Genomic DNA, 56,412 nt, shown 5'->3' on the forward strand with positions numbered 1-56,412 from the left:
GCGGTCGAGGGCTCCGTCGGCGTCGAACAGCGCGACCGGGCGCTCGATCTGCCGGGCGAGCTCCGCGAGGACGGCGCCGAGCGCATCCGGCCCCAGCGCGGCGAGCGAGATGGCCCGGGAGGCGCGCAGCGCTCAGATATTGCGCGCGTACGCGTCGGCGGCTACACGGTCGGCGACGAACCGCGCGATCGCGATGAACGGCGTGCGATACGGCACCGCGAACAGCGCCAGACCTCCTCGCGTGCATGCTTCCACGAGCGCCTCCGGTGGCCCGTCGCAAACCACCTCCGTGCCGAAGCCGAGCCCGGCGATGCCGTGCGTCACGAGCCGCGCGACGTACGGCTCCACGTCCTCCGGCACACGGGTGACCAGCAGGATCTGACCGGGGGAGAGGAACGGCGTCGGATCGGCGAGCTCGGAGCTGTGCGCCCACGACAGCGGAGCGTCCCGGTCTCCGACCGTGGCAGGGGTGATCGCGCTCAGCCCGAACTCGGGGTGCGCGAGCAACTGGCTGAGGGTGGCGGGCATCGGCGCTTCCATCTGACAGGGTGTCGAATCCTGTCTTGAGAATTGTACGTAGTGTCCAGGCGGCGGTGAGGACGGGCTCCTTACGATTCCGATATGACTCTCCCCGACTCCGACCCGACCGCCCGCGAGGCCGATCTCCTCGACCGCGTGCCGTCCGGCCTCTTCATCGGTGGCGTGTGGGAGGAAAGCTCCCGCGACCCGATCGAGGTGCGGGACCCCGCCACCGGACGCGTGATCAAGCGGATCGCCGACGCGAATCCGGACGATGGCCTCCGTGCTCTGGACGCCGCCGTCGCCGCCGCCGACGAGTGGGCGGCCACTGCGCCGCGGGTCCGCGCCGAGATCCTGCGCCGCGCCTTCGAGCTGCTGCAGGAGCGCCGGAGGGACTTCGCACTGCTGATGACGCTCGAGATGGGCAAGCCGCTGGCCGAGGCGAACGGCGAGGTCGCCTACGGCGGTGAGTTCCTGCGCTGGTTCTCCGAGGAGGCCGTCCGCATCACCGGCCGCTACGGCTCGACCCCCGAGGGCACCGGCACGATGGTCGTCTCGCAGCTACCGGTCGGACCGTGCTTCTTCATCACGCCGTGGAACTTCCCGCTCGCGATGGCGACCCGGAAGATCGCTCCCGCTCTCGCCGCCGGCTGCACCGTCGTCGTCAAGCCCGCCGAGCTCACCCCGCTCACGACGCTCGCCTTCGCGCAGCTCCTCGCCGACGCGGGCCTGCCGGACGGGGTGGTGAACGTCGTGCAGACCAGCGCCTCCGGAGCCGTCTCGGCCCCCATCATCGCGGACCCGCGGTTGCGCAAGCTCTCCTTCACCGGCTCCACTCCGGTCGGCCGCACCCTGCTCGCCCAGGCCGCGCAGAACGTGCTGCGCACCTCGATGGAGCTCGGCGGGAACGCTCCCTTCGTCGTCTTCGAGGATGCTGATCTGGAGGCGGCGGTGGAGGGCGCGATGGTGGCGAAGTTCCGCAACATCGGTCAGGCCTGCACCGCCGCCAATCGGTTCATCGTGCATGAGTCCGTCGTCGGCGAGTTCGCCAGCCGGATCACGGAGCGGGTGCGCGCGATGCGGGTCGGCCGTGGGACGGAAGAAGGGGTGAGCATCGGTCCGGTGATCGACGGTCGGGCGGCCGATTCTTTGGCCGCGCTCGTCGGGGACGCCGTCGGACGGGGGGCCCGCGTGCTGACCGGGGGTTCGCGGATGGCCGGGGCGGGGACGTTCTTCGAGCCGACGGTGCTGGTGGAGGTGATGCCCGGCAGCGAGATCCTGCGCAAGGAGATTTTCGGACCGGTCCTCGCGATCGCTTCGTTCTCGTCCGAGGAGGAGGCTGTCGCGCGGGCGAACGACACAGAGTACGGGCTTGTCTCGTATGTGTTCACGCGGGATCTTGCTCGCGGTCAGCGGATGATCGAGGGTCTGCAGACGGGGATGATGGGGCTGAACACGGGTTTGGTTTCCAACGCGGCGGCGCCGTTCGGGGGTGTGAAGCAGTCGGGTCTGGGTCGCGAGGGCGGGGTGGAGGGCATCCACGAGTACCTCGACACGAAGTACACGCTGATTCCGGTCTGACGGACCCCGGAGAGTCAGCTCATATTCCAGACAGAATTGAAATGTTTTAGAATTTTACTAACATCGCATCCCGCCCCTCGTCTGGAGTTTCTCTATGAGAAGACATCTCGCCATTCTGACCGGTGCCGCTCTCGCCCTTGGACTCACCGTTACCGGAGCCTCGGCTGCCGTCGCGGCCCCGCCAGCCGCTCCCGCGATCACGTCGCCGGCTGTGGGTGCGACGCTCTCGCACCCACAGCCCACGATCGTGGGAACCGCCGTGCCGGACGCCGTGATCGCCGTGACGTTCGACGCGGGAACGGCGGAGGAGTCGACCGAATCGACCACTGCGTCGCTCGCGGGAGAATGGTCCCTCATCTCTGAGGCCGCCCTCTCGAACGGAGCACACACCGTCCAGGCGACGGCGACCCTCGGCGGGGAGACCAGCCCGGCCTCCGCTCCCGTCGCCTTCACGGTCGACTCGATCGCTCCCGCGCGCCCACTCATCACGAGCCCGGCCAACGGTTCGACCGTCGCCGACGCCCGGCCCGTCCTGACCGGGACGGCGGAGCCGAACGCCACGCTCGTCGTCCACATCGACGGGGCGGCTGCCGGCGAAGCGCCGATCGAGAGCACCGGAGCCTGGACGTTCGTCCCGGCGGCGGCTCTGACCAACGGCCCGCACATGATCCAGGTGACCGCGCGGGATGCTGCGGGCAACGTCTCCCTCCCCCGTGTGCTTTCCCTCACCGTCGATGCGCCGGCGCCCGCGGCCCCCGTCATCTCCACTCCCGCCGCCGGTGCTGTGGTGCCGACCGGGACGCCGACCATCGCCGGCACCGCCGAAGCCGACACGACCATCGCTGTGACCATCGACGGCGTGACCGCGGGGACGGTCCGCGCCGACGGCGCCGGTCTCTGGTCGTTCGCGCCCTCCGCCGCGCTGGCCGAGGGGGCACACACAGTCCGTGCCACCGCCACCAACGACTCCGGTTCGGTGAGCGACCCCTCGGACGAGGTCTCCTTCGCCATCCTCAGCACCGCACCTTCTGACGGTGATGACGATGGGCAGACGGCCCCGATCGGGAGCGACCCGGTGGCCGGCGCGCCAGCCACGATCGCCGAGACGGGCGCGCTCGCCCGGACGGGATCGACCGGCGCCCTTCCGCTCCTGTGGACCGGCTTCGCTCTCCTCCTCTTGGGCGCCGGGCTGACGGTGGCCGTGCGCCTTCGTCGCGCGACGAACTGACGGGCACGGCCCGGCGGACCGGGGATGCGCTCCGCGCGCATCCCCGGTCTTTTCGCGCGTCAGTCCGCCTCGGCGGTGAGCCTTCGCCTCACGTCGTGCTCGACGAGCACGGGGATGAAGTCTCGCACGGGGGCGCCGGAGAAATCGTCGAGGTGCTCGTGGACGAGCTCGACGATGCGCTCGCGGTCGACCCCGGGGAAGCGCTCGGCCAGACGATCGACAGCGTGGCCGATGGCGACCTCTTCGTCAGCCGCGGACGGGGCAGGTGGGGCGGTGGTCGGGTCCTCATCGATCATGACGCGATTATCCGCTCCGATGCCGGGTTGCGGAATGGAACGCATCGAAACCGTCCGGAGGGCGCCGCAGCCCGCGACGGCAGCGGGCGCGCACACCGGTCTGCTCCGCCGCCCGCGGAGAGGAACGGCGAAGGGCGCCCCGCCGAAGCGGGACGCCCTTCGCCCGGAACGCTCGCCGGATAAGGACTCAGCCCGCGACCCCCACGAACTCGGCCGCTTCGTCGGCGTCGGCGACCCCTGACTCGAGCCGTGTACGGAGCAGCGCGCCGAGGTCGGCATCCACACTCGTCCAGTACTGGATGGCGCGCTCGCGGATGTCGTCGCGCTGCACCCCGCCGACCGCCCCGGTGATCGTGTCGAGGAAGCGCTCTTTGGCCTCGGCGTCGAAGACGTCGCGGTAGAGGGAACCGGCCTGGCCGAAGTCGTCGTCTTCGGCGTGCAGAGTGGCGGCGGCGCGGACCAGCGCGCCGTCCGACTCCCAGGAGCCTTCGCCGGCCAGGGCCGGGTCGGCCACCGGGCCGCCGAACGAGTTCGGCGCGTAGACCGGTGCCTCGGCGGCTTTGAAGCCGTGGCGTGCCGCGCCGTCCTGCGAGTAGTTGCGAACAGGCGCGATCGGCGCGTTCACCGGCAGCTCGTTGTAGTTCGTGCCGACGCGGTAGCGCTGGGCGTCCGGATAAGAGAAGACCCGGGCCATGAGCATCTTGTCGGGGGAGATGTCGATGCCGGGGACCGTGTTGGCCGGCGAGAACGCCGCCTGCTCGATCTGGGCGAAGAAGTTCTCCGGGTTGCGGTTCAGTGTGTGGACGCCGACCTCGATGAGCGGGTAGTCGGTGTGCGGCCACACCTTCGTGAGGTCGAACGGGTTGAACCGGTAGGTCTTGGCGTCCTCGTAGGGCATGATCTGCACGGAGAGCTTCCACGCCGGGAAGTCGCCGCGTTCGATCGCCTCGTACAGGTCGCGGCGGTAGTAGTCTGCGTCTTCGCCGGCGATCTTCTCGGCCTCGGCGCCGTGCATCTCCTCGTTGCCCTGAAGCGCGTGGAAGTGGTACTTGACCCAGAAGCGCTCGCCCGCCGCGTTGATCCACTGGTAGGTGTGCGAGCCGTAGCCGGGCATGGTGCGCCAGGAGCGGGGGAGGCCGCGGTCGCCCATGAGGTAGGTGACCTGGTGCGCGGACTCGGGGGAGAGTGTCCAGAAATCCCACTGCATGTCCGCATCCCGCAGTCCGGAGCCCGGGAGGCGCTTCTGCGAGTGGATGAAATCGGGGAACTTCATGCCGTCGCGGATGAAGAAGACGGGGGTGTTGTTGCCGACGATGTCATAGTTGCCCTCGGTCGTGTAGAACTTCACCGAGAAGCCGCGGACATCGCGCCAGGTGTCGGGCGAACCCTGCTCGCCCGCGACGGAGGAGAACCGCTGCACAGTCTCCGTCTTCGCGCCCGGCTGGAAGACCGCCGCCTTGGTGTACGCCGTCACGTCGCCGGTGACGACGAACTCGCCGAACGCCCCGCCGCCCTTCGCGTGTACGATCCGCTCCGGGATGCGTTCGCGGTTGAACTGGGCGAGTTTCTCCACCAGGTAACGGTCGTGCAGGGCGGTTGCGCCGTCCTGGCCCGCTGTCAGCGAGTGGGCGTCGCTGCCGGCCGGTGTCCCGGTCTGCGTGGTCGTGTGGTTCTCCGACATTGTTTTCCTCATCTCATTCGGAGCGCGACGGGGCTTCCGCCGTGCTCTCCTGACAGGACGGGCACAGTCCCCAGAACGTCACCTCGGCGGTGTCCACCGCGAACCCTGCCGCCTCCGAGGGACGCAGACAGGGCGCGTGCCCCACGACGCAGTCGACGTCCGCCACGGTGCTGCACAGGGTGCAGACGATGTGGTGGTGGTTGTCGCCGATCCGCCGCTCGTAGAGCGCGGGTGAGTGGGTGGGCTCGATCCTCCGCAGCATCCCGGCAAGAGTGAGGTCGCCGAGAACGTTGTGGATGTTCTGGATCGAGGTGCCGGGCAGTGCGGGCTGCACCGCCGCGAGCACGGTCTCCGCGCCGGAGTGGGGGCGGTCGTTCAGCGCGCTGAGGACGGCGAGCCGCCCCCGGGTCACCCGCAGGCCAGCGGAGCGCAGCGCGTCCTCCACGCTGTGCCGTGTCCATGAGCTGAGCCTACCGGCTTGTTTTGATTTCATCAAAACAACTTGTTTTGAATTCATCACAATGAAAGGTCCGCCGGCGGCTCAGCACCCGAAAAGGTGTCACGCCGGGCGGCTGCCGTCCTGGTACGGTCGTGCTCCAACCAAGAAAGGCGAGACCATGTGGAGCAATTTCTGGGACGTGCTGTGGACGATCTTCTGGGGGTTCGCGTTCGTCGCGTACCTGTTCGCCCTCTTCGCCGTGGTGGGCGATCTCTTCCGTGACACCAAGCTCAACGGAGGATGGAAGGCGCTCTGGATCGTCTTCCTGATCTTTCTGCCGTTCCTCACCGTGCTCGTCTACCTCATCGCGCGCGGCCGGGGCATGGCGGACCGCCAGGCTGCGCGGGCTCAGCAGGCGCAGCGCCAAACCGAGGACTACATCCGCTCCGTCGCGGGCAGCCCGGCCGCCGAGATCGCGAAAGCCCGGCAGCTGCTCGACTCCGGAACCATCACCGCGCAGGAGTTCGAGCGCCTGAAGGCGCTCGCGCTCGAATGAGTACGCGTTGCCGGATCGTCCAGGAGCGACCGTGATCGCCACCAGGTGATCCCGCCCGTCGATCACACGGTGCGGCTTGGCCGGCAACGCGACGATCCGGCGCTGCGTCACGGCGGCAAGGGCGTTACCGGGCGCGCGAACGTAGGCGGGTCTCCTCGATGTCCAGCATCGCCTGCGCCTCGCTCAGGATGCGCGACGGATAGGCGCCGCGCGAGCGTTCGAGCAGCAGGCGATCGCGCTCGGCGTCGACGACGGCGAGACGGAGCGTGCGGTAGACATGGTGCGGGCGGGACTCCGGCGGCTCGTCGTAGAGGACGATGCGCTCCCAGGCGGCCTCGGCGCCGAGGTAGGTGGTCTGGCGCACCCGTTCGACCACCTCGGGGTCGAACGGCGTGGCGCTTCCCGAGGCGGCCTCAGGGTCGTCCAGCACGGCGAGGCCGGTCTCGCTGAGGTCGTCGAGGAGCTGGGCGAGCAGACGGCGGTCGTCCTTCGCGTCGATGCCCTGCACGCCGAGGGCGCGGATGAGCCCGGGGAGCGTCCCGCCCTGGAGCACGAGGCTGACGAACGCGACGGTGAAGGCGATGAGGATGAGCTGCGGGCGGTAGGGGATGTCCGCGGGCAGCGACTGCGCGGCCGCGAGGGTGACGACGCCGCGCATCCCCGACCAGCCGAGGACGATGCCGCCGCGCCAGTCGATCGCCTCCTGGCGGAACTCTTCGAGGTCGCTCCGGTGGCGTTCGTAGCGGAGTTCGGCCCGCTGCTTGCGGATCGCCTGCCAGCGGAAGCGAACGGGATGGTCGCGGAAGTAGCTGATCATCAGCCATTCCCGCAGAACGTTCTTCTCTGCCCGTTCGCCGCGGTGCTTCAAGAAGTAGATGAGCGGGACGATGAGCAGATAGCGGATAGCGACGAGGCAGAGGAGCCCGACCAGTCCGATGCACACAGCATCCCACACGCTCAGGACTTCCGGGTGCTCGACGTCCGCTATGAGTGTGCGCAGCTCCAGGCCGATGAGAAGGAAGACGCCGTTCTCCAGCAGGAACTGGATGGTCCGCCAGTTGATCTGGTCGGAGATGCGCGCCTGCGCGGTGAAGTGCTGCGACGACGCGTGACCGGTGTAGAGGCCCGTGATAACGACGGCGAGCACGCCGGAGCCGTGCAGCGCTTCGGTGGGCGCGAACGCGGCGAACGGCACGATGACGGAGAGCGCGGTGTCGAGCACGGGGTCGTTGAGCTTCGAGCGCACCCACACCGACAGGAAGCCGACGACGAGACCGACCACGAGAGCGATCAGCACGGCGGAGAGGAAGTCGAGCACGCCGGCCAGGGGAGTCGTGAGCGCGCCGACCGCGGCGGCCAGTGCCGTGCGCAGCAGCACCAGCGCTGTCGCGTCGTTGACGAGGCCTTCGCCTTCGAGCACGGTCAGCAGGCGCGGGGGGAGGCCGAGCTTTCGGCCGATGGAGGTCGCGGCGACGGCATCCGGCGGGCTGATGATGGCGCCGAGGGCGATCGCGGCGGCGAGGTCGAGGTCCGGCAGCAGTGTGTACAGCACGAACCCGACCGCGAAGGCTGTGATGATGACGAGCACGATCGAGAGCCCGGCGATCGGGGCCAGGTTGCGGCGGAAATCGGTGAGCGGCACGCTGATCGCCGCCGCGTAGAGGATGGGCGGCAGGAGGCCGTCCAGGATGACCTCCGGCGGCACCACGATCTCGGGCACTCCCGGCAGCCAGGAGAGCGTCACGCCGACGACCACGAGGATGATGGGCGCGGCGACCCCGAGTTTGCGGGCGAAGGCGGCCACACCGACGATCACCGCGACCGCGATCACCGCATAGACACCGAGCTCCATCCGTCCAGCCTACGGAAAGGGAGCCGTCAGCGTGTCCTCAGGCGGTCGCTGGTCGCGGCGGCGACGCGGTCGCGCTAGGCGTGTCCGCTCCGCTCCTCCCCCCGGCGCTCTGGATGCGGCATGCCGCGCGACACGCCGTGATGCGCCCTCCGGAGGCTTGGCGGATGTCGGTGGTCCCGCGTAATCCCGGGCCTCTCGGGGACCTCCCGCAAAAAGTCCCCAACCACTACATCTAGTGGAATGACATTCGTGTCATTCGGGTTATATAGTGGGCAAGCACCGCAAACAGCGGCGACACGAGATATCAAGGGGAGGCCATCATGGGCAACGAAAACGACAGCGTTGGCGGCTACTCGGTTCCCGTGGACCCGATGGACATGCTGCAGTGCGACAGCTGCCAGTAAACCGCTGACCAAAGCTTCGAGAGCTCCCGGCCGCCACAGGCAGCCGGGGGCTCTCCGCGTTCGGGGGCATCCGGCCCGCCGACCGTCCGGCGCCGGACCGGGGCCCATAGAATCGGATGGTGCCAGTGAATCCAGCGCTCCCGGGGCGCAGCTATCCGCCCACCCCGCCTTATCTCGTAGCCCGGGAGAAAATCCGCGAGTTCGCGAGCGCTGTCTTCGCGACGAACCCGATCAGCTTCGATGTGGAGGCGGCCCGCGCCGCGGGCCACCCCGACCTCGTCGGGCCGCCCACGTTCCCGATCGTTGTGCAGGAGCGCACCCTTCAGCAGCTCCTCGCCGACCCGGAGGCTGGCATCGACTTCAGCCGGGTGGTCCACGGCGATCAGCGCTTCACCTACACGCGCGCCGTCGTCGCCGGAGACGAACTGACCGCGACGATGACCGTCACCTCTGTGAAGTCTCTCGGCGCTCACTCGATGGTGACCGCCGAGTCCGTGATCGTGGATGCCGGCGGCGAACACGTCGTCACCGCGGTCTCCACCCTGGTCGTGCGAGGAGACGAGTGATGGCCGCCCCCGATTTCGACACCCTGGCCGTCGGCGATATCGTCGCCGAGCGCGCCGTCGACCTCTCCCGTGACTCGCTGGTGCGCTACGCGGGCGCATCCGGCGACTTCAACCCCATCCACTACCGCGACGACATCGCCGCGACGGTCGGTCTGCCGGGCGTGATCGCGCACGGGATGCTGACGATGGGCCTCTCGGTGCAGCCGGTCGTGGACTGGGCCGGCGACCCCGCCCGCGTCGCCGACTATCAGGTGCGGTTCACCCGTCCGATCGTCGTCGATCCCGCCGAGGGCGCGACTGTCTCGGTGACCGCCACGATCGGGCAGCTGGAGGCGGAGGCGCGTGTCGTCCGTGTCGACCTGACCACCACATTCAACGGGGAGACCGTGCTGGGCAAGGCGCAGATCCGGGTCTGCCTCGCCTGAGCCCGCCCGCCACCGACCCCGATCAGGACCCGATGTGACCGACCTGCCCGCCCTCTCCGCCCTCACCACGATGCGTGTCGGCGGGACGCCCGAGCGCCTGCTGGAGCCGGCCGATCGGGATGCGCTGGTCGCCGCCGCCCGGGAAGTCTGGAGCGGAGGCGACGAGTGGCTCCTCCTCGGCGGCGGCTCGAACACCATCGCCGCGGACGACGGTTTCGAGGGAACCGTTCTGCGCATCGTCACCCGCGGTGTCGAGCGGCTCGCCGCCGAGGAGGGCCGCATCCGTCTCCGGGTGCAGGCTGGTGAGCCGTGGGACGCGCTGGTCGCGTTGACGGTCCGCAACGGCTGGGCGGGCATCGAGGCGCTCTCCGGCATCCCGGGCTCCACCGGGGCCGCGCCCGTGCAGAACATCGGCGCGTACGGCCAGGAGATCGAGTCGGTGCTGATCGGTGTCGAGTTCCTCGACTACCTCACCGGCGAGGTGCGCACGCTCACGCGCGCGGAGCTCGGCCTTGGCTACCGAACGTCTGTGCTGAAGCGAGGGATGGCCGGCGTGGTCCTCTCGGTGGATCTCGAACTCGCCGACCATGCCGTCCCCGGCGGTGTCGGCGTCTCGCTCAGCGCCCCGATCGCCTACGCTCAGCTCGCGGACTCGCTCGCCGTCCCGCTCGGCTCGCGCGTCTCCGTCGCCGAGCTGCGGCGCGCTGTTCTCGCGCTGCGCGCGTCCAAAGGCATGGTGCTCGACCCCGCGGACCCCGACTCCGTGAGCGCGGGCAGCTTCTTCACCAACCCGATCGTCTCGGAGAACGTCGCGCGCGGTCTCCCTTCGGACGCTCCCCGCTGGTCTGTCGGCCCGCCCGAGCCGGACACCATCCTCAGCCTCGGCCCCGAGGGCGTCCATCCGCTGGACGTGCCCGTGCTCGCCGACGGCCCCTATGGGACCAAGCTCTCCGCCGCCTGGCTCATCGAGAACGCCGGCATCCGCCGCGGGTTCGCGCTTCCCGGCTCGGGAGCCGCGATCTCGTCCAAGCACACGCTCGCGATTGTCAACCGCGGCGCCGCCACCGCCGCCGACATCGCCCAGCTCGCCTCGTTCGTTCAGGGCCGCGTGCAGGCGGACTTCGGCGTCGTGCTCCACCCCGAGCCGGTGCTGGTCGGCCTCACGCTCTAGGTGTGCTGCTCAGGGACGTTGGTTGAGGTGTGACGCGATAGATGGGTGAGGACCTCCCGGTCGAGAGTGGGGCTGTCTAGTTTCCCTGCACTCGATGACTTAGGAGGTCCTCGTGACCCACGCTAATGCTGCTTTGACTCCTCGCGAATGCCTCCGCCTGGCCCGCCAAGTCGTCGACGACGGCTGGTCCGTTGCTGCGGCGGCGACCTACTTCCGAGTGTCCTGACGCACCGCGGACCGATGGGCTCGTCGTTACGTGGAGATGGGCGAGGCGGGAATGCTGGACCGTTCGTCACGGCCGCATCACAGCCCGAACAAGACCCCGCGAAGACTGGTCCGCAAGGTCGTGCATCTGCGGTGGAAGAAGCGGCTGGGACCAGTCGGTATCGGCGCCCAGCTCGGCATGCCCGCCTCGACCGTTCACACGGTCCTCTCCCGGTGCCGGATCAATCGGCCCAGCCACGTCGACGTCCGCACCGGCGAACCCGCCCGCCGCTACGAGCACGAGCATCCCGGATCGATGATCCACGTCGACATCAAGAAACTCGGCAACATCCCCGACGGTGGCGGCTGGCGCTACGTCGGACGTCTCCAGGGAGAGCGGAACAAGGCCATCACCGCGAAGCGGACCGGGAAACACGGGATCACCGGCGACATGATCACCGGCACAGCGTTCGTTCATACCGTCATCGACGATCACTCCCGTGTCGCTTACGCCGAGATCCACGACGACGAAACCGCCGCCACTGCAATCGCTGTTCTGCGTCGAGCGGTCGGCTGGTTCGCCAGCCGTGGCGTCACCGTCGAACAGGTGCTCTCCGACAACGGCTCCGCATACCGCTCATACGCCTGGCGCGACGCTTGCGCCGAGCTCAGCATCCAACCGAAACGCACCCGGCCCTACCATCCGCAGACGAACGGCAAGATCGAACGCTTCCACCGCACCCTCGCCGACGGCTGGGCATACGCCCGGCACTACAACTCCGAATCAGCCCGCCGCAACGCACTCCCGGCCTGGCTGCACTCCTACAATCACCACAGGCCCCACACCGCCATCGGCAGCCAGCCACCCATCAGCAGATTGACCACCGTCCCTGAGAAACACACCTAGTTCTTGAGGTCGGCGATGAGCCCGTTGATCCGATCCACCTGGGCGCTAGCGGCGGACTCGTTGGCTTTGGCGTTCTGGACATCCTGCCAGCTGGGGTATTGGTCCGCGTATGCGGGAGCTGCGACGGACCCCGCGACAGCGACCGCGACGACGACGGCCAGCCTCGCCCGTATCCTCGTCACCCCTCGCCGGACTCCGGAGCTGCCCCTGCTCGCCCGTCGGCTCTCGATCGTCTCGTGTCGCTTCGTCACTTCGTACCGTTCACGTCAGTATCTTCTGTCACACCAGTCTCGTCGTCACCGTTCGCAACTTTAGCAACACAAGTCCGGCACAACCCCGAGGTCAGGATGGTGTCGCTGGGCAATCTACCGCCGATCCACCCGCCGCCCCGGGCATGAGGTCGGTGTGTGGCGCGAACCCGCCACACACCGACCCGCCTGGACCGCAAACCCGATTCGCAATCCGCCCCGGAGTTCCGTATGCTTATGCGTCGGTGGTCATCGGAAAGCGAAAGCGATTCGGGACAATCCGGCCCCATCGTTTAGCGGCCTAGGACACCGCCCTTTCACGGCGGCAGCACGGGTTCGAATCCCGTTGGGGTCACGGACTCAACCGATGATGACATCCACTACAATCGAAAAGCACCACAAGTAAGGCCCTGTAGCGCAGTTGGTTAGCGTGCCGCCCTGTCACGGCGGAGGTCGCGGGTTCAAGTCCCGTCAGGGTCGCCACGGCGACAAGCCCTTCCTCACGGAAGGGCTTCCGTCCACCGGGCCGTTCCGACGGCCACGGCTCTGTAGCTCAGTTGGTAGAGCGTTCGACTGAAAATCGAAAGGTCACCGGATCGATGCCGGTCGGAGCCACCAGGCTAATCCCTACTCACAACAGGGATGTTGGGGGTTCGTTGTTTCGGCTGTGAAACTCGCGGTGTATCCGTCGGGCGGGAAGAAGGTAGCGGGCGAACGGTCGAGCAGCTGGGCGAGTGTGACCACCTCCACGAACAGGAGCGGCACGGGACCGTCCAGCACCGTCAATCTGCATCCGGTGGAAGCGGACGCAGCATCCGGATCGATGTGTGCAGCGGCGAGGCTGGCGAGCAACCGGTCCTTGACGAAGCTTCCAGAGCCGTGAGGCTTGTCGCGGGTGTTACCGTTCACAGAACGTGCGGTTTTGTTCATGGGCTGTTCGGTAGTTCCTCTTGTGTTTTGGGCGTGGCGGACTACGTGAGAGAAACCGTAGGTTTTATTTCCGCGTGATTCCGCAACCTCATGCGCCTGGCCTTACGCCGGCACCACGCGATTCTCCAGATGGATTCTGGGTTTTCCTCGATGAGGAGATACTAGACAGAAGGTTACTATGGATGCAAATCTGCATTTAGGGGAGGCGGTGCGGTGGACCACTGTGATTCCGAGCTCACGTCCGACAACGACGCGCCGTATTTTACCTTTGCCTTAGCGGCAGAGCTCCGCGAGGCCCGCGAGCGCCTGGGCATGACAGTCAAGGATCTGGCCCCCGAAGTCGGCATCCGCAGGCACACACTCCAGCGAATATTCACCGGTGAACGGCCAATAGAATTCCGGGAGATGCTCGTACTGTCCAGACGCCTGGGTGTGAGCTTGGATGACATGGAGCGACGTGCAGTTGCTCGCGCACGCAGGGAAGCGAACATACAAGAGGAGCGGCAAGCCAGACTCCTACGTGATTCGGACGAGTACATATAAGTCGGAGGTCATCATGTCCCCCTGGTCCCTTTTGGCCGTCACCGCCCTGCTGGGCGTTGTCGCCATTGTGATCGTTGTCGCCAAGGCAACGAGCACGAAGGCCTCGGCCGCCATCTTCGGGCTGGCCTGCTTCGCGGGCTGCCTTCTTGTGAACACCAAACAGTTCTACCTCTCCTTCGACGCGACGCTCGGAGGGCATAATCACGCATACACCATCGTGCAAGCACTCTGGATTCTCGCAATGTTCTTTATGATGATCTCGATAGCCCGCATCCGGCAATCGCACGAGGAGTCCCGCTACACCACCATGAATGTGGCACTGGCAGTCGGATGCATAGCTGCGGTCGCGGCGCTGCTATTCATAACCCCCATGGAGCAATCCGTCTATCGGATGGAGCCATACCGTAACGCTTGGACAGCGATCGTCGCTCTGAACTTCGTCAACCTGTACTCACTCGGATGCGCCGTTGTCGACGTAAAACGTGCGATAGCGCTCTACCTGCTCCCAGAACAGCCGCGGCTGCGCCGCGCTGGATATGCCATCCTCGCCGGCGCTTTCACGCTCGGCATTATCACCGTCGCCGAACGGCTCGTCACCCAGACCCTCGACCTCACGGTCACCGACTACCACCCGTCCGCGCTCACGAACATCGATGGCACGCTCATCGTCGTCATCGGGACGCTGCTACCGGTCGGGTATCCACTCCTCGCCATCGGCAAATCCCGCCACGGAGCTGCGACGACCATCAGCCGCGAAGAACCGTAAAGGGTCTACCACTCCCAGGCTTGTCGCTTTGCTCGTGACCGAGATGCAATATCTCAAGGACTTCTCACCGTCGGAAGGGCACTTTCCAGCAGGTTGACGGATCGCTATTCTCAGCCCAAAAGGAAGGAGGGAACATGCACAAACGCATGCTTCTTCAGGGCAAAGCCCGATCGCGGCGAGGTCTCATCACCGCGATCACGGGGATGGTCTTGGTCGCAGGTTCGGTGCTCGTTACCGCCGCGCCGGCGAACGCCGTGGTGGTGGGGGTATGCACCATGCAGGTGCAGGATCCACATCCGTCTACTCACGTCCATGGCACCATAAACGTGGTTGGCACGGCGTCATGCTCCATCGTGATGACCGAGATTTACGTGAAGGTCACGCTACAGCGTTCAGATGATGCAACTTGGCCTGGGGCGACGAACGACTACAGGAACACCAGCCAGGAGCAGGCCAACGCTGCTGCGCCGTGCAGCGCGGGACCTAACATGTTCCGCGGCTATCTCTCGTATGCTCTCACCGCACCCGCCGGCTACAGCCCCGCCTACGCAACGGGGACGACGTACGGCATCTGGAAGAGCGTGATCTGCGGCGGCCCGGGCCTGGTAGCACCGAATCGCTCAACGGATAACACTGCGGCGAAGAAGTCCGCTGCGCTGACCGTGAAGGTGCCGATCTACCAGAATTAGCAAGGCGGTAGAGGCAGCCTTCTCACCTATTCGGTTTTGACGAACGCAGTGGTCTCGACCGCCGCTGGAGCCTCCGGGTTCTGACCGAGCAACCGGAAGTGCCGACGGCGAATGCTCACGGTACCGTCAACGCGTGTCGCAGGCTCGGTGGCTTCGGCGAAGATCTCATAGCTCCAGCCCTCGCGCAGTTGCCGTTGCGCCCAGTCGATGACCTCAAGGACGTCCCTCGCACCGGTGATTCGCCACTCGTCCGCAGACCGTGAAGAACCAGCCGCCGGGTCTGCGCCCCATAAGCGCACCCAGTACTCCGTCGGCGAACCAGCTGGGACGGGCACCTCCCCGGTGGCGATGAAAATAGCTTCCATGCGCCGAGCGTAGCGACATCGGGTGAATGGTCGACAGTCCCGACGGCACGTCTACCTCAAACACTCACGTGTCCGGCGTGGCCGTCCGTGTCCGGCGTGAGAAGGGAGAGAGAGGAGGAAAAGAAGAAAAGGGAAAATGATGCACGCAGTCATTTTGCTTGCGCAAAAATGATTTGGGGTTATCCTGAAGCTGTGCGTGGTGGGGTTCAGACGTGGAAGCGTGGCAAGGGCGGTCGGGGGATCATGGCCGCGGTCCGCTACGTCGAGCAGGGAACCTGCGACGCAAGCCACGCGCATGAGCCGGTCGCGTTGGGCGCGGACGCGGCGGCCGGGTACGCCGAAGGTGCGCTGGTCGAGCGGTTCGTCGTGACCGCGGACGGGGCGGCCAGTGACGCCCTCGACCGCGACCGGCTGACCGCTTGGCTGGCCGGCCACGACCCGGACACCGGGACCATGCGTGGCCGGAACAACGTGGCCGAGAACTCCGCGATGGTCTATGACGCGACGGTGAATCTGCCGAAGTCGTTCAGCATTGCCGCGATCCTGGATGAAGACCTGCGCGTCGGGTTGTCCGTGTTGCAGGACAAGATCCGCGATCACAGCATGAGCGTGTGGGCGGAGGAGCTGTACGTGCGCCGCGGCACCGATGGCGGCCGGAGGGTGAGCCTGGCGCAGGTTGAGGTCGCGGAGCTCCGGCACGAGCGTTCCCGCTCCTTGGACCCGCACATCCACCGGCACATGTGGTTGAACGCGCGCGCTCGGTGAGGACGGCCGTTGGTCGAATCTGGAAGGCCGCGCGGTGTTCCGAGTTCAAGCGGTTGTGAACGCGGAGGGGAACGCGATCGCGCGCACCGATCCGGAGTTGGGTCGCGTTGCTGGCATCGAAGGGTTTCACCCTGAACCCGGAGAGCGGGGAGATCAGTGACCTCGCGCACCTGAACACGGCGTTGTCGAAGCGGTCGGCGCAGATCGAGGGCAACCGGGCGAGGAAGATCGCCGAGTGGAAGGCCGAGCACGGCGGCCAGGAGCCTAGCGTGGAAGCGTTGACCGTGATCGACCGGTGGGCGTGGGCGCAGGACCGGCCGGACAAACCCTCCGGCCTGGACGAGGCGGACTGGGAAGCCCGCGTCCGGGACCAGATCGCAGGCCTCGACCCGAGCGCCGGCGCGGCCCGCGCCCCTGTGGCACCCCCGCGCGCGCCGACCACCGCGTCACGGAAACAGGTGGCCGAGGCCGCGCAGGTCGCCGTGCGGATCGCGGATCAGCGGGCGCTGCGGCACGGTGGCCGGGTGTCGGCGTGGGATATCCGTGCCGCCGCCGCTGATGGTCTCCTCGCCGTCCTCCCAACCTTCGCACGAGAAGCGTTCACTGTGGTGCAGCAGCAGGTGATCGCCGCCGCCCACGAGCACGTGACGAACCTGACCGACACCCACCCGGAGACCGTTCCCGCGGGCGCGAAAGTCTTCATCGCGGACAGCACGTGGCGGGCCCGTGAGCACCTGAACCGGCTGGCGGCCCAGCTGACACAGCCGGGGGTGCGTGCGGCCGTGGCGACAGTGTTGGCGCACTGCGACCCGGCGGTGAAGCTGGATGCGTCCCAGGTGGCTGCAGCATGCATGATCGCCGGGACCGACCGGGCCGTGGTCATCATCGGCGCGGCCGGTGCTGGGAAGACGACCATGCTGAAACCCGCGGTCGCCGCCCTGGCCGCGCAGGGCCGGCGGACGGTGATCGTCGCCCCGTCCCGGAAGGCTGCCGCGTTCGCCGGTCGCGAGGTCGGCGCGGACGCGACCAGCGTTGACATGCTCCTGATCCAGCACGGGCTACACCCACCCAACACACGGCGCTGGCACCGACGACTGGGCCTTCCCCCGAAAGCTGGACGCCCCGAGCGATGCGTCCCTTCGGTTGCAGCCGGGAGATCGGATCGTGGTGGACGAGGCGGGCATGCTCGACATCCACAAGGCCGCCGCGCTCGTGGATCTCGCCAACCGTACCGGGGCCGGCCTTATGCCGGTGAGCGGGTCGGCCAGCGCCGCGATGTCCGCGGAGACGCGGAAGCCTCGGCTCAGCGAGGGCGGCACGACGCCGCTCTGGTAGTCCGGCTCTCGGAAGAGCGCAGAGGCGCCACCGCCAGCGCCACCGTCGAAGTTCCTCCCGGGCAGCGGCTCCGCGAGCGCGAGGCGGCCGTTGGCGTTCTCCACGATCTGGTCGGACCGGCCGCCCCAGCCGGTCTCCCAGGCGATGGAGCCTTTGCTGTCGATCGCGAGACTCGTGCCGCCCACCGAGGTGACCCACGGCGAGGAGGCGGGGAACTGGGGCGCCGGATAGCCGAGATCGGCGGATTGGTCGCCGTCGTCGCCGCTAGCGTAGTACAGGCCGATGCCCTCACCGGCCGCCTGCAGATGCAGGTTGACCATGCCCTGAATCGTCATGGACGACAGGGTTTCCCCCACTGAGCTGTAGCTGCTGCTGACGATGTTCGCCAGCTTGTTGTCCAGGATCGTCGACAACGCGATATCCTCACTGGCCATGCAGTCCGTGGCGCCGACGTAGAGGATGCTCGCGGCCGGCGCGATGCTGTGGACCGCCTGGACGTCGATCGTCTGCTCGGTCTGCCAGCTGCCCAGGGAACCGCACAGATCCTGATCGCGGAACTCACTCGGCTTCGGGACGATCTGCTGGTAGGTGGAGGCCGTCAGGCCGGGCTCACCGTTCTGCTGCGCGTAGGTGTTGACGTCCTACACGATCGACGGGCTGGCGTAGGCGCCGACGATCGCGACCTTCTGGCCGCCGCCGTTCAGGTAGTTGGACAGACCGTACGCGCTCCGCAGCTGCTTCGGCGTGTACCCGCAGTTGTGGGTACTGTACTTCGTCTGGCCGTAGGCGGCCGGAATCGTCACAGTGCGCTCGCCGATGTACTGCGAGCACGGTGTTTCGATGACAGGGCCCGTCCGAAGCGTCCTGGGCGCGCATCCGCGACGGGCTCGACGGCTCGGTGGCGCCGCCCGGCCTGACCGAGTCGGGGCGCGTGAGCGTGCGCGTCTGCTCCAAGCTCACACCCGAGACATTCGCCGCGATTCTCGACGGCAGCGACGGCGCCGAGGTGGGCGCGACGAGCTTCTTGCCTTCGTAGCTGAACGTGTGCATCGACGTGCCGAAGGCCGAGCCGAACCGGGAGGCGGTGCCGCGGAAGACCACGTACTCGCGGCTCGCCGGCACCCCGGTGACGGTGAGCCCGGCAGCCTTCAGGTAGCCCGCCACGGCGTCCACGAACGCCTGAGACGGCGAGAAGCGCTGGATCCACTGCACGGGCGTCAGTGGCTTCCGGTAGCCGGGGAGACCGGGAGTGGACACCTGCTTGGCGAGGTCCTCAGCGCCCCTCTGATCGCGTAACGGGAGGAAGACCTCCCCTTTCGTACGTCTGATATGCGGGCACCGCTCCGGCATCGTTCTGGGCGATGGCCCAGTTGGGCACGGAGTCGCCGTAGGCAACCCGGCTCGTAGCGTTCGCCGCCGAAGCGCCTGCCAATGACACTGCCACCACGGCGACCGTGATGGCAGTGATACTGAGCGCCCTCCTGCGATGGGCGGGGGTGATGCGAGATCTCATCGAAACTTCCTTCGTTCGGACGGACTCGATTGTGAGCCGGCGTGCGATGCATGCCGGGGCGAGCATAAATGATCCCTGTTCTGGTCCACAAGAGAGGGTAGACAGGTCCCCCTCACCCCTTTTGCCCACTGGCCGCGCCCCGGCGTCCGCACAAGCCGAAGGGGCTGTTCCGGCGCGTGCCGGTCCAGCCCCTTCGTGACCCCGCGGCGCCGATGAGCGCCGCGAGGAGATCAGATCGCGTTGACGTCCAGCGGAATGCCGGGACCGAAGGTGGTCGAAACGGCGCCCTTCTGGATGTAGCGGCCCTTCGCGGCGGACGGCTTGAGCCGGACGACCTCGTCGAGAGCGGCCTTGATGTTGTCGTTGAGCTGGTCGGCGGTGAAACCGGCCTTGCCGACGACGAAGTGTACGTTCGCGTGCTTGTCGACGCGGAACTCGATCTTTCCGCCCTTGATGTCAGAGACAGCCTTGGCGACATCCGGGGTGACCGTGCCGGTCTTCGGGTTCGGCATCAGACCGCGCGGGCCGAGCACCTTGCCCAGACGGCCGACCTGGCCCATGAGCTCCGGGGTGGAGACGGCGGAGTCGAAGTCGGTGTAACCGGCGGCGACCTTCTCGATCAGGTCGGCGCCGCCGACCTCGTCGGCACCGGCGGCGATGGCGGCCTCCGCGGCCGGGCCGGTCGCGAACACGATGACGCGCGCGGTCTTGCCGGTGCCGTGGGGGAGGATGACGGTGCCGCGCACCATCTGGTCGGCCTTGCGCGGGTCGACGCCGAGCTTCAGCGCGACCTCTACGGTCGAGTTGAATCGGGCGGAACCCGTCTCCTTGGCGAGAGAGACCGCCTCGCTCGGGGTGTAGAACTTCCCGGCCTCGATTTTCTCGGCCGCGGCCCGGTAGGCCTTGGACTTCTGTGCCATGTTTTTCTCCTTACGAGAATGTGGTGCGAGCCTGGCCGGCTCTTCCACGAAAGTGTTCTGAGCGGTCGGGGCCTTAGGCCTCGACGGTGATGCCCATCGAGCGGGCGGTGCCGGCGATGATCTTGGAGGCCGCGTCGAGGTCGTTCGCGTTGAGGTCGACCATCTTCTGCTCGGCGATGGCGCGCACCTGGTCCTGGGTCAGCTTGCCGACCTTGGTGGTGTGCGGGACGCCGGAGCCCTTGGCGACGCCGGCCGCCTTCTTGATGAGCTCGGCCGCGGGCGGGGTCTTCAGGACGAACGTGAACGAACGGTCCTCGTAGACGGTGATCTCGACCGGGATGACGTTGCCGCGCTGGGACTCGGTCGCCGCGTTGTACGCCTTGCAGAACTCCATGATGTTCACGCCGTGCTGACCCAGGGCCGGGCCGATCGGCGGGGCGGGGTTCGCGGCGCCGGCGTTGATCTGAAGCTTGATCAGACCCGTGACCTTCTTCTTCGGTGCCATGTCTCTTCCTTCTTTGTGTGTTCGAGCGTGCGGACGTGGCCCGCACTGCTCTCCCGGTTTCTCGGCCCTTCCGAGACCCGGTGTTCTGTGAGTCTTGTGGTGGAGCGCCTGCTCTAGAGCTTGGTCACCTGGTCGAAGCTGAGCTCGACCGGTGTCTCTCGCTCGAAGAGCGACACCAGCACAGTGAGCTTGCCGCTCTCCGGCTTGATCTCGCTGATGGAGCCGGGCAGGCCCGCGAACGAGCCCTCCTTGATCGTGATGGTCTCGCCGATCTCGAAGTCGACCTCGGCCGGGATCACGCGGGCGGCGGCCTTCTGGCCCTTGGCAGCGCCCTTGGCCGGGGCCGCGTCCACCTGCACGAGGCTCTTCAGCATGGAGAAGGCCTCCTCGAAGCGCAGCGGCGTCGGGTTGTGCGCGTTGCCGACGAAGCCAGTGACACCCGGCGTGTGACGGACGACTGACCAGCTGTCCTCGTTGAGGTCCATGCGCACGAGCACATACCCCGGGATGCGCACGCGGTTGACCATCTTGCGCTGGCCGTTCTTGATCTCGACCACGTCCTCCATCGGGACCTGGACCTCGTGGATGTAGTCCTCCATGTTCATCGAGACCATGCGGTTCTCGATGTTGGACTTCACGCGGCGCTCGAACCCGGCGTAGGAGTGGATGACGTACCACTTGCCGATCTTGCCGCGCAGCTCGGTTCGGAACTCCTCGTACGGGTCGGCGGCGAGTTCGTCCTCGTCCCTGGCCGCCTCCTGAGCGGCTTCGGCCTCTTCGGCGGAGTCGACCTCGAGCGCCTCGTCGACAGCGCGGTCGGCCTCGGGATCGACGGCCTCGGCCATTGCGTCCAGAACCGCGTCCAGGTCGACCTCGACACCGTCCTCGGCGACGATGTGGAGGGCCTCGTGCTCGGCGGCGTCGACCGACTGCTCATCGCCGGCCAGGACATTGCCGGTCTGCGCCTCGTCGTCTTCGGAGGACTGCTTGGCAGCGGTCGCCCAGTCCACGTCGTCGCGATTCGTCTCAGACACTGAATTCATTCCATTTCTTTCGGGGAGAGCGGAGCCCGTTCCGGCAGGGGTCTAGGTCGGGTTGCCGAAGACCCAGACCACGCCCAGACCGAAGATCCAGTCCAGGAGCGACACCAGGGCCATCATGATCACCACGAAGACGAGCACGACGCCCGTGTAGCTCACGAGCTCCTTGCGCGTCGGGGTGACGACCTTCTTCAACTCGCCGATGACCTGCCGGATGAACAGGGCGATCCGGGCGAAGGGATTGCGCCGCTCGGCGCGATCCTTCTTCGCATTGGCGACGATCTCCTCGCTCGGCTCGTCGATTACCTTTCGGGCCACCTCGTTACACCTTTCGTGGACCGGCATCAGGATGCCGGCTTGCAGGGCGGACAGGAATCGAACCTGCAACCTGCGGTTTTGGAGACCGCTGCTCTGCCAATTGAGCTACCGCCCTAGGGAGTCGGCCACGGCTTCTCCGCGAACTCCTCGAGCAAGGCTAGCAGGGTGGTACTGCCCTCGTCTGTATTCCAAAAAAGGGCGCGGAAAAGCTTAGTGGATTCAACCACCTCCTCCAGTGTACGGGACGGTTCCCGGCCCCGCAAAATAGGCCGGACGGCCACGGATCGCCCCCTTCGCGCCCTGGCGTTCCGGTGGATACGGGAAAGACGCGTGAAGCTCCTCCACAAGCCGGTGCGTTCCCCGAGCTCTCCACAGATCCGGACGCAGAGGGACGGGCGTCGGAGGCGTCTGAAACGATGACTCCATGACCACCACCGGCACAGCCTTCCCCGCCGCATCGACCCGCGCCCGTGCGCTGGAACACCTGCGCGACCTCGTGGGCCGGCCGGACGCCGATTTTCACGACGGGCAGTACGAGGCCGTCTCGGCGCTGGTCGACGAGCGGCGGCGCGCCCTCGTCGTCCAGCGCACGGGATGGGGGAAGTCGGCGGTCTATTTCGTCGCGACGCTCCTGCTGCGCGAGCGCGGAGCCGGGCCGGCCATCCTGGTCTCCCCACTGCTGGCGCTGATGCGAGACCAGGTCTCCGCGGCCGAGCGAGCCGGAGTGCGGGCGCTCACGATCAACTCGGCGAACCGGCACGAGTGGGAGGACGTAATCGCCCGGCTCCGCGAAGACACAGTGGATGTGCTGCTCGTCTCCCCCGAGCGGCTCAACAATCCGGAGTTCCGCGACCGGCATCTGCCCGCGCTCGTCTCGCGGGCGGGTCTGCTGGTCATCGACGAGGCTCATTGCATCTCGGACTGGGGGCACGACTTCCGCCCCGACTACCGACGGCTCCGGGAACTCGTGGCAGCGCTCCCCACGGAGGTCCCGGTGCTGGCGACCACCGCGACCGCCAACGAGCGGGTCGTGGCGGATGTCGCCGAGCAGCTCGGCGGGTCGGCGTCGGGGCGGGCGGAGGTGGTGACCATCCGCGGCCCGCTCGCCCGGCGATCCCTGCGGCTGGGGGTGCTCGCCCTGCCCGATGCGACCACCCGGCTGGCCTGGCTGGTGAGCAATCTGAACGCACTGCCCGGAAGCGGCATCGTGTACACGCTGACGGTGTCGGCCGCGGAAGACACCGCGCGCGTCCTGCGTCAGGCCGGGCACGAGGCGCACGCCTACACCGGGCAGACCGACACAGCCGAGCGCGAAGAGTTAGAGGACCGGCTCAAGCGCAACGACGTGAAAGCGCTCGTGGCGACCAGCGCGCTCGGGATGGGCTTCGACAAGCCGGACCTCGGATTCGTCGTCCACCTCGGGGCGCCCTCCTCACCGGTGGCCTACTATCAGCAGGTGGGGCGCGCGGGGCGCGCGACGGAGAACGCCGACGTGCTGCTGCTGCCGGGCCCGGAGGACAGAGCGATCTGGCAGTACTTCGCCACCGCCTCCATGCCGTCGGAGAAGAAAGCGGGCACGCTGCTGGCGGCGCTGAGCGACACGGCCCAGTCGACGCAGGCGCTCGAGACCCGAGTCGACCTGAAGACATCCACGCTCGAACTGCTGCTGAAGGTCCTGGATGTGGACGGAGCGGTCCGCCGTGTCTCCGGCGGCTGGGTGTCCACCGGCCGGCCGTGGGCCTACGACCGCGAACGCTACGAACGCATCGCGGCGGCACGCGAGGCGGAGCAGCGCGCGATGATCGACTACGAACGCACGGACGGCTGCCGGATGCAGTTCCTCCAGCTGGCGCTGGACGATCCCGGGGCCCGGCCCTGCGGACGCTGCGATTCTTGCGCCGGAGCCTGGTATCCGGAGGCGATCGCGGACGAGGCCACCGGATCGGTCTCAGCGGCCCTCAATCGGGCGGGAGTCGCCGTGGAACCACGGAAGCTCTGGCCGACGGGCGCAGACCGTCTCGGCGTCCCGGTGAAAGGCCGCATCCCGGCCGGCGAACAGGTAGCGCTGGGCCGCGCGCTCGCCCGTCTGACCGATCTGGGATGGGGCGGACGTCTGCGGGAGCTCCTGGCTCCCGATGCCCCGGACGCACCGTGTCCGCCAGATGTCGTGGAGGCGTGCGTCGCCGTCCTGAGCGAGTGGGGATGGGAGCGCCGACCGGACGTGGTCGTCTCTGTGCCTTCGCGGCGGCGGCCGGTGTTCACGGCCTCCCTGGCACAAGCTCTGGCCGAGATCGGACGTCTGCCCTCTCTCGGGGCTCTCGGGATGCGCAGGGCCGGCGCGGCCAGCGGCCCCGGCGGGAACAGCGCTTTCCGGCTCTCCAGCGTGTGGGAGGCGTTCGACGCGCGCGAGCTGGCACTTCCGGCGGGTGGGGTGGTGCTGCTCGTGGACGACCTGATCGACAGCCGATGGACGATCACGGTGGCCGGCCGCGAACTGCACCGGGCCGGGGCGAGCGTGGTGCTGCCGTTCGCCGCGGCGTTGCGGGCATGAGGTGACCGCTCGCGCCAGGAAGACGGGACCGCTGTGAGCAGACGTCCTCAGAGCATCCGGAATGGAGCACCGGGAATGCCCGGCCTCCTCCCGCATCGGGGGCGTTACAGGAAGTCGCCGCCGAAATCACCGCCGCCGAAGCCACCACCATCCCAGCCACCGCCGAAGGCATCGCCACCGCCCCAGCCACCGGAGTCACCGCCCCAGCCGGCATCGGCGCTCGCGGTCTCAACACCGGCATCGCCCGAGCCCGAGCCGGCATCGCCCGAGCCCGTGTCCGCAGCAGTGCCGTCTCCCCCCGAACCGTCTCCCGCGGTCCCGTCCGCAGCCTGATCTGCGCCCGGGGTGGGCAGGAAGGCGCTCACCAGGGTCGACCCGATGACATATCCGGCGACGCTCCCGAGGAGCGAGGTGGCGAGCATACCGCCGAAGCCCATCCCGCCGGCAGCGCCGGAGCCCGGTCCGGCGAGCGAGCGTTCGAGAGTGCCCGGCTGGCGCAGTTCGGAGCGGGTCGCCGCCTGAGCGAGGGAGCGGGGGTCGTCTCCGCGCGGCCGCTCGCCGGCAGGAGCGCCCTCGCTGAGCTGCTGGAAGAGAAGCCGGCGCTGGTCGGCGGTCAGCCGCGCGAAGGCTTCCTCGTGGACCTGCTCGATGGTCTCGGGCGGAGCCGTCCGGAGAAGATAGCGGTAGCGCTCGACCGCGATCTCATCGTCGCTGCGGGCGGCTGAGAGGCGTTCCGGGCGTACGCATTCGAGCCGTGCGCGCTCTGGCTGTCTGCGTTCCACCCGTCTGCGCTCTGCGGGGTGTCGCGGCGCGGTTCCTCACGCCCGAGAAGTCGATCGAGGAATCCCGTGGATCGAGCGTAGAAAGCGCGTGTGGGAGTTGTCTCAAAGCGCGCCCAGCGTCCCCTTGTTGTGTTTCTCAGGGACGTTGGTCAATCTGCTGATGGGTGGCTGGCTGCCGATGGCGGTGTGGGGCCTGTGGTGATTGTAGGAGTGCAGCCAGGCCGGGAGTGCGTTGCGGCGGGCTGATTCGGAGTTGTAGTGCCGGGCGTATGCCCAGCCGTCGGCGAGGGTGCGGTGGAAGCGTTCGATCTTGCCGTTCGTCTGCGGATGGTAGGGCCGGGTGCGTTTCGGTTGGATGCTGAGCTCGGCGCAAGCGTCGCGCCAGGCGTATGAGCGGTATGCGGAGCCGTTGTCGGAGAGCACCTGTTCGACGGTGACGCCACGGCTGGCGAACCAGCCGACCGCTCGACGCAGAACAGCGATTGCAGTGGCGGCGGTTTCGTCGTCGTGGATCTCGGCGTAAGCGACACGGGAGTGATCGTCGATGACGGTATGAACGAACGCTGTGCCGGTGATCATGTCGCCGGTGATCCCGTGTTTCCCGGTCCGCTTCGCGGTGATGGCCTTGTTCCGCTCTCCCTGGAGACGTCCGACGTAGCGCCAGCCGCCACCGTCGGGGATGTTGCCGAGTTTCTTGATGTCGACGTGGATCATCGATCCGGGATGCTCGTGCTCGTAGCGGCGGGCGGGTTCGCCGGTGCGGACGTCGACGTGGCTGAGCCGATTGATCCGGCACCGGGAGAGGACCGTGTGAACGGTCGAGGCGGGCATGCCGAGCTGGGCGCCGATACCGACTGGTCCCAGCCGCTTCTTCCACCGCAGATGCACGACCTTGCGGACCAGTCTTCGCGGGGTCTTGTTCGGGCTGTGATGCGGCCGTGACGAACGGTCCAGCATTCCCGCCTCGCCCATCTCCACGTAACGACGAGCCCATCGGTCCGCGGTGCGTCAGGACACTCGGAAGTAGGTCGCCGCCGCAGCAACGGACCAGCCGTCGTCGACGACTTGGCGGGCCAGGCGGAGGCATTCGCGAGGAGTCAAAGCAGCATTAGCGTGGGTCACGAGGACCTCCTAAGTCATCGAGTGCAGGGAAACTAGACAGCCCCACTCTCGACCGGGAGGTCCTCACCCATCTATCGCGTCACACCTCAACCAACTGCCCTGAGCAGCACACCTAGGTCGATCGACGGTGACGGCGGTGGTGCAGGGTGAGGGCGGGGCTGAGAGCGAATCGGCGTCGCGTCAGCTACGACCGTCTCCTGCCGGAACGGGCCGGACCTGCACCCACCGCTCCCACAGAGCCCTCTGCACCCTTGTCCGGTGTGGGAGGGGTGGTGTTGCGGTGATTTTGCTGATCTCCTCGACGAGAGTTGCCCCGAGCGTTTGTGGTGCTCCGGCAGCGCTGCGGATCGCCGCGTGGTAGAGCTGGGCGAGGTGGTCGTAAAGCGTCAGCTTCCCTGGTGTGAATGGTTGGACCGTGACCCGATCGAGGATGACGGGGGTGTCCGCGACGTGTTTGCGGGAGAGGATGACGACGCCGAGTTCGGTTTGGTGGTGGTCTTTTCCCGCGGTGATCCGGTACTCGATGCGGGTTCCCACCCGCGCGATATAGCACGGGGTGCTGTTGCCGGGATCGTCATCGCTGGCGGTCCAGATCAGGTGGCCGCTCTCGGTCGCTTGACACACCGCGTCGATGACGGCGATCCAGTCCTGAATTCCAAGCATTGTCGTCCTCACTTCGCGTGATCTCCCCCCTTTTTCGCTGCGGTCGCTGTCTTCGCCCGGATAACCAGACACCTCCGGGCTTAGGGGGAGGCATCGTGGGTGGTGTTGCGGGAGGCGGCCAGATCGACCAGCTCGAGGAGGTCCTCGAGACCGTCGTGGTCGTGGTCGTGGTCGTGGTTGTGGTTGGTTGCCGGTGTCGGGGTTTCCCGGGTCGGTTCTTCCTCGGGTCCGTCATCGGTGGGGAGCCAGTCGTATGCGTGATCGAGGCGGGTTCCCACAAGGAGGGCGAGAACGGCGAGGACAAGGACGGCGAGGAGGAGGTAGTTATGTTCGGCGAACGCTTTCACCGGAATACCGACCCCGGGCACACGGAGCACCCCGACACCATGGACCATGCCCGCGGTGACCGGTGAGGAATCGGAGTGGGCGTTCGCGTCGCCTTTGGTGGTCAGGGTGTCGCCCTGGATCTTCACCAACCGGTGCAACCGCAACCGGCCGGGATTGTCGGGGTCATCGAACTGGACCACCTGACCCGCCCGGAGCTGACCGGCCGATACCGGGCGGATGACGACGAGGTCCCCCGCACGGATCGCCGGTGTTATCGAGCCCGACATCACCGTGGTCGCATGCCAACCGATCGCGAACGGGGCGATCCCCCACACCAGCAAACCCACCAGGCACCACACGATCGCTCTGCACACATTCGCCGTGACCACCCAGACAACCACCACGCCCCGAAAGACGCGCCTGTCACCGGAGACAACAACCATGCGGCGAACACCGCGGGCGCTCGTGTGATGCCTGGCAGCGGTCATCTCAGCTCGCCTTGTTGTTCTGGATCTCCCAAGTGAAGTCCGTGGAGACCTTCTTGCCCTGAGAACTGTTCGGCGCGGCCGAGCTCATCGCCCAGGAGATCTGGTAACTCTTCGACACATCCACCGTCCCGTCCAGCGTCCAGTTACCAACACCGGTCGAATACGAGACGTCCTTCGTCAGGAAATCCGAAAGGCTACCGTTATAAACCGTCCCATTCTTATCAGCAGTGAACGTGGCACCCGACAACGTCCCCTCCGTAACAGTGACAGTGAAGTACTGCGCGATCGAGGAAGCATCCGACGCGTTCGCCGCGTAAACCTTGACCACACCCGCCAGACCAGCCTTGTTCGTGATCGTGATCACCTTGCTGTCCGACTGACCCGGAACAATACCCGTCGGGGAGAACACCGCGGTCGTCGTGTTAGACGTCAACGACAAGCTCCCCGTCGACCACGAGTTCCCCGTGTTCGAAACAGAAGCACTGAACGCCGAGTGCGACACCGCGATCCCACTCACCGCAAGCACCGCCACAACCGCACCAGCACGAAGAACACGCGCACGCCGCGACAAACGAACCTTCTTCCGGAAAAGACCAGCCTGAGAACGCGTTGCAAAAACAGTCATAATACGAACTTCTTTCATATCAAAAAAGGGATAAGGGTTATACGTGATGGGCAGTAGAGAGAACTACACATCGGTCACTCAGTCATAGGTAAACGCCCCCCTATATGTCAACGTCGGACCAGCCCCACCAGAACCCGTCTGCGTGGTGACCACAACATCCACAACACCCACCGAACCAGCAGGCATCGTAAACAACACCGTCGGAATAGAACACGCAGCCATCACAATGTCCGTAGCCGCACGACCACCCACCACCACCCCCGTCGCTTTGATATTCACAGCGAGGAGCAACCCCTGCACCTGCACCGGGACGCTGGAATTGGTGGTGGTGCCATTGCCGAGCTGGCCGGTGCTGTTGTCCCCCCCACGCCCAGACAGTCCCATCCGACGCGAAAGCGAGACTGTAATACGCGCCGGCGGCGATCGCGGTGATCGTCCTCCCGCCAAGCCTCTGCACCCGCACCGGGGTGATGGAGTCGGTGGTGGTGCCGTTGCGCAACTGACCGTAGCCGTTGTACCCCCACGCCCAGGCGGTGCCATCCGACGCCAACGCCAGGCTGAAATTCTGGCCGCCGGCGATGGCGGCGGTCCCGCGGAGGTTGAGTGCGATGCGGGTGCTGCCGGTGGCGGGGAGGGGGGTGGGGGCGGTGCAGAAGGTGCTGACGTTCCAGCTGTCGCCGGTGTTGGTGCTGGTGGCGCTCCAGGTGGCCCAGGAGACCGCCATGGGTTGATGCGGCGAGAGCGAGAGCGGCGAGGGCGCAGAGGCTAGCGGCCAGCCGGATGAAGATTCTTACCCACACCCACCGTCGTCGGGGGGGTAAAGAGCGTCTGCACTATACTTTTCTCTTTTGATCAGGGGCGTTGGAAACAGAACAGGGCGAATCGCCGACGTTCACAAGCAAATATCGAACCGGGTGCCACCCCTGAGTGCTCCGGCCGCCCGAAAATGAGTGGCAGCCCCGAGCTGGAGGGCGGTCTCGGTCGCGCTGGCGACTTCCGCTTCCAATCGCCCGTCAGGTGACGGGCTCCCCGGTGTCCGGACGATCGTCGCCGGCTCGCTCCACTCCGCTGACGCCATCGACCGCCAGCTGTCCTGAAGCCTCCCCGCGCCCCGGACGCGGCGAACCCGATCAGGACGTTCCGCGCAGCCGCGCGAACAGTTCCTGCCGGTTCCTCGCGCCGGTCTTCTTGAGGGCGCTGTGGATGTGGTTCTCGATCGTGCGCACACCGATCCCGAGCATCGAGGCCACGGCGGTGTTCGGGAGGGTCGCGGCGAGGAGCGCGACCTGGGTCTCCCTCGGGGTCAGCGACTCGGTCCGCTGCCGCTGGCCCGCGTCGTCCTCGGGGTCTCGCAGGCCAGGGAGGGGTTCGTCGCGCACGAGCACGAGCAGAGCGGCGCCGATCGCCTCCGCAAGCTCCGAGCGCTGGCCGCATTCCTGCCGCACCCGCGCCGCGAGGACGAGCGCGGCCAGCGCACTGTGCGGCGTGCGGCCGATCGTCTCCGCGAGAGAGGCCAGCTGATCGGGTTCCTCGAACGATGCCCTCACCAGGTCGACGAGCGGCCAGCGGGGCACGCCCAGCGCGTTCGAGGCGAGTTCGCCGAGTTGAGCGAAGGTGGGCGGCTCGGGCCAGATGCACAAGCCCACGACCAGGGTGAAGATCGCTGTCAGCAGGTTGCGCTCGCCGGCCAGGCAGGCAGCGAGGCGGCGCAGCTCGGACATGGCCGCCGCCTTCTCGCCGCCGATGAGGGAGCGCAGGATGGAGCCGACATCGCCCTGCATGGCGGGGAGCGCGTCATCGGTCACCACCAGCGTCGATGCCTGTGCCTCCAGCAGGGTGGCGAGCCGGTTCTCCCCGAGCCAGTGGTTGACGAGAGACGCCAGCCACAGCAGCGCGCGGTAGAAGCCGGTGTGCGCCGGGCCCGGCGGCCCGTACGCCAGCGCCGTGTCCGCCACATCGAGCGCTTCGGTCCAGCGCCCGAGGGCGAGGAGCGCCAGCGCTGCGTAGTAAGAGTTGAGCAGGATGCCGGTGAGCTCCTCCTCGGCGCGAGCGATCTCCAGGGAGCGCATGCTTCCGGCCAGGGCCAGCCCGAAATCTCCCCGCGCGAGCGGGACGAGGGCACGCACCGCACCGACCAGGCGCTCGACCGCGAGCAGGGGACACGCGGGAACACGTCCCTCCCAGTAGGCGGCCTCCCTCACATCGCCCTCCAGCAGCGCGACGTAGGCGAGGGCGGCGACGCACAGCGACTCGGCCGACACCCCCAGAGAGCGCAGCATCGTCATCGTCGCGGGCGAAGCGTCGACTGCGGACGAGCCCTCGGTCAGCACCCGGGCGAACAGGTCCAGGGCCGGACGCAGCGCCGGGAAGAGCTGGGTGAGCTCATCGAGGCGTTCCGGGACCGGGCGTGTGAGGCTCCCCTCGGCGGAGGCGCGGAGGAGGACGAGGTCGAGGGCGTCCTCCGGCGTCGCCGCGGACGCGATCGGCGTGCCGGCGAACACACGCTCGACGTCTCCGGCTCCTCGCGGCGTCTCCAGAAGCGCTTCCAAGTAGGGCAGTGCGGTGGCGGCCGACGGAGCGGCCGCCCACTCGGCTGCCCGTTCGTCTCTGGTGCGTGTGCTGCGGCCGCGCGTGCTGCGCACCAGGCTGGCCGTGTGGTCGTCTGCGCGGAGGCCGGCCGGGGCGCTGCCGCCACAGGGGCAGGACTCCAGAGCGCTGTCTCTGCCGACCGTGAAGCGGAAGTAGTCCGCCATCGCCGGAGGGAGCAGCCGGATGCCCAGCCCGTCCGGACCGTCGACGACCGAGAGGAAGCCGCGCGCCTCCAGGTCCTTCAGCATCTCGTGCGCGACGAGCGGACAGGGCGCCCAGGGTCGCGAATCGTGGGCGAGCGCGAGATGCCGGATCGCCTCGAAGGTCGTCAGATCGAGGCGCGCGAGGCCGCGCTCGACCCACGCCTCCACCCCGCTGCTCCACAGGCCGCGGCCGGTCATCAGCCATCGTCCCTCGTGCAGCCGGACCAGACCATCGTCGCGGACGCCGTCGACGATCGCGAGGATGAGCCCGGTGATGCCGCTGGAGAGGGAGAGGACGTTCGAGACGACCTCGACATCCGGCCGGCCGGCCAGCCGGTCGGCGACGAGCGTCGCGGTCGTCGTGAAGTCGAGGGGCCGCAGACGCAGACGGGTGCCGGGGAAGCGGCAGTAGCGGACATCGGAGCGCATCAGCGCGCTCACCGCGACCCCGCGGGAGTAGACCACCGGAGTCTCGGTGCGCGTCGCCGCGGCCTGGATGATCCGGAGGGTGCCGCCGTCAACATTCTCTATGCCGTCGACGATGAGGGCACGCAGATCGTTGGCGAGCAGTTCCTGGGCGAGCGAGTCGACCCGGGAGAGCAGTGACGGGGGCGCTGCCCGGGACCGGCCGGCTTCGGCAGCGGAAAGCGCTCCGCCTCGGGACGAATAGGGCGCACCGTCGATCGCCACAACGGTGTAGCCCTCCACGTCGAGCCGGCTCCGGAGGCGGCCGAGCAGTGTGGTCGCGCCCATGCCCGCCGGGCCGATCACATGGGCCGGGCGCTTCTCGCGGACGGCGGAGGAGAGCACGGCGAGTTCACGGGAGAACAAGAACATCTTCAGGCCCCTCTGCGTGTCCGCTTTCGCGCCGGAGTCCTCCCCGGGCGGCGGTCGGGGACCGCCGCCCGGGGAGGACAGGAGGAATCAGCTGTTCGTCGTGTAATCGATGTTGCCGTAACCGTCGACCTTGGCGTGCAGGCCGACGACGTAGTCCACAGGGACGCCCAGGATGGTCGCCGAGACCTCGAACTGGTAGGAGTTGTCGGCGATGCTCACCGGCTCCGGCTGCGTGCATTCGCGGGTCACGACATTCACGAACAGGTCCGAGGACCCCCCGGAGTGGCAGATGTGTCTGCCGGTGTAGCCCTCATAGGAGGTCACCCACGCTTTCGAGCCGTCGTAGTAGGTGCGGCCCTCGTGGAACTCTTTGACGAGCCAGCTCTTGTATCCCTCACGCCAGTCCTGGTAGGCGACCCAGCCGTTCTCGGCACGGGCGACGAGGTTCGCGGTCTCGGCGGCGCTCAGGTGGCGCGCCTTCGCCAGAGCGCGCGCGCCGGCCCCGGTCACGAGATGCATCTGCGAGACCGTTGAGGTCACCTCTCCCGCGCAGGCGGCTTTGAGCTGCTCCAGGCTCGGGTGCTGGTGGTCAGCCGCGAGATTGTCCTTCAGCTGTGCGACGCAGGACGAGGAGACGAGCGTCTGCGTCGTCGTGGTGCTTTCGGCGTTCGCGGGGGCGGCGGCGAACAGGGAGGCGGTGATCGCGGCGGCGAGGGTGATCGCCGCGACGCCGACAGGGCGGAGTCTCATGACTTGGGTCCTTTCCGTGGGGGCTACGAGCCGCGACTGGAATTCGGCGCGGCTCATCTCTTTCGTTCCTAAGCCGATCCCAGTCCCGATGACATGCGTGCTTTCTCCGCCGGGTATTGAGTGGCCTGTTGGTGCTGTCGTTCTTCTCCTCCGGCCCGACTGGGTGGTTCCGCCGCACCCGCAGCCACCCGGCAGGAGCACGCGCTCAGTGGTCGAGGGCGGTCGGCCCCGTGGATGTCTCCGCGTTGCGCCGGGTCTTCAGCCACCCGCTGCGACCCGTCAGGATGCGCCAGAACGCGCGGGGGATGACCACGTACATGTACAGCACGTAAACGGACACTCCGAGTCCCCAGCCGAGAGCACCGAGGAACGAGATCCGCTCGCAGCGCCGCCGGTACACGAACCCCCACACGGCGAACGGCACCACCGAGAAGACGATCCAGAACACCGCGAGCCAGATCAGGCGGTCCCCGCCGGGCAGGCCCGCCCCGAGCTTCGTCAGGCCGAGCAGAGCGGTGACGATCATCACGGCGAACGCCGCCAGCCCGCACAGTTGCAGGAACGGCAGCACGAGGTAGTAGCCGATCTCGAGCAGCCCCACATTCGTCACATGCGCCGAGCGAAAGGCGTCGCGCACATACTTCACGCACTGGATGTTGCCCTGCGCCCAGCGCGTGCGCTGCGTGAGGAACCGGCGGAAGCTGGGCAGCGCCTCCTGCGAGACGTGGGCGTTGCCGACGTGGGCGATGCGGTAGCCGTGCAGGTGGATGTGCAGCCCGAGTTCGTAGTCCTCCAGCAGCGCGCCATGCCAGGGCCGGTCGTGACTCGCCCGAATGAGGTCGAGCACGGACAGCCGCGCGAACTGGCCGTTCCCGCCGAGCCCGACGGTACCGGTCCTCGCGCGCAGCGACTGCATGGCGGCGATGATGGTGCGGAACTCGATGTCCTGCAGCTTCACCAGGAAGCGGCCGGAGAGGTTCCCGAGCCACCCGCGGCCGGGTCTCGGTCTGCGCTCGTGGCGGTTCTTCATCCACACCACCACCTGAGCCCCGCCGACGCCCGGGTCGAGGAACACATCGGCGGACGCCATCATGGCCAGCGCCCGGGGCGAGAGCTCGCCGTCGGCGTCGAGCACCATCACGATGATCCGCTCGCGGTCCGCGTCGGCGGGCAGGAAGGCGTTCAGCGCGTCGTAGGCCGCGTTGAGCGCATCGCCTTTCCCCGTCCTCGCCTCGGGACGGCGACGGGCGACGAGGTGGACCCGCGGGTCCCGGCGCGCGATCTCCTCGACGATGCGCCCGGTGTCGTCGTCGCTGTGGTCGTCGACGACCCACACATGCACCGCGGGGAAGTCCCGGCGGGCCGCCTCGACGGTCCGCTCGATCACAGCCGCTTCGTCCCGGCACGGCACGAAGAAGTGCCACTGAAAGTCAGCCGGGTCGCCCAGCGCGGTCTTCCGGTGGGTGAGGTGCGGGATCAGGATGAACAGAACGTAGGCGAAGAACGACGCCCCGAGCAGGAACGTGAGCGCTTTGAGGAAGCCGATCACGACGCGAGCCCAGCGAACATCGGATTCCCCGCGGCGATCTGGCGGAGGATGGCCGTGATCCGCTCGGTGGCGCGGCCGTCGCCGAACGGACTGTCTTCGAGCCGCAGCGACTCGGCCAGGTCGGCGTCGCGCAGCAACTCCGTCACCGCCTCCACGATCTGAGGCCCCGGGGCCACAAGCCGCGCGAAGCCGGCGCGGAAGGCCTCCGGCCGCTCCGTGGTGCGCCGGACCACCACGAGCGGTGTCTTGAGCACCGTACACTCCTCCTGCAGGCCCCCAGAATCGGAGACGACGACCGCCGCATCCCGGACGAGCCCGAGGAAGTCGGTGTGGTCGGGCGGGTCGAGCACGGTCACACCCTCGAGGAGATGCCCCAGCCGGAACCGCTCGATCGCTCCTCGCGTCCGCGGGTGCGGCACGAACAGGACGGGCAGAGGCAGCTCGCCGAGGGCGCGGAGGACGTTCTCCAGCGCCTCCGGATCGTCCGTGTTCTCGGGGCGGTGCAGCGTCGCCACGATGTAGGCGGACGTCCGTGCGGGCGCCGCGGGAGCGGTCGCCCGCTGGGCCAGGCTGAGCGCGCACGCCTCGACGATCGTGTTGCCGGTGACGAAGACCTGGGCGGGATGGATGCCCTCCCGGAGCAGGTGGGCCGCGTTCTCGGTGGTCGGAGCGCAGTGGACATCGGCCAGCACCCCGATCACCCGCCGGTTGATCTCCTCGGGCATGTCCCGATCGTGCGAGCGGAGCCCGGCTTCCACATGCACGAACGGGATGCCCGCGTAGTGGGCCGCCTGGGCAGCAGCGCAGACGGTGTTGGTGTCGCCCTGGGCGGCGACGACCGACGGCCGCGTCTGCTGCCAGGCATCGAGCAGTTGCTCCAGGATGGCGGCGATCTGATGCCCTCGCGACGCGATGCGCCCGCACGAGAGTCTCAGGTCCGGCTCCGGCAGCCGGAAGCGCTCGTAGATCGCCGCGGAGAGCTCGCGGTCGTAGTGCTGTCCGCTGTCGATCACATAGGCGCGCGGTCCGAGCGCGCGGATCACCGGCGCGAGCTTGATGATCTCCGGCCGGGTGCCGATGACCAGGCAGATGTCTTTGCGCGGTCGGGCGTCGAACGGGGCCGAGGCGGGCGCGACGGCCGTCACCGCCGGCTCCGGCCGAGCAGGAGAGCCAGAGCGACGACATAGCCCGCGAGAGTGACGAGAGAGCCGGTCAGGAGCCGTCCGAGGGAATAGCCCGGATCGAATCCCCACTCCAGTGTCGTGGCGAGGATGGCGCCGAGGCGGAGCTGGCAGGCGACCAGCACGACGAGGACCGAGATCCCGGTCGCCACGGCGATGGAGCGCAGCGGAGCCGACTCGCCCAGCGCCAGGACGCCGCCCAAGATGAGCACCGGCACCACCAGCGTCGAGGCGGCGCACTCGACGGTGACGGGCAGCGGGAGCGTCCGGCCGTCCAGCGCGACGAACACGGCGCTGCCGCTCACCGTGGGGTGGAGCCCCGGCAAGCCGGTCAGCCACCAAGCCGCGGCGCTCGCCTCCTCTCCGCGGAGCGGACCGTTGAAGACGATGACGGCAAGGCAGACGAGGGCGAGAGCCCCCACCCACACGACCGCAGCGGGACGCGCTTTCCTCGTTCGGACGGTGATGACGGTGTCCACGACACACTCCTTCTCCCGGCCGCCGAGTCCCGGCACGCGGGGCGCGCTGGGAGTGGTTCGCGATCGGGGGTCGGTCACGCGGGCCGGCGCTCACGCCAGCCAGCGTGAGGATGGCAGGGGGATTCCCACTCACAGAATCAATCGGCCACCGTCATGAGTGCGGCTCCGTTCCTGTCCGAGTGCCGGAGACCGGCCCCACTCACCCGCAGACACGGCCCGCGTCCCGCGGTGTGAGTGGGATGCGTTCCGTGCCACCGCGGAGGCCGCTCCGTCCCCGGCGAGGGCGGAGAGGAAGCCGCGCGGTCAGGAGAGATCGAACAGCGCTTTGAGCTCCTGCTCCACACCGGGCTGGTCGCCGTCGATCAGTGCCCGCTGCAACCGCGCGTACCCGGGGCCGATGGTCTCCCAGGCGAAGCCTTCCGCCCGGCCGAGCACCGAGAGATGGTATCTGAAGGTGGTGGCTGTGCTCTGCATCATGTCGATGTAGGGCGGGCTCGCGCTGTGGTCCAGCCACTGGTGGAAGAAGGATCCGGCGGTGGCGATCGTCCGGTCGACGTCCCGGTCCGCGATGGCGGCCAGAAGCGGATCGATGCGATCGGCCAGGGCCGACCGGTCCTCCACGGAGATCCGGTCGGCCGCCACACTGGCGAGGCCGAGGAGCAGCCCGCCGAGAGCCTGCGAGTAGACGATGCGCTGTTCGGAGACGGGCGCGACGACCGTGGTGTGCGACTGCGGCGCGATGACGATGAGCCCTTCCCCCACAAGTGCCTGGACCGCCTGCCGGATCGGTGTCTTGGAGACGCCGAGCCACCGTTCCAGCTCCTTCGCGTCCAGCCTCTCGCCGGGGAGGAGCACACCGCTCAGAATCGCGTTCTTGATGGCCTCATAGGCCGAGGTCCGCGAGAGCGGACGCCCGACGCCACCGGCGGACGCCGATTCGGGGAGGGGCATGCTGCTCCAATCGTCCGGAAGGGGCTCCCCCGGTCGCACCGGGGATCTGTCCACATCCTCTCATCCGGACCCGGCTCCCCCGTGCGTCCTTCTCGCCGCGCGTCACCGTGCCTGCCAGGGCGAACGCTTCCGCAGGCGGACCAGTCCGAGCACGATCACGCCAACGCCGAGCATGGCGACAGTGAGATCGAGGATGTCGTCGATGCGGTCTCCGGTGTCGGCGAGGATCACCCGTGCGGAACTCGACCCGGCTGCGCTGTGGACGGCCGGGGAGGCCTCGACGGTGAGGGGCAGCTGCACGGTCTGGCCGGACGCGCCGGAGAACTCGAGCGTGTGAGCGCCCAGTGTCACATCGGCCGGCAGACGCAGCGCGACAGCGAAAGCGCCCGAAGCGTCCGCCGCCGTCTCGCCGAGCACACGCGGAGACGAGTGCAGGGTGATCGTGACCGCGTCCGAAGCGGCGAAACCCGAGCCGGTGGCGGTGAACAGCGTTCCCGGCCGCGGCGCCGGCTGCGAGAGCGCGACGGTCGGGGCGATCGCCGGAGACGGCGACAGCGCTTGGACCGTGACCGCGCCGCTCGCGCTGGCGCCGGATTCCGCACCGACCGCGGTCACGGTCAGCGGGCCGGCCGGCTGATCGCCGGGAACCGAGGCCTGCGCGGTGAAGTCACCGACGCCATCGGCCGTCACCGTCGTCCCGGGCGCCGTTCCGAGCGCGACCGAGACGCTCTCCTTCGGCGCGAAGCCCTTGCCGCTGACGGTGACCTTGCCGCCGGGCTCGACAGCGCTGGGCGAGACCGTCACCGCCGCGTACACGTCATCGGAGAAGCGCTGGAGCGCCGTCTCCGTGCCGTGGAACAGGTCCTGGTCGCCCGGCAGGAGGTCACCCGGCCCCGTGTAGCCGCTCGCATCGTCCCAGTGCTGCCACAGCGTCCAGTCGACCCACCCGCCGGGCAGCGCTCCGGGGCCGCCCGACACGTCCGACATCCAGTGGGCGATGAACAACGGGTAGGAGGCGAAGTCCGTGATGTCGCCGGTGTACTCCTTCCACCAGGACGGGTTGGTGTAGATGACCGGTTTGACACCAGCCTCCTGCTCCACCACGGAGACGAAGTCGTGGATCCACTTGACGATGTCCTCCGGGGTCATCGCCTGGCATTTCTTGATCGCCCAGGGCTGGGTCAGGCTGGAGCAGCGGTGCTCCAGGTCGACCATCGGCGGCAGGAGGCGTGCGCCGGGCTTCCAGCCGTGGATGGACGCCATGAAATGCTTCGCCTGCGATGCGCCGTCCGACCAGAATGGCCGCGCGAAGTGATACGCACCCCGATAGAGGCCGGCGTCTCCGGCGCCCGTCCACTGCGCCTCGTACTGGGAGCTCACGTAGTCGTCGTCCTCGGTCGCTTTGATGTAGACGAAATGGGCGCCCTTCGACACGACATCGCTCCAGTCGACATCCGGCTGCCAGGCGCTCACGTCGTTGCCCCGCAGAAAGGCGAAGGCGGGGGTCAGCTGCTGCGATCGCGGCATCACCCGCAGGACGTCATCGTGGGTGAGCGTGCTGCCGGAGTGGTCGCGGGCGGGATCGCCGTCTCTGTCCGGCTCGGCGGCCGCGGCGGAGAGGGAACCGCCGAGCCCCAGCGCCAGGGTCGCGGCGGTGAGGGCCGAGAGCAAGCCTGAGCGCACCGCGCGATGCCGGCTTCGTGGCTTCGTCTTCTGAACTGTCATCGAGAGGACTCCGTTTCCGAGGTGTGGGGCGTACCTCTCCAGCGAAACTCCCTCGCCGCCGACTGAGGGGCGCATCGGGTGTCTGCCGCAGACAGTTGAGTGCCGTTCGCCGACAGGCCTGGCGAGTCCGGCGTCCGGAGCACTCCCCAGAGCCCCCGGCCGCCCTGAGTGTCCCGCTCTCTGAGAGCCTCCCGTCACTCATCCACCCCCTTGGCGAGAGGAGGGGGGCACTCGTTAAGGGGCGCAGGAGCACCACCGGGCTTGCGCAGGAAGTGGAGTACTCGGGTGGCGATCGAACCCGGTGGGTTCTAACAGTGGTCGCAACACTCATGGATGGTGTGTTTGTTCTAGCAGCGTAGTGAAGAGGGTGTTCGGGGTCTTCCAGCCGAGGATTTTGCGGGGTCGGTTGTTGAGTTCGGCGGCGACGAGGGCGAGCTCTTTCGGGGTGTGTGTTCTGAGGTCGGTGCGTTTGGGGAAGTAGTCCCGCAAGAGCCGATTCGTGTTCTCGTTGCTGCCGCGCTGCCAGGGCGAGTGCGGGTCGCAGGAGTAGATTCTCGTTCCTGTTGCGCGGCTGATCTCTTCATGTCTCGCCATTTCCCAGCCCTGGTCCCAGGTGATTGAGCGGCGTAGTTCGGGCGGGAGCGCCGCGAGAGCAGGGACGAGCTGATCGCGGAGGCTCTCGGATCTGTTGACAGCGTCAACAGGCAACAGGAGAGTGAACCGGGTCGTTCGCTCGACGAGTGTGGCAATCGCCGAACGGTTGCCGAGCCCCATGATGAGGTCGCCTTCCCAGGCTCCGGGGACGCTGCGGTCCGTGGGCGCGAACGGACGGTCATGGATCGTGAGCGCAGCGTTGAATCGGATCCTGCGCCGGGCGATCACGCGGGGTGCTTTGCGTCTGTCGCGTTACCCGCTCGTCCTCCGATAAGAACCGGGCCGAGACTGTCGTCACCACCGGAACCTCATCGATCGGCGGATAGTAACGCACTTTGCCCGTGACCAGGTCGCGATGTTTCCACCCGTTCCGCCAGTTGTTGCCCAGCTTGCGGCGAATCCCGAGCATCCGGCAGATCTCGGAGGTGTTCATTCCCTGCCGCCACAACTCGATATATCATGCACGCTCGGCCGACATCGGTGCCGGCCCGGTCATCTTCTGCGACGTCCTTACAAGTGTCATAACAACTCCCGAAACTAGCCGGTGTTGCGACCACTGTTAGAACCCACCCCCTGATCCGCCCTGCGCCTCGCACCAGAACCACCGGAGCACCACGACTCGAAGAAAGAGAACGACGACTGATGACATCTGACGCCCGTGCCGCATCGCCGACGGGGGAACACGACCGCAGGGGACGCAAACGAGCCCTGATCGCGCTCGGCTCCCTCTTCGCAGCCGGCGCCCTCGCAACCAGCGCCTACTTCACGGACATCGCTCTGCTCGACCTCAACGGCAGCGGCGGATTCGGCAGCCCCGACAACAGGTACAACCTCCAGGTCTCGACCGGGATTGAGGACACCGTCGCCAAAGTGGCCAAATGGGTCGAGGCCAACCCGGACTCGGCGGCCATCGCCAACATCCCCGGCGCCTCCGCCCTCATCCCCGGGAACTCCATCGTGGTGAAGATCCCCGTGAAGAACGACTCCAAGAACTGGGCCTCCACGCTCAAGCTCTCGCTGAAGAACACCACCGCGACGGACAGTGTGACCGCCGACCAGCAGGCCCGCAACTCGGCCTATCTGAGCCTGATCACCGTGGATGTCGCGGAGACGGACGACGCCTCCACTGTTCCCAAGACCTGGACCAAGACCGGCCTCACGATCCCCACGACGACGAGCGGCTCCTCCAGCGAGAGCGTCGCTCTGACCCACCTCCCCGCCGGGTCCGGCACGGTGCTTTACCTCAAGCTCACGCTCAACGACAAGTCACAGCAGCAGACGGACGCCGCCAATGGCGGCACCGCAAGCATCCAGGCTGTCATCGACGGCACATCGGTCGCCAAGAACTGAGAGGGCGATGAGTTCGCGATCGCGACGGGCGCCGCTCGTTCTCGCTTTCGCCCTCGGCGGGGCGCTGCTCCTGGGGACGGCCGCGGGTCTGACCGCGGCCCTCCCCTGGGCGCAGGAGCACGAACTCGTGGTGCTCTCCCCGCAGGGCGCAGGCTCGTTCGGGCTCCAGGTGGCGGCGACGGCGGACGGGAGCTGGCGGCCAGCCGAGTCCGATTGGCGTGCGGCGGGCCGGAGAGCCCCTCTGAGCGTCCCGCTCACCGCCGATGGCCGGGCGTACGACCTGCCTCCCGGAACCTCGGCCACCCTCTACGTGTACGTCCGCAAACAGCAGCCCCCAGCTGACCAGCATGGTCGGCCTCGGCGTCGAACCGCCGCCCCAGAGCCCCGACAAGGACGCCCTGTTCGGGCAGCTCGGCTTCCGTGCGGACACGGCGGGCGGGCGCACGGTGCTCCACGGCACGGGACGCTCACAGGGCAGGCTGGGCGCGCTGGCGCCCGGGGAGGCCGTGCGGCTGACCCTCACCGTGAGCCTGCCGGCGGACACTCCCACCCGGTATCTCGATCGGACGACCGGTGTCTGCCTGCGGGTGGACGCCGAGAACCGCTGACCGGCGCTTCCTCGCTATCTTCTGACGAAAGGACGACATGGCACGCCATCTCGCAGGGACCGGCGGACCGGCGCACCGGCGCCACGGCCTGCTCAGCCTCGCGGCAGCCGGCGTTCTGTCGCTGATCGCCCTGCCGATCGGCGCGACCTGGGCGGCGTTCACAGACGGCTCCGCGGCGACCACCCGCCAGTCCGGAACCGTGGACATCGCCCAGGACAGCGCTGGTTCGCAGCAGTACTCCGATCGGGCGCAGCCGCACCTGATCGTGCCGGCGAAGACCGGCGCGGCACAGCCGATCGCCTCCCTGAGCTCGAAGCCTTCCGGCTCCCCGTCGGTGGCGACGGCGTCCTTCCCGGTGAGCGTCTACCTGCTCTCGGGATACCGGGACGTGGCGCTGCGAGCGACCGTCTACGACACCGGATCGTCGCCGGTCTTCCCGTGGCTGCTGTTCGACATCCAGGCCGAGGGGAAGAGCACGCTCCCCGGTGGGACGCCCCTGAGCGCCGAGGCCATCGCCGCGCTCGACTCCGGCGCCGGGGCGGCTCTTCCGGTGCCAGCGGCCGGCAAGGCGACCACGGTGACAGTGAAGGCGTGGCTCGCGCCGAACTCTCCGCCGCTGGCCTTCCGCGCCTCGGTCGCACCGGGCGTCGCGGTCAGCGCCGAGACGATCGGCGGCAAGAGCTTCACCGTGAAGGAGAAGCTGGGATGAGCAGACACCGCGCCCCACGCCGCGGCCGTGCGCGGCTGCTGACGGCCGCCGTCGCGGCCGTGCTGGGCCTCGGCGTCGTCGCGTGCGTGCCCGCGAACGCGACCAGCATCGTGGAGCGCCGTGCCGAACTCCGCGTCCCCGCCCCCGGTCACACGGTCGAGTGGACGCTGTCCTCCCCCCGGCGCCGCGCACGCGCGCCATGTCGTCCTCTCGATCCCGGCCGTCTCCGGCGCGGCCCTGGCGGGCGAGAATGGGTTGCGCTTCACTCTGACAGGCCCGCACGGGGTCATCGCCGACCGGCTCTCGGCCGACCAGCTCCGCCGCGCTCTCCTCAACCTCGGCCCGGTCGCCGCCGGCGCCGGCGTCGCGGTCTCCCTCCGGGCCGAGCTGCCCGCGGCGGCGGACGACGGCTTCCGCACCGCGAACGCCGCGCTCCTGTTCCGGTTCAGCAGCGAAAGCTCCGTGCTGGGCGGGATGCTCGCGGCCACCGGCCTGGACACCGCCGCGACGCTCGCCCTGGCGGTTGCGCTGATCGTCATCGCGCTGGCGCTTCTGCTCTGGAAGCAGCGCCGGCGCCTCGGCGGCGCGATCGTACCCGTGACGGGCGCCGCTTGCGCGCTCGCCCTGGCCGCCGGCTCCGCGAACAGCTGGACGGCCTTCACCGACGCCGCCGCGCTCGGGACGACAGTGCAGGGCCGGATTCGCCTGCGCATCGCCGGCGCTGGCGCGCTCTCCTCCTCCCTGCGCTACAGCATTGAGATGGACGCGAACGGCAAGAAATCCGTCCTGCTCGGCGACCCGGGGCAGCCCGCCTCCGGCGCCGCTGCCCCGGCCGCCGGTCTCCCCGTCGACCTCGGCGTCGTCCCTCCCGCCGGCGTCCGGCTGAAGGACGGGGAGAGCTGGCCGGCGTCCGCGAACCCCAGCCTGCGAACGCTGACGGTCTCCGTCCACCTGCTCGACGAGCCTGCACTCCGCGCCTCCTCCTCGGGAACAGCCACCGTCACACTCGACCTCAACGGAACGACTTCCCTGACATGACCCGCAGCTCATCCGCACGCACGGCGCGCCGCGCGGCGTTCGCCGCGGCCGGCCTCTGCGCCGCCCTTGCCCTGGCCGCCACGACCGCATCGACCACCGCCGGCTTCACCGACTCGACGTTCGCTTCGTCCGCGCTCACCACGATGACGCCTTCGCTCACCATCGCGCCCGTTCCCTCCAACCAGACCTTCGGCTCCACGCTCTACCTGAACGCCGCCGGCGAGGTGTACCTGGCGGGCGACCGGACGACCGGAGACGGCGCGGGCGGGCTGAGCACAGCGGCGAGCGCCACCCCGACCAAAGTGGCTTTCCCGGCGGATGTCCACATCGTGGACGCGATCGGCAGCACGAACGACTTCACCTACGCCGGCCGCGACACCACCGCCTATATCGCCCTCGACAGCACGGGCGGAGTGTGGACCTGGGGCAGACCGTTCAATTCCACCGCTTATCTCGGACGCGGCTCGCTGTCGGCCACCGACGCCGCCAAACCGGGGAAAGTGACACGGACGAACAGCGGCAAGCCGCTGCCGGCGATCGCCAGTGTCCGCCGCATCGAGAATCAGTTCCTCGCACTGGACAACGACGGAACGCTGTGGGCCTGGGGCTGGGGCGGCGAGAACCTCCCGATCGTCTCGAGCGCCAAAGGCAGCTACTCCTACCCCATCAAAGCGAACTCGACGACGATGACCCACGGCTACTGGACGAGCTGCGAGACCGGCGCGAACGCGCTGGGCGATGTGCGCTGGCGCTCCATCTGGAGCGGCAAGAACGTGGACGGGGCCGTCGCACAGAACGGTCTCGTCTACACCTGGGGCTGGGAGAACACCGACGGCCTCACGCCGACCGTCTCCAGCGACACCTGCCCGACGGTGAACGAGGGCCTCAACCGTGTGCTCTTCCAGAACTACCCCGGGATCTACAAGACGGCCGCCGGAGAGAGCTATGATGAGAGAGCGCTCACCACCGAGGCCGCCCGGCACCAGCGCTTCCTCGACATCGTGGCGAACACGAAGAACGCCACAGTCTGCACGGGAGTGAACACGGGCATCGTCACCGACGACTCCGGATGTCCCGTCCGCCAGCTCGCGTTCCACGCGGCATCGATGCATCTGCTCACGAAGGACGGCAGCCTCTACTCCGTCTCGCTGCGCCGCATCGGCGACGGCTACTTCGACGCTCAGGGCTGGCTGCGCTCACTCCTCGGACGCACGGCCAGCGAGGACTCCACTCGTCCCGACTACGCCTACCGCCCCCAGAGAGTCAGCTTCGCCGGCACCTCGGCGACGGTCTCCTCCCTCTCCTCCGGCATCGGCCACGTCACCGCGGTGCTCAGCGACGGCACCGTCTGGGGCTGGGGCATCAACCGGTACTGCCAGGCGATCGGCGGACGCGGGCCGTCCGGCAGCGGCGCCTGCGACGTCCTCGGCGCGAACGACAAGGTCATCCAGCCGACGAAGGTCGTTGGGCTCGACAAGGTGCGAGCCGCTTCGGTCTCAGCTTCCGCCTGCGCGACCTGGGTCACCGGCACGGACGGCTCGATCCACACCTGGGGCGGTGGCCGGCTGAGCGGCAGCTCCTTCTACGTCTGCGGCGACAACGGCGCCTACGGCTCCACGTCCTACGACTTCACCGAGGTCAGCCCGGACGCACCGTTCGCGAACCCGATCACGGGCGTATCGGTCGGCACGACGCGCATCCTGAAGGGGAGCGCTCCGTAGCCCGCCACTCAGAGAGTGCGCAGCCGGGCATCGCGAACACTCATTTCGCGCGCTGCCCCACTCTGACCTGCCCTTCGCGCCGTTGACTGAAACAGGGATAATTTCGACTACCACCGCCTCGGCGCCGACCACGTCCCGAAAGGCTCGCATGACCAGCGTCACCCTCACCGAGGACCCCTTCCCGACACAAGACCGGCGCCGGTCCGTGTCGCACCGGGTCCGCCCCCTGCTCGTCCTCCGCTCGATCGTCCTCTGGCTGGCCGCCATCGTCGGCGCCGCGAGCATCGTGATCGTCTCCTGCTGCGCGCTCTTCCAGCTGCGCCCCGAAGTCGTCGTCTCCGGCTCGATGGAGCCGGCGCTGCCGGTCGGCTCGCTCGTGCTCGCCACCGAGACACCGGGAGCAGAGCTCCGCCCCGGCGATATCGTGACGGTGGCGCGGCCGGGCGGCCGCGGCCTCGTCACGCACCGGGTCGTCTCGACGGAGTTCGTCGACGGCCGGACCAGCATCGTGCTCAAGGGCGATGCCAACGCCAGCCCCGACCCGGAGCCTTATCTGGTGAGCAGCGCCGGCAAAGTCGTCGCGACCCTCCCGGTCGCCGGCTATGTGGCCGCAGTCATGAAGACTCCGCTGGGCATCGCCACGATCGTGGTCCTCGTGGGCGTCGTCATCGCCCTCGGTTTCGGCGGACGCCGAAAAGCCTGACCCGGCGCACAGAACCGCGAGCATGGCCTGAGCCATCCGGCACAGGCCATGCCGTCTTCTCGTGCCCGGAGCGCTCGACAGCCGGCCGCGCCCACCCCTCATCGCGAATTCTCCCTCGCTCAGCCCGGCGGACTCGCCCACAGGTACAGTCGAAGAGGGAGGAAGGGATATTCCTGTGTTTATGTTCAACTATGAACTCCGCACCCTCGTAGCCTCCGTGCGGTCCGGGCGCTCAGCCCACGTCGTCGGGCCGGGAGGCGTCGGAGCATCGACCCTGCTCCGTGCCCTGGCCTCGCAACTCGAAGCCGAGGGATACGCCGTCCTGGTCATCACGGGCGCTCCCTACACCCGGTCCATCGATTTCTTCCCCCTCCAGCAGGCCCTCCTCACTCTTCCCTCCCAGCCCAGCCTGCGCTCCTTCTCGGGCCTCATCGACGCCGTCTCGGCGGATCTCGCGGCCACGCCGCTGCGCGCGGTCATCCTCGACGGCATCGAGAACATCGACTCGGGCACGCTCAGCGTCGTGCAGGCAGCCGCCGACCGCACCAGCGCGCCTGTCGTCTTCTCCAGAAGCGTGACCATCGGCGCCCTCGTGCGGGCCGACATCCATTACACCCGCTACCCCGGACGCCGGATCGACCTGCGTCCACTCGATTTCGTCGGGACGGCGGCACTGGTCCAAGACCGGCTCGCGCACCAGCCGGACACCGAGATCGTCTCCCGCGTCTTCGCCAAATCCGGCGGGATCACCGGGCTCTCTCTCGCCATCGTGGACGGCGCTGTCGACAGCGACTTGATCGAACTGCGCGGCAACCGCTGGACGATGACGGGCCAGAGTCTGTGGAGCAGCAGCATCGACGCGTGGCTGGAGACCCGCTTCGCCACACTCGACGCGATCGCTTTCGATGGGCTGGAGCACCTCGCCCTCGCCCACACGTCGCCACAGCCCAAAGCCTGCACCCGCGTCGCCGAAGACACGATGAAAGAGCTGGAAGGCCACGGCCTGGTCTCGATCCTGACGACCTCGGCGGGCCGCAGCGTCGCGCTCATGCCGCCGGCGCTCAACGACTACTTCCGCGAAGCCTCCGGCTACGGCGTCGCACGGCTGCATCCCGATGCCAGCGACGCCGAAGGTTCGGCACGGTCTCCGCAAGACACGGATGTCGCCCTCTCCGTGCGCGGGTTCCACGAGCACGTCAACGAGAGCCTCCTCGCATACGCGGCCGCCTGGGAGGCTGCGCCAACCATCGGCGCAGCGCTGCCGTACGTGCAGACGCTCATGGATGTGCCGCGCAGCGACCGCACGCTGCGCACCGTGTTCGACAACACGCCGCTCTGTTCCGCGAAGACACCCGAGGAAGCGTTCGATTTCACCTTCCTGCGGGCGATCTGGTCCACCCAGGCCAGCCGGCGGAGTCCCGGCTTCTCCGAACAGTTCGCAGAGCTGGCTCGCCTCTTCCCCGTGTGGGTCCCCGCTCTCGGCATCTTCACCCGCTTGCTGGCCGAGGGGGCCGTGAGCGTCGGCGACGACCCGGTCGCGGCGTTCGCCCAGACCGGCATCGTCGGGACGCCGGGAGAAGCCCTCTGCATGGCGACGTTCGCCTACGTCAATCTGATCGAGGGCACGTTCGCGGCGGCGGCCGAATGGGCAGCGCGCGTCCCCCCCTCCGACCTGCTGGTCGTGGGCCGCTTCCAGGGGTTCGTGGAGGCGCTCACGGCGCTCGTCGCCGGCGACGAGAACGGCGCCCTCCATCGCAGTCTCCGGGCGCTCCACGAGGCCCAGAGCGACCGCGATCACGGCGGCATCCTGCTGCACGCCTATGTCGCTACCCTCTCGCTGCTCGGTCTGGCCCGCTGGCAGGAAGCCCTCGAGGTCGTGGACAGCGCCCTCGCCTTCGGGCCGTCCGGCGCCTCGAACAGCGGCCTCTACCGCGCACTGCTCTGGATCGGCTCTTTCATCAATCTCTGGCTCGGCGAGAACGGGCTGGCGTCGTTCTTCGAAGCGGAGGCGGAGAGCCTGAACACCCCCGACGACGCTCTCCCCGGGATGCAGAAGGGCATCGGCGCGGTCATCCGCCAGCTCATCGCCGGCGACCCGACCTCGGCGATGGAGACCATGCGCACCCTGGCGGAGAGGCTCAGCCAGCAGCGCAATCTCTTCGCCGCCCTCATGACGGTCCGGATCGGCCTGGCGATCTGGCCGGAAACCTCCAGCTTCGAGCTGTTCGGCGACCTCATGATGCGCGCCTACGGCACCGAGCCCCGCCGCCTCCTCGCCCTGGCCAACGCCTCGTTCACCGACGCGGGGAAGCTCGTCGCGCTCGCCCAGGACTTCGGCCAGAACGCCAACACCCCGCTCGCCATCCTCATCCTCGCAGCTCGCGGCCGCCAAGAGCACGAGACCCCCTCCGAGCTCACCGAGGCCATTCAGCTCGCGCTGACGACCCTTGAAGCGGATGCCGACATCCCCGTCGTCGCTGCCCAGCCCGCCCTTCAGGACCGGTCCCAGCGCGTGGACTTGCTGACCGTGCGCGAGACCGAGATCGCCCTCCTCGCCTCGACCCACTCCAACGCGGCGATCGCCTCCCGCCTGGGCCTGAGCGTCCGCACCGTGGAGAACCACATCCACAGCGCGCTCAAGAAGACCGGCACCGCGAATCGGCAAGAGCTGTTCTCGGTGCTGCGACGGTAGCGTCCAGCGCTCTGCCGCGCCGGGCCTCGGTTTCGGCAGCCTCCTGCGGCTCGGTGGGTGTGCCGGTCAACGCCCGCCGAGCGGTTGACGTCGAGTGATCATCATCATCATCGCTCCGACGACGAGCAGCGAGAGAGCGCCACAGCCGCCCAGCGCCAGCGAGGTCGCTGCCTCCGAGCCCGTGCGAGCCAAATCGCCGGCGAGGACCGCCCCCGAACGTTTCGCCACGGCCGGCGGTGCGGCTGCCGCAGGCGCCGGTGCGGCGCTCGCGATCGTGATCGTGTCTTTTTGGGTTGCGCTTCCATAGGGGTTCGACGCGGTGATCGCGAACGTCGCCGTCCCCGGCGTCGTCGGGATACCGGAGATCTTCCCGCTGGAGGCATCCAGCGACAGCCCCGCAGGCAGAGAGCCGGAAGTGACCGCGAAGGTGATCGATCCGAGCCCTTCCACCGTCACCGTGAACGCGTATTCCACCCCGGCCGTCCCGGCCACCGGAGCGCCCGAGGTGAACACCGGTGTGGTCACGACCGAACGCACACCGCCACCGGCGAGCCGGAGGGACGGCCGGAGGCCGCTGAGCCGGACGCCCGCCTGCGCTCCTGCTGTCACCGCCCGAGCCGCGAGAGGAGCGGGCGGGCGCGAAACGGCCTCACCCGGTTCCGCGGCGATACCGATGTGAGCCGCGACCAGCAGAACAGCGGCGCTGACAGCTGCTCCTCGCCGTGCCGCCGCTCCGCCGCGAACCGCCCTCTCTTCCCCTGCGGAACCACAGAACCCATTCACCACAGCGCCCCTCGCCAAGGATCGCGAAACCGACTCGTTCAACATCACGAACATTCTGAATGAAATAAAGCTGGTATATAATAACTCTGATCTGAATTCGCGATCAAGCGACCCTCATCACCCCGGCGGGAACCGATGTCGGGACTGCGGCGGAGCGTCCGGCACCCGCCGTCCACTCGTCATCGCCGCCATCCGGCAGTCCCACCACTCAGCCGCGCACACAGACGCCCCGGCGAAGCCGGAACCCCCCTCACCTCTCGGCAAGATGGACCGGGAAGCACCAGCTCGACGACGAAAGGGGCTTCCTGTGATCGCTGTCAAAACACTGGCCGCGCTCTCCGCCGTCGTGCTGGCCGTCCTGGCTGCACCGGCGCAGGCACCGGTGCCTGCTGCGCCATCCGCGGGCGACGCCGTCTCGGCGGCCCCCGAGGGCGGTCTGCCCTCTGGCAACGGACCGCTGATCGTCGTGCGCAAGGTCGTGGCCCCCGTCGGCGGGCACGAATCGAAGACAGACCTCTACGGCAGCGTCCGCCTCATCGGCGGCACCGGGCCGCGGGGCTCCTCGAACGCCTTCGCTGTCCGCCGCAGCGACTCCGTGGCCGTGCCGGACGAAGCCACTGTGTTCCTCTCGCCGAACGCGCTCACCGGCAACCGGGTGAGGATCGCCGTCGACCTCTGGGACGCCTGGATCGTCACCGCCGATATGCACCAGGCCACCGGCGTCATCGACACCAGCGGCGACTCGGCCGGCCAGCACACGGTGACCGTCCACGGCGAGGACGGCCGCACCGAGATCGTCACTTACAGCAAGCAGACCGAGTGGCAGGAGTGGGCGATCACCCGGATCAAACTCACCAGCACGGACTACAGCGACCCCGCCGATGTCTACGGCTACATCGATGTCTGCGCCGACGGGCCGGACCAGGAGGACTGCCAGGACCAGGCCCCGTACACCCTGTTCGACCGCGCACGGAGCACCTCCCAGGAAGTGTGGAAAGGAGCCAACATCCTCGACACGGACCACCCGGTGTTCGTGTACTCGAAAGTCCTCGGCCCTCCCGGGCACGCGACCATCCGGACGCTCAAGATCATGCCCCAGCTGTTCGACTCGCGCTTCTGGCAGGCGGACGGCCGGCTCTCGAACGAACAGGTGGTCGCCTACCGCTACATCACGACTCCGGCGACAGTCGATCGGAGAGTGGTGGGCCGGAACGGCACGGTGATAGTCACCTTCTCCACCCGCGGTGGAACAGCCGACTGAGTCCCGCACAGAAAGGTTTCTCTCAATGAAAGTCCTCAGCACGTTCACAGCGCTCCTCCTGGCGGGGGTGCTGGTCGCCAGCACATCGGCCACCGCCCCGGCGGCCCCGCTCAGCCGCACCCCCACCGGCGTGTCGGCCACGTCAACCGGCCCGCTGCCTTCGGGGAACGGCCCGCTGGTCGTCGTGCGCGAACTCCGGGTCCCGGTCGGCGGTCACGAATCCAAAACCGACCTCTACGGCACCGTCACCCTCAGCAACGGCACCGGGCCACGGCAGACCTCCACCGCTTTCAGCAGAAGCAGCGAGGACTCCGTCGTCGTCCAAGATCAGGCACGCACAGCCCTCGCACCGAACGCGCTGACCGGCGGCCGCGTGAAGATCTCGATTGACCTCTGGGACAAGTGGACCTTCCTCTCCGATGTGCAGCAGGCGAAGGGCATCATCGACACGACCAACGACCCGATCGGAATTCACACCAAGACGATCTACGGCGGCGAATACCAGGACCGCAGGGTGATCGTCACCTACAGCACCCAGGACGAGTGGCCGGCATGGGCCGTCACCAAGATCAGACTGGACAGCACCGACTACAGCGACCCCGCCGACATCTACGGGCACTTCGCCATCTGCACCGATATGCCCGGCCAGCTGGACTGTGTGAGAAGAGAACCGCACATGATCTTCGACCGGAGCCGGGGCAACTACAAAGAGGTTTACAAAGGCTCGAACATCTACGAAAGCTCCGACCCCGTGTATGTCTACGCGTGGATCGAGGGGAGCCGGAGTTCGATGCGGACGACCGGGTATCTCTACGACTCGCGGTTCTGGCGGCCGGACGGCACAATCCTGTCCCTGCCGGAGGGCGTCGCCAGCGCAGGACGGGGAACGGCCGATTACACGTATCCCCACAGCGGCCCGAACGGAGAAGTCACATTCTTCCTCCACACCGAAGGCGGCAACGCCTAACTAGTCGGCCATCGCCGTCTCCGAGGCGCTCCAGCGCACAGCGGTGACCGCCTCGGAGACGACCACGGCGGCGAGCGCCTCCTCGATCTTGTGATCGTCGCGCTCGTCGCTGTGGACCGCGGCCGTGATCAGCACCGCCCCATCGGGCTCGTCCGCCGCCGTGATCGAGCGCACGACGAACCCCGGGCGATGCACCGCCTCGAAGACCAGCGCCCGCACCTCCACCTCCGCCTCCACACGACAGCGGACCTCGAACACATAGTCCGTCTCCAGGGTCTCCTTGCCGCTGCTCCCCGCCCGCCGGTCGAGGAGCCGTCCGAGCGGGCGAAGCAGCGTGTTCGCGAGCATCACGATCAGCGTCCCGCCGGCGGCGACCGCGAGGAGGCCGCCGCCGGCGAGAGCGCCGACCGCGGCGGACGCCCACAGCGTCGCCGCGGTGTTGAGGCCGGAGACGGATGCGCCCTGCTTCATGATGACGCCCGCGCCGAGGAAGCCGATGCCCGAGACGATCTGGGCCGCCACCCGGGTCGGATCGGCGTCCGGACCGTGGAAGCTGTAGGCGCCCATCACGACGAACAGGGCGGCGCCCAGACTCACGAGCGCGTTGGTGCGCACACCGGCTGTGCGGGCCCGCCACTGGCGTTCCAGGCCGATGAGGGCGCCGCAACCGACCGCGAGAAGCACTCTCAGGGCGATGTCGACGGTGAGCGTCATGACATCCTCTTCTCCTAGATCAAGGTGCCATACCGGCGGATGAAGACCTTCTTCAGCACCTCTGTGAGCGCACAGTAGGCGGCCAGCGTCGCGATCAGCCAGGGGAAGTAGGTCCACGGCAGCGATACCAGTCCCAGCTGGTGACCCCAGCCGATGAAGGGAAGCACCAGGCCGAAAGCGCACACGGCTCCCGTCGCCAGCAGCACCGGCAGGCTCGCCCGGGACCGGACGAAGGGCAGGTGCTTCGTCCGCAGCATGTGGACGATGAGGGTCTGCGAGATGATCGACTCGATGAACCAGCCCGACTGGAACAGGGCCGCGTGCGCGGGGCTGTTCGCCTGGAAGACGAACCACATGAGCGCATAGGTCGTGATGTCGAAGATCGAGGAGATCGGCCCGATGCGGATCATGAAGGCGGACAGGCTCTTCGACTCCCACGCGCGCGGCTTCCTCAGCTCGTCTTTGTCGACGTTGTCCCACGGCAGGGTGAGCATCGAGAGATCGTAGGTGAGGTTCTGCACGAGCACGACGACGGGGATCATCGGGATGAACGGGAGCAGCGCGCTCGCGACGAGCACCGAGAACATATTGCCGAAGTTCGAGGACGCAGTCATCTTGATGTACTTCATCGCGTTCACGAAGGTGCGCCGGCCCTCGATCACGCCGCCTTCGAGCACCGTGAGGTCCTTCTCGAGCAGGATGATGTCCGCCGACTCCTTGGCGATGTCCACCGCCGTGTCGACCGAGATCCCCACATCCGCGGCGCGCATGGCGGCGGTGTCGTTGATGCCGTCGCCGAGGTAACCGACAGTGTGGCCGTGTACGCGCATCGCCTCCACGATCCTGGCCTTCTGGGCGGGTGCGACCTTCGCGAAGACACTGGTCTCCTCGGCCAGCTGGCCGAGCTCCTCGATCGTCAGCTCGTCCGTCTCCGGGCCGAGCACGATCGTGCCGGGGTCGATGCCGACCTTGACGCAGACGGCGGCTGCGACCAGCGCGTTGTCGCCGGTGATCACTTTCACGTCCGTGCCGTGCTTGCGCAGGCTGGCGATCGCGGCTCCCGCACTGGCCTTCGGCGGGTCGAGGAAAGCCAGGAAGCCGAGGAGGGTCAGCTCCGTCTCGTCGTCGCGGGAGTACTCGGTGCGCTCGCCGCCGTCGAACTCGCGCACGGCGACCGCGAGCACCCGCAGCCCCTGCTCGTTGCGCTCGGCGATGAGTTGGTCGATCTCGGCCAGCCGGCCCGGGGAGAGCTCCACATCCACTCCGCCGACCCGCTCGGAGACGCATGCTGCCAGCATTTCCTCGGCGGCGCCCTTCGCGATGAGGACGTGCGCGTCTCCGCGATCCACCACGACCGACATGCGCCGCCGCTCGAAGTCGAACGGCAGCTCGTCGACGAAGATCCACTCGCGCCGGATGCGGTCGAGCTCGTCCGGACCGGCGGCGGCCACGACCGCCTCGTCCAGGAGGTTGCGCAGACCGGTCTGGAACAGAGAGTTCGCGGCAGCATAGCCCAGCATCGTCTCGCTGGTGCGACCCGCCGTGTTGAGGTGCTGTTCGAGCACGATGCGGTCCTCGGTGAGCGTGCCCGTCTTGTCCGTCGCCAGGATGTCGATGGCTCCGAGGTTCTGGATGGAGTTGAGCCGCTTCACGATCACCTTGCGCTTGGCCATGAACTGCGCTCCCTTGGCCAGGTTCGCCGTGACGATCAGGGGAAGCATCTCCGGCGTGAGGCCGACGGCCGTGGTCACCCCGAACAGGAAAGCGCTGGTCCAGTCCTTGGTGAGCCCATTGATGACGAACACCGTCGGCACCATGACCAGCATGAACCGGATGAGCGTGACCGTGACCCGGCGGATGCCGGTGTCGAAGGCTGTCTCGGGGCGCGCGCCGACGACCGCAGAGGAGAGGCTGCCGAACGACGTGGAGCGGCCCGTGCCGATCACGACGCCCGTCCCCGATCCGGAGACCACGGAGGTTCCCATGAACCCCAGGTTCGGGGCGTCCAGCAGATTCGCCTCGGTGACGCCGTCCACCGGGTCCACGGACTTCTCCGCGGGCAGGGACTCGCCGGTGAGCATGGACTGGTTCACCTGAAGGTCCTTCGCCCGCACGATGCGCAGGTCGGCCGGGACCATGTCGCCGGCGGCCAGATGCACGATGTCGCCGCGCACCACATCCTCCACCGGGATCTCGCCCGTCACCGGCGTGCCGTGGGAGGTCCGGGTGACAGCGGTGGTCGTGCGGACCATCGCCCGCAGTTGCTCCGCGGCGCGCGTGGAGCGGTACTCCTGCCAGAACCGCAGCGTCGCGCTGACGAGCACCATGATGCTCACCGTGACAACGCCGGTGTAGTCGGGCCCGTCGGCGGGGTCGGCGAGCACCACATCGGTGAACACCATCACGACCACCAGGAACAGCAGGATGAGGATGAACGGATTCGCGAACGTGGCGAGGAACTGCACGATCGCCGGTGCGGGCTTGCCGTGGTCCACGGCCTTGTCGCCGAACCGGGCGCGGCGGCTGCGCGCCGCCTCCGGGGTGAGGCCGTTCAGATCGGTGTCGAACGAGCGGATTGTGGCCTCTGCGGGGAGCCGTGCGGACTCCACCAGAACGCGCTGCTGCCCGGCGGGCAGCGAGCCGCGGCGGGTCTCCTGGCGAACGGTTTGCGGGGTGGCGCGGCCATCGGGCACGGCGGGGTTCAGGATGTCGAGATCGGTGCGGAAGAAGGGGCGCATGAGAGGTCTCTCCTCGGATTTCGGACGCGACAAAGCACCGGCCGCCGGGGAGCGGCCGGGCCGGTTCGCGCATCAGCGCTGGGGGTGGGATAGGTGCGGGGGAGCCCGCGGAGACGACGCTCAGGACGGAGGTCGGGGAGACCGTGCCGGAGCGGCCCCGCGAGCGCGGGGAGATCGACTGTCGTAGTCGCTCATCGGGTCACCTCCTTTTCGGCCGGAACGCATCAGGCAGGTGGGAGCCTGACATCACGTGCGTCATCGAGCGGTACTTCCACGTAAGAGTTTCGGCACTGCGCGACGTGTCCCGCCGGGCGGGAAGCCACCTGGGGTCACCCCTTAGGCCGGGGAGACCTGTCCTGATCTTGGGCGTCTCTCGACGTCGTCAGATCAGTGGCCTGTGTTCACGCAGAAGCCTCACCTAACGAAGTGCTCTGCTGCGAACATGGTAACACGCCTTCCCCGCGGAGAGCCACATCCTGAGCGTTTTCGAACAAACAATCGTTATGTCTCTCCTGCGCGCCCTCCACGCTCCCGCTCAATCGCCGCCCAGCCCTCTCCTCTGCGCCACTCAATGCACCGGGAAAACCACTCTCGCGCATGGCCCGGTGCTCGAGAGGTACAGATGCCGGCGATCTCCGCCGAACGCCCGATCCCGAAACACCCGTTCCCTCCAGGAGTCGCCACGCTATCCCACCGCCGGACCGGCTCAGCCCTCGCGGGCATCGCGGCCGGTGAAGCCGGCGGACTCGATTGTTCTCCGCACCGATCACGGAGCGGTCACCCGCACGCTGAAGCGGATGGGCTGGTCTCCGTCGTGGCGCAGCACGACCTCCGCTGTGCCGAGCCGCAGCGGGACGATCCCGGGATTGGTGGAGAACGTGCTGTGGACCGCACCGTCCTGGAAGCGCACCACCCCCGGCGGAGCGAGCGTCGCCGACCACCCCGTGACCGCGCTGTCGCCGGTGGCGATGTTCAGCGCGGTCGAGCGCGGCAGCTCGACGACGCGGCCCTCGAGCTCGCCGACGGCGACGGTCACCGGCGCTGCGACAGGGGTGGTCATCGCCGGAGACTCCGGGGATCCGGCGCATCCGGCGAGCGCCGAGACCGCCGCGCCGGCCGTCAGCACGGCGATCATCGTTCTTACGGCTCTCATACGGCGTCCTTCCGTCCGATTCGATACCGCCTACGCTACGACAGCCCAAGGTCGTCGCGAGATTGGAGAGAACGAATGATCTTCCTTTTCCCCCACGAGGTGAGCACGGTCGCACAGGCCGTCCGAGCCGGCCGATCGGTCGGCGTGTCGGGAGTGGCGGGCATCGGACTGAGCGCTCTCCTCGATCGCCTCACGACCGTGCTGGAGCAAGAGGGCTTCCTCGTGATCGCCTTCCGCGGCACACCGATGCTGCCACGGGTGGAGCTGCTGACCCTCCAGCAGGCGGGCATCGACTTCCCGAACGGCAACTCCCGCTCCGTCTCCGCACTGATCGACCGGCTCTCCCAGGAGCTGATGTCGAGCAGCCTGCGGGCGATTCTGCTGGACGATGTGGAGTCGATGGACGCCACCTCGCTCGGCGTCATCCAGGTCGCCGCCGCGCGCACGGGCACGCCGATCGTACACGCACGACACGCGGGCGTCGACGTGCTCATCCACGACGGTGTCCGGCTGACGCACTACTCCCCCGTGCAGGTCGTGCTGAATCCGCTCGACTTCGTCAGCGTGAGCACCCTGCTGGAATCGCGGCTCGGCGCCCCCGCGGATGTGGAGATCGTCTCACGGGTCTACGGCCGCTCCGGCGGTGTCACCGGGCTTGCCCTCGCCATCGTCGATGGCGCGCGCGACGCCGGCATCCTGAACCGGGAGAGGGCCAAATGGTCGATGCGCGGGT

General features: G+C 68.0%; 53 protein-coding genes, 4 tRNA genes, 6 pseudogenes and 1 riboswitch (1 of these 64 cut by a window edge). Of the genes and pseudogenes, 27 read left to right on the top strand and 36 right to left on the bottom strand.

Going from position 1 to position 56,412, the window contains the following annotated elements; all coding sequences use genetic code 11:
- Positions 1–132: 132 nt before the first annotated feature.
- The gene (locus O159_RS15430; RefSeq protein WP_236609512.1) at positions 133–528 is read right to left on the bottom strand and encodes a PucR family transcriptional regulator ligand-binding domain-containing protein; all 396 of its coding nucleotides are present in this window, start codon (positions 526–528) and stop codon (positions 133–135) included.
- Positions 529–621: 93 nt separating this feature from the next.
- Between O159_RS15430 and O159_RS01090 the strand changes: the two genes are divergently transcribed.
- Positions 622–2,100, top strand: coding sequence for an NAD-dependent succinate-semialdehyde dehydrogenase (locus tag O159_RS01090; RefSeq protein WP_021753935.1), 1,479 nt, complete (start codon positions 622–624; stop codon positions 2,098–2,100).
- 94 nt (positions 2,101–2,194) lie between these two features.
- A complete protein-coding gene (locus O159_RS01095; RefSeq protein WP_021753936.1) occupies positions 2,195–3,328 on the top strand; it encodes an Ig-like domain-containing protein in 1,134 nt (377 codons plus the stop codon).
- A gap of 59 nt (positions 3,329–3,387) precedes the next feature.
- On the opposite strand, the gene O159_RS01100 is transcribed toward O159_RS01095, so the two are convergent.
- The gene (locus O159_RS01100) at positions 3,388–3,624 is read right to left on the bottom strand and encodes a three-helix bundle dimerization domain-containing protein (RefSeq protein WP_043993414.1); all 237 of its coding nucleotides are present in this window, start codon (positions 3,622–3,624) and stop codon (positions 3,388–3,390) included.
- A 34-nt stretch (positions 3,625–3,658) separates the two neighbouring features.
- Here O159_RS01100 and O159_RS01105 point away from each other — a divergent pair, with 34 nt between their 5' ends.
- Positions 3,659–3,865 (top strand): hypothetical protein, encoded by a 207-nt coding sequence (locus tag O159_RS01105; RefSeq protein ID WP_043993415.1) that lies wholly within the window; start codon positions 3,659–3,661, stop codon positions 3,863–3,865.
- On the opposite strand, the gene O159_RS01110 is transcribed toward O159_RS01105, so the two are convergent.
- Together O159_RS01110 and O159_RS01115 are read right to left on the bottom strand one after the other, a co-directional pair.
- On the bottom strand, positions 3,812–5,305 hold the full coding sequence (locus tag O159_RS01110; RefSeq protein WP_021753938.1) for a catalase: 1,494 nt from the start codon (positions 5,303–5,305) through the stop codon (positions 3,812–3,814). The two genes, O159_RS01105 and O159_RS01110, sit on opposite strands and share 54 nt — an antisense overlap.
- Before the next feature lie 13 nt (positions 5,306–5,318).
- Complete coding sequence (locus O159_RS01115; RefSeq protein ID WP_043993416.1) at positions 5,319–5,798, bottom strand: Fur family transcriptional regulator; 480 nt, start codon at positions 5,796–5,798, stop codon at positions 5,319–5,321.
- Between the two features lie 124 nt (positions 5,799–5,922).
- Between O159_RS01115 and O159_RS01120 the strand changes: the two genes are divergently transcribed.
- Positions 5,923–6,300, top strand: coding sequence for an SHOCT domain-containing protein (locus O159_RS01120; RefSeq protein ID WP_021753940.1), 378 nt, complete (start codon positions 5,923–5,925; stop codon positions 6,298–6,300).
- Positions 6,301–6,424: 124 nt separating this feature from the next.
- Here the strand turns inward: O159_RS01120 and O159_RS01125 are convergent, their stop codons facing one another.
- Positions 6,425–8,152 (bottom strand): cation:proton antiporter, encoded by a 1,728-nt coding sequence (locus O159_RS01125; RefSeq protein WP_021753941.1) that lies wholly within the window; start codon positions 8,150–8,152, stop codon positions 6,425–6,427.
- Positions 8,153–8,675: 523 nt separating this feature from the next.
- Between O159_RS01125 and O159_RS01135 the strand changes: the two genes are divergently transcribed.
- From O159_RS01135 to O159_RS01150, 4 genes and pseudogenes are all read left to right on the top strand, one after another.
- Positions 8,676–9,122 carry a MaoC family dehydratase N-terminal domain-containing protein gene (locus tag O159_RS01135; protein ID WP_043993875.1) on the top strand — a complete coding sequence of 149 codons (447 nt, stop codon included), beginning with the start codon at positions 8,676–8,678 and terminating at the stop codon, positions 9,120–9,122.
- Positions 9,122–9,547 (top strand): MaoC family dehydratase, encoded by a 426-nt coding sequence (locus tag O159_RS01140; RefSeq protein ID WP_021753943.1) that lies wholly within the window; start codon positions 9,122–9,124, stop codon positions 9,545–9,547. Before O159_RS01135 ends, O159_RS01140 begins: the two co-directional genes overlap by 1 nt.
- A 34-nt stretch (positions 9,548–9,581) precedes the next feature.
- Positions 9,582–10,718 carry a UDP-N-acetylmuramate dehydrogenase gene (locus O159_RS01145; protein WP_021753944.1) on the top strand — a complete coding sequence of 379 codons (1,137 nt, stop codon included), beginning with the start codon at positions 9,582–9,584 and terminating at the stop codon, positions 10,716–10,718.
- A gap of 112 nt (positions 10,719–10,830) precedes the next feature.
- Positions 10,831–11,829 (top strand): annotated as a pseudogene (locus tag O159_RS01150) (IS481 family transposase).
- Here O159_RS01150 and O159_RS01155 read toward each other — a convergent pair.
- Positions 11,826–12,011 (bottom strand): hypothetical protein, encoded by a 186-nt coding sequence (locus tag O159_RS01155; RefSeq protein ID WP_021753946.1) that lies wholly within the window; start codon positions 12,009–12,011, stop codon positions 11,826–11,828. The pseudogene O159_RS01150 and the gene O159_RS01155 overlap by 4 nt on opposite strands.
- 348 nt (positions 12,012–12,359) lie before the next feature.
- Here O159_RS01155 and O159_RS01160 point away from each other — a divergent pair.
- The 3 genes from O159_RS01160 to O159_RS01170 all read left to right on the top strand — a co-directional run bounded on the left by O159_RS01160 (position 12,360) and on the right by O159_RS01170 (position 12,695).
- Positions 12,360–12,432: transfer RNA gene (locus O159_RS01160), tRNA-Glu, on the top strand.
- 51 nt (positions 12,433–12,483) lie between these two features.
- Positions 12,484–12,560: transfer RNA gene (locus O159_RS01165), tRNA-Asp, on the top strand.
- Positions 12,561–12,619: 59 nt separating this feature from the next.
- A tRNA-Phe gene (locus O159_RS01170) sits at positions 12,620–12,695 on the top strand.
- Between the two features lie 9 nt (positions 12,696–12,704).
- On the opposite strand, the gene O159_RS01175 is transcribed toward O159_RS01170, so the two are convergent.
- Positions 12,705–13,007 (bottom strand): hypothetical protein, encoded by a 303-nt coding sequence (locus O159_RS01175; protein ID WP_021753947.1) that lies wholly within the window; start codon positions 13,005–13,007, stop codon positions 12,705–12,707.
- Positions 13,008–13,220: 213 nt separating this feature from the next.
- Here O159_RS01175 and O159_RS16670 point away from each other — a divergent pair, with 213 nt between their 5' ends.
- The 3 genes from O159_RS16670 (at position 13,221) to O159_RS01190 (ending at position 15,005) form a co-directional block, all read left to right on the top strand.
- The gene (locus tag O159_RS16670) at positions 13,221–13,550 is read left to right on the top strand and encodes a helix-turn-helix transcriptional regulator (protein WP_021753948.1); all 330 of its coding nucleotides are present in this window, start codon (positions 13,221–13,223) and stop codon (positions 13,548–13,550) included.
- On the top strand, positions 13,465–14,316 hold the full coding sequence (locus O159_RS01185; RefSeq protein WP_169725632.1) for a hypothetical protein: 852 nt from the start codon (positions 13,465–13,467) through the stop codon (positions 14,314–14,316). Before O159_RS16670 ends, O159_RS01185 begins: the two co-directional genes overlap by 86 nt.
- Before the next feature lie 134 nt (positions 14,317–14,450).
- A complete protein-coding gene (locus tag O159_RS01190) occupies positions 14,451–15,005 on the top strand; it encodes a hypothetical protein (protein WP_021753950.1) in 555 nt (184 codons plus the stop codon).
- A 26-nt stretch (positions 15,006–15,031) separates the two neighbouring features.
- Here the strand turns inward: O159_RS01190 and O159_RS01195 are convergent, their stop codons facing one another.
- Positions 15,032–15,370 carry a hypothetical protein gene (locus O159_RS01195; protein ID WP_021753951.1) on the bottom strand — a complete coding sequence of 113 codons (339 nt, stop codon included), beginning with the start codon at positions 15,368–15,370 and terminating at the stop codon, positions 15,032–15,034.
- Positions 15,371–15,613: 243 nt separating this feature from the next.
- On the opposite strand from O159_RS01195, the gene O159_RS13015 reads away from it, so the two are divergent.
- Positions 15,614–16,135: a relaxase domain-containing protein gene (locus O159_RS13015; protein ID WP_021753952.1), complete on the top strand. Its 522-nt coding sequence runs from the start codon at positions 15,614–15,616 to the stop codon at positions 16,133–16,135.
- An 851-nt stretch (positions 16,136–16,986) separates the two neighbouring features.
- Positions 16,987–17,148 (top strand): annotated as a pseudogene (locus O159_RS16675) (AAA family ATPase); the annotation flags it as partial.
- A 45-nt stretch (positions 17,149–17,193) separates the two neighbouring features.
- Here O159_RS16675 and O159_RS15440 read toward each other — a convergent pair.
- The 8 genes and pseudogenes from O159_RS15440 to O159_RS01230 form a co-directional block, all read right to left on the bottom strand.
- Complete coding sequence (locus O159_RS15440; RefSeq protein ID WP_052323427.1) at positions 17,194–17,883, bottom strand: S8/S53 family peptidase; 690 nt, start codon at positions 17,881–17,883, stop codon at positions 17,194–17,196.
- 228 nt (positions 17,884–18,111) lie between these two features.
- The gene (locus O159_RS15445; protein WP_236609597.1) at positions 18,112–18,273 is read right to left on the bottom strand and encodes a hypothetical protein; all 162 of its coding nucleotides are present in this window, start codon (positions 18,271–18,273) and stop codon (positions 18,112–18,114) included.
- Positions 18,274–18,487: 214 nt separating this feature from the next.
- Positions 18,488–18,820, bottom strand: a pseudogene (locus O159_RS15450) (protease pro-enzyme activation domain-containing protein); the annotation flags it as partial.
- A 393-nt stretch (positions 18,821–19,213) separates the two neighbouring features.
- A complete protein-coding gene (rplA, locus tag O159_RS01210) occupies positions 19,214–19,903 on the bottom strand; it encodes a 50S ribosomal protein L1 (protein ID WP_021753954.1) in 690 nt (229 codons plus the stop codon).
- 73 nt (positions 19,904–19,976) lie between these two features.
- The gene (rplK, locus tag O159_RS01215) at positions 19,977–20,408 is read right to left on the bottom strand and encodes a 50S ribosomal protein L11 (RefSeq protein WP_021753955.1); all 432 of its coding nucleotides are present in this window, start codon (positions 20,406–20,408) and stop codon (positions 19,977–19,979) included.
- Between the two features lie 113 nt (positions 20,409–20,521).
- A complete protein-coding gene (gene nusG / locus O159_RS01220; RefSeq protein WP_021753956.1) occupies positions 20,522–21,442 on the bottom strand; it encodes a transcription termination/antitermination protein NusG in 921 nt (306 codons plus the stop codon).
- Positions 21,443–21,493: 51 nt separating this feature from the next.
- Complete coding sequence (secE, locus tag O159_RS01225) at positions 21,494–21,766, bottom strand: preprotein translocase subunit SecE (RefSeq protein ID WP_021753957.1); 273 nt, start codon at positions 21,764–21,766, stop codon at positions 21,494–21,496.
- 42 nt (positions 21,767–21,808) lie between these two features.
- Positions 21,809–21,881 (bottom strand) — tRNA-Trp (locus O159_RS01230).
- Positions 21,882–22,190: 309 nt separating this feature from the next.
- On the opposite strand from O159_RS01230, the gene O159_RS01235 reads away from it, so the two are divergent.
- A complete protein-coding gene (locus O159_RS01235) occupies positions 22,191–24,317 on the top strand; it encodes a RecQ family ATP-dependent DNA helicase (RefSeq protein ID WP_021753958.1) in 2,127 nt (708 codons plus the stop codon).
- 104 nt (positions 24,318–24,421) lie between these two features.
- On the opposite strand, the gene O159_RS01240 is transcribed toward O159_RS01235, so the two are convergent.
- From O159_RS01240 to O159_RS15185, 16 genes and pseudogenes are all read right to left on the bottom strand, one after another.
- Complete coding sequence (locus O159_RS01240) at positions 24,422–25,099, bottom strand: hypothetical protein (RefSeq protein ID WP_021753959.1); 678 nt, start codon at positions 25,097–25,099, stop codon at positions 24,422–24,424.
- A gap of 102 nt (positions 25,100–25,201) precedes the next feature.
- A pseudogene (locus O159_RS01245) lies at positions 25,202–26,221 on the bottom strand (IS481 family transposase).
- Positions 26,222–26,401: 180 nt separating this feature from the next.
- Positions 26,402–26,884: a hypothetical protein gene (locus tag O159_RS13030; RefSeq protein ID WP_021753961.1), complete on the bottom strand. Its 483-nt coding sequence runs from the start codon at positions 26,882–26,884 to the stop codon at positions 26,402–26,404.
- Between the two features lie 80 nt (positions 26,885–26,964).
- Entirely contained in the window at positions 26,965–27,699 is a 735-nt protein-coding gene (locus O159_RS01255; RefSeq protein WP_043993421.1) for a signal peptidase I, read from the bottom strand.
- Between the two features lies 1 nt (position 27,700).
- Positions 27,701–28,132, bottom strand: coding sequence for a hypothetical protein (locus O159_RS01260; protein WP_144267500.1), 432 nt, complete (start codon positions 28,130–28,132; stop codon positions 27,701–27,703).
- Between the two features lie 270 nt (positions 28,133–28,402).
- Complete coding sequence (locus O159_RS16680) at positions 28,403–28,708, bottom strand: hypothetical protein (protein WP_407929761.1); 306 nt, start codon at positions 28,706–28,708, stop codon at positions 28,403–28,405.
- A 7-nt stretch (positions 28,709–28,715) separates the two neighbouring features.
- A pseudogene (locus O159_RS16685) lies at positions 28,716–29,048 on the bottom strand (hypothetical protein); the annotation flags it as partial.
- Between the two features lie 406 nt (positions 29,049–29,454).
- Positions 29,455–31,953: a helix-turn-helix transcriptional regulator gene (locus O159_RS01265; RefSeq protein WP_021753965.1), complete on the bottom strand. Its 2,499-nt coding sequence runs from the start codon at positions 31,951–31,953 to the stop codon at positions 29,455–29,457.
- 87 nt (positions 31,954–32,040) lie between these two features.
- Positions 32,041–32,703, bottom strand: a complete 663-nt coding sequence (locus O159_RS14850; RefSeq protein WP_021753966.1) for a hypothetical protein — start codon at positions 32,701–32,703, stop codon at positions 32,041–32,043.
- 205 nt (positions 32,704–32,908) lie between these two features.
- Positions 32,909–34,252 (bottom strand): glycosyltransferase, encoded by a 1,344-nt coding sequence (locus O159_RS01275; protein WP_021753967.1) that lies wholly within the window; start codon positions 34,250–34,252, stop codon positions 32,909–32,911.
- Positions 34,249–35,397, bottom strand: a complete 1,149-nt coding sequence (wecB, locus tag O159_RS01280; RefSeq protein ID WP_021753968.1) for a non-hydrolyzing UDP-N-acetylglucosamine 2-epimerase — start codon at positions 35,395–35,397, stop codon at positions 34,249–34,251. Before wecB ends, O159_RS01275 begins: the two co-directional genes overlap by 4 nt.
- A complete protein-coding gene (locus tag O159_RS01285) occupies positions 35,394–35,912 on the bottom strand; it encodes a hypothetical protein (RefSeq protein ID WP_021753969.1) in 519 nt (172 codons plus the stop codon). Before O159_RS01285 ends, wecB begins: the two co-directional genes overlap by 4 nt.
- A gap of 303 nt (positions 35,913–36,215) precedes the next feature.
- Complete coding sequence (locus O159_RS13035; RefSeq protein ID WP_021753970.1) at positions 36,216–36,863, bottom strand: GntR family transcriptional regulator; 648 nt, start codon at positions 36,861–36,863, stop codon at positions 36,216–36,218.
- Between the two features lie 102 nt (positions 36,864–36,965).
- Positions 36,966–38,546 (bottom strand): GH25 family lysozyme, encoded by a 1,581-nt coding sequence (locus tag O159_RS13040; RefSeq protein ID WP_021753971.1) that lies wholly within the window; start codon positions 38,544–38,546, stop codon positions 36,966–36,968.
- Positions 38,547–38,915: 369 nt separating this feature from the next.
- A pseudogene (locus O159_RS01300) lies at positions 38,916–39,494 on the bottom strand (IS30 family transposase); the annotation flags it as partial.
- Positions 39,421–39,675 (bottom strand): hypothetical protein, encoded by a 255-nt coding sequence (locus O159_RS15185; protein WP_201766212.1) that lies wholly within the window; start codon positions 39,673–39,675, stop codon positions 39,421–39,423. The pseudogene O159_RS01300 and the gene O159_RS15185, both read right to left, overlap by 74 nt.
- A 209-nt stretch (positions 39,676–39,884) precedes the next feature.
- Between O159_RS15185 and O159_RS01305 the strand changes: the two genes are divergently transcribed.
- The 7 genes from O159_RS01305 (at position 39,885) to O159_RS01335 (ending at position 48,063) form a co-directional block, all read left to right on the top strand.
- Positions 39,885–40,592 (top strand): hypothetical protein, encoded by a 708-nt coding sequence (locus O159_RS01305; protein ID WP_021753973.1) that lies wholly within the window; start codon positions 39,885–39,887, stop codon positions 40,590–40,592.
- Positions 40,593–40,939: 347 nt separating this feature from the next.
- Positions 40,940–41,200: a hypothetical protein gene (locus O159_RS01310; RefSeq protein ID WP_021753974.1), complete on the top strand. Its 261-nt coding sequence runs from the start codon at positions 40,940–40,942 to the stop codon at positions 41,198–41,200.
- 37 nt (positions 41,201–41,237) lie between these two features.
- Positions 41,238–41,909, top strand: a complete 672-nt coding sequence (locus O159_RS01315; RefSeq protein WP_021753975.1) for a hypothetical protein — start codon at positions 41,238–41,240, stop codon at positions 41,907–41,909.
- A 120-nt stretch (positions 41,910–42,029) separates the two neighbouring features.
- Positions 42,030–42,947, top strand: a complete 918-nt coding sequence (locus tag O159_RS01320) for a hypothetical protein (protein WP_021753976.1) — start codon at positions 42,030–42,032, stop codon at positions 42,945–42,947.
- On the top strand, positions 42,944–44,668 hold the full coding sequence (locus O159_RS01325) for an RCC1 domain-containing protein (protein WP_021753977.1): 1,725 nt from the start codon (positions 42,944–42,946) through the stop codon (positions 44,666–44,668). The genes O159_RS01320 and O159_RS01325 overlap by 4 nt, the downstream gene beginning before the upstream one ends.
- Positions 44,669–44,816: 148 nt before the next feature.
- Positions 44,817–45,371 carry a signal peptidase I gene (locus O159_RS01330; protein ID WP_021753978.1) on the top strand — a complete coding sequence of 185 codons (555 nt, stop codon included), beginning with the start codon at positions 44,817–44,819 and terminating at the stop codon, positions 45,369–45,371.
- A 181-nt stretch (positions 45,372–45,552) separates the two neighbouring features.
- Positions 45,553–48,063 (top strand): LuxR C-terminal-related transcriptional regulator, encoded by a 2,511-nt coding sequence (locus O159_RS01335; RefSeq protein WP_021753979.1) that lies wholly within the window; start codon positions 45,553–45,555, stop codon positions 48,061–48,063.
- A gap of 66 nt (positions 48,064–48,129) precedes the next feature.
- On the opposite strand, the gene O159_RS01340 is transcribed toward O159_RS01335, so the two are convergent.
- Positions 48,130–48,672 (bottom strand): Ig domain-containing protein, encoded by a 543-nt coding sequence (locus O159_RS01340; RefSeq protein WP_043993423.1) that lies wholly within the window; start codon positions 48,670–48,672, stop codon positions 48,130–48,132.
- A gap of 481 nt (positions 48,673–49,153) precedes the next feature.
- Between O159_RS01340 and O159_RS01345 the strand changes: the two genes are divergently transcribed.
- Together O159_RS01345 and O159_RS01350 are read left to right on the top strand one after the other, a co-directional pair.
- Positions 49,154–50,107 (top strand): hypothetical protein, encoded by a 954-nt coding sequence (locus O159_RS01345; protein ID WP_043993424.1) that lies wholly within the window; start codon positions 49,154–49,156, stop codon positions 50,105–50,107.
- 25 nt (positions 50,108–50,132) lie between these two features.
- Positions 50,133–51,074, top strand: coding sequence for a hypothetical protein (locus tag O159_RS01350; RefSeq protein WP_043993425.1), 942 nt, complete (start codon positions 50,133–50,135; stop codon positions 51,072–51,074).
- On the opposite strand, the gene O159_RS01355 is transcribed toward O159_RS01350, so the two are convergent.
- The 3 genes from O159_RS01355 to O159_RS14855 all read right to left on the bottom strand — a co-directional run bounded on the left by O159_RS01355 (position 51,075) and on the right by O159_RS14855 (position 55,679).
- Positions 51,075–51,788, bottom strand: coding sequence for an MgtC/SapB family protein (locus tag O159_RS01355; RefSeq protein ID WP_021753981.1), 714 nt, complete (start codon positions 51,786–51,788; stop codon positions 51,075–51,077).
- A 14-nt stretch (positions 51,789–51,802) separates the two neighbouring features.
- Positions 51,803–54,526 (bottom strand): magnesium-translocating P-type ATPase, encoded by a 2,724-nt coding sequence (gene mgtA / locus O159_RS01360; protein ID WP_021753982.1) that lies wholly within the window; start codon positions 54,524–54,526, stop codon positions 51,803–51,805.
- Positions 54,527–54,788: 262 nt separating this feature from the next.
- A riboswitch (M-box (ykoK) riboswitch) is annotated at positions 54,789–54,959 on the bottom strand.
- Between the two features lie 333 nt (positions 54,960–55,292).
- Complete coding sequence (locus O159_RS14855) at positions 55,293–55,679, bottom strand: hypothetical protein (RefSeq protein WP_169725645.1); 387 nt, start codon at positions 55,677–55,679, stop codon at positions 55,293–55,295.
- Between the two features lie 75 nt (positions 55,680–55,754).
- On the opposite strand from O159_RS14855, the gene O159_RS01370 reads away from it, so the two are divergent.
- Positions 55,755–56,412 carry the start of a helix-turn-helix transcriptional regulator gene (locus O159_RS01370; RefSeq protein ID WP_021753984.1) on the top strand. The gene runs 1,859 nt beyond the window's last position, so the window shows 658 of its 2,517 coding nt (coding positions 1–658); the start codon lies at positions 55,755–55,757; its stop codon lies off the right edge, out of view.

The sequence above is a fragment of the Leifsonia xyli subsp. cynodontis DSM 46306 genome, assembly GCF_000470775.1.
Classification (GTDB): domain Bacteria; phylum Actinomycetota; class Actinomycetes; order Actinomycetales; family Microbacteriaceae; genus Leifsonia; species Leifsonia cynodontis.

Coding starts and splice junctions, on each gene's coding strand:
- O159_RS15430 (WP_236609512.1), bottom strand. CDS start 528: ATGCCCGCCACCCTCAGCCAGTTGCTCGCGCACCCCGAGTTCGGGCTG.
- O159_RS01090 (WP_021753935.1), top strand. CDS start 622: ATGACTCTCCCCGACTCCGACCCGACCGCCCGCGAGGCCGATCTCCTC.
- O159_RS01095 (WP_021753936.1), top strand. CDS start 2,195: ATGAGAAGACATCTCGCCATTCTGACCGGTGCCGCTCTCGCCCTTGGA.
- O159_RS01100 (WP_043993414.1), bottom strand. CDS start 3,624: ATGATCGATGAGGACCCGACCACCGCCCCACCTGCCCCGTCCGCGGCT.
- O159_RS01105 (WP_043993415.1), top strand. CDS start 3,659: ATGGAACGCATCGAAACCGTCCGGAGGGCGCCGCAGCCCGCGACGGCA.
- O159_RS01110 (WP_021753938.1), bottom strand. CDS start 5,305: ATGTCGGAGAACCACACGACCACGCAGACCGGGACACCGGCCGGCAGC.
- O159_RS01115 (WP_043993416.1), bottom strand. CDS start 5,798: ATGAAATCAAAACAAGCCGGTAGGCTCAGCTCATGGACACGGCACAGC.
- O159_RS01120 (WP_021753940.1), top strand. CDS start 5,923: ATGTGGAGCAATTTCTGGGACGTGCTGTGGACGATCTTCTGGGGGTTC.
- O159_RS01125 (WP_021753941.1), bottom strand. CDS start 8,152: ATGGAGCTCGGTGTCTATGCGGTGATCGCGGTCGCGGTGATCGTCGGT.
- O159_RS01140 (WP_021753943.1), top strand. CDS start 9,122: ATGGCCGCCCCCGATTTCGACACCCTGGCCGTCGGCGATATCGTCGCC.
- O159_RS01175 (WP_021753947.1), bottom strand. CDS start 13,007: ATGAACAAAACCGCACGTTCTGTGAACGGTAACACCCGCGACAAGCCT.
- O159_RS01190 (WP_021753950.1), top strand. CDS start 14,451: ATGCACAAACGCATGCTTCTTCAGGGCAAAGCCCGATCGCGGCGAGGT.
- O159_RS01195 (WP_021753951.1), bottom strand. CDS start 15,370: ATGGAAGCTATTTTCATCGCCACCGGGGAGGTGCCCGTCCCAGCTGGT.
- O159_RS13015 (WP_021753952.1), top strand. CDS start 15,614: ATGGCCGCGGTCCGCTACGTCGAGCAGGGAACCTGCGACGCAAGCCAC.
- rplA (WP_021753954.1), bottom strand. CDS start 19,903: ATGGCACAGAAGTCCAAGGCCTACCGGGCCGCGGCCGAGAAAATCGAG.
- rplK (WP_021753955.1), bottom strand. CDS start 20,408: ATGGCACCGAAGAAGAAGGTCACGGGTCTGATCAAGCTTCAGATCAAC.
- O159_RS01235 (WP_021753958.1), top strand. CDS start 22,191: ATGACCACCACCGGCACAGCCTTCCCCGCCGCATCGACCCGCGCCCGT.
- O159_RS13030 (WP_021753961.1), bottom strand. CDS start 26,884: ATGCTTGGAATTCAGGACTGGATCGCCGTCATCGACGCGGTGTGTCAA.
- O159_RS01255 (WP_043993421.1), bottom strand. CDS start 27,699: ATGACCGCTGCCAGGCATCACACGAGCGCCCGCGGTGTTCGCCGCATG.
- O159_RS16680 (WP_407929761.1), bottom strand. CDS start 28,708: ATGGGACTGTCTGGGCGTGGGGGGGACAACAGCACCGGCCAGCTCGGC.
- O159_RS01265 (WP_021753965.1), bottom strand. CDS start 31,953: ATGTTCTTGTTCTCCCGTGAACTCGCCGTGCTCTCCTCCGCCGTCCGC.
- O159_RS14850 (WP_021753966.1), bottom strand. CDS start 32,703: ATGAGACTCCGCCCTGTCGGCGTCGCGGCGATCACCCTCGCCGCCGCG.
- O159_RS13035 (WP_021753970.1), bottom strand. CDS start 36,863: ATGCCCCTCCCCGAATCGGCGTCCGCCGGTGGCGTCGGGCGTCCGCTC.
- O159_RS15185 (WP_201766212.1), bottom strand. CDS start 39,675: ATGAACACCTCCGAGATCTGCCGGATGCTCGGGATTCGCCGCAAGCTG.
- O159_RS01305 (WP_021753973.1), top strand. CDS start 39,885: ATGACATCTGACGCCCGTGCCGCATCGCCGACGGGGGAACACGACCGC.
- O159_RS01310 (WP_021753974.1), top strand. CDS start 40,940: ATGGTCGGCCTCGGCGTCGAACCGCCGCCCCAGAGCCCCGACAAGGAC.
- O159_RS01315 (WP_021753975.1), top strand. CDS start 41,238: ATGGCACGCCATCTCGCAGGGACCGGCGGACCGGCGCACCGGCGCCAC.
- O159_RS01325 (WP_021753977.1), top strand. CDS start 42,944: ATGACCCGCAGCTCATCCGCACGCACGGCGCGCCGCGCGGCGTTCGCC.
- O159_RS01330 (WP_021753978.1), top strand. CDS start 44,817: ATGACCAGCGTCACCCTCACCGAGGACCCCTTCCCGACACAAGACCGG.
- O159_RS01335 (WP_021753979.1), top strand. CDS start 45,553: ATGTTCAACTATGAACTCCGCACCCTCGTAGCCTCCGTGCGGTCCGGG.
- O159_RS01350 (WP_043993425.1), top strand. CDS start 50,133: ATGAAAGTCCTCAGCACGTTCACAGCGCTCCTCCTGGCGGGGGTGCTG.
- O159_RS01355 (WP_021753981.1), bottom strand. CDS start 51,788: ATGACGCTCACCGTCGACATCGCCCTGAGAGTGCTTCTCGCGGTCGGT.
- mgtA (WP_021753982.1), bottom strand. CDS start 54,526: ATGCGCCCCTTCTTCCGCACCGATCTCGACATCCTGAACCCCGCCGTG.
- O159_RS14855 (WP_169725645.1), bottom strand. CDS start 55,679: ATGAGAGCCGTAAGAACGATGATCGCCGTGCTGACGGCCGGCGCGGCG.